The following is a 57671-nucleotide window of genomic DNA, read 5'->3' on the forward strand; positions in this document are numbered from 1 at the left end:
ACTCCGCCTTGCCGGGCTTATGTTTGTCGATCTGGTAGTCCACCACTGCAGAAACACGATACAGAACAGGGTCGGTGTTGCCTTTGTTTCGTTCGCTCATATCATTTTTGCACCAGTTTGGTTCAATAAAACTGGGACTGAAGTTGGATGTTCGCGTCAGGAAGAATCCTTCAAAAGAAGTCATTCGGTGTTTTTCCATATATTTCAATGCCAGTCAGTTATGTCTGAGTACTTTTAAGTTAAGTAATGGATTCTGGTATGAATTCTGCAAATACTTTTTGTATACAATTTTTGTATACACATCAGAATTTCGATTCTTAACTTGAAATTGACAACATTTAATCTCGGGAGATTGGCATGCAACCCACCAACGACACGGCAATAAGCGACGAAGGCAGCGCACTTCGACCAGTGACCAAGAAAGAAAAAACGTGGGGCTCGTTTGCAATATTCAACGTGTGGGCCAACGACATTCAGTCTTTGTTTGGCTACACCCTGGTGGCATCCCTATTTATTTCATTTGGTGCTAGCGGGTGGACTGCCTTTACCGCCTTGATCGCAGCAGGCCTGTTTGTGATGTTCATGGTCAACTTGTCTGGCGCGGCAGGCGAGCGTTATGGCATCTCCTACCCTGTATTCGCTCGTGCCAGTATGGGTACTGCGGGTGCCAAGCTACCTGCGATTTTGCGTGCAGTCGTCGCTATTTTTTGGTATGGAGCGCAAGTCTACTTCGCCTCAACTGCGTTGTCTCTTTTGATCAGGACGATCACAGGTGCCGAATCTGACACGATGTTCCTGGGTTTGAGCGGCGTCGACTGGGTGGCCTTCTTGTTCGTCTGGGCGTTTCACATTGTTATCTTCTGGCGCGGTATGAATTGGGTTGAAGGTTTTTTGAATCTGGCGGGGCCATTTGTGTACGCCGTGATGATTGGCTTGGTGATTGTGCTGTGGAACAAGTCAGACGGACAGCTACTTTCAGCCGCGCAAACTATTTTCGCCAACCCAGAAGCTACTTGGAAAACCGAGGTGTCTGGCTTTGTTGCCATCTTTGGCACGATGGTGGCTTATTTTGCGGCGGTCATGATCAATTTCAGTGACTTCTCTCGCTTCGCAAAAAACAAACAGGCTATGGTCAACGGCAACCTTTGGGGTTTACCGATGAACATGATTTTATTCTCGGCCCTGGCTTTGCTCACGACTGCAGGCGCGGCGGTGGTCTATGGTGAGGCCATCATCAACCCCACTGAAATAGTGGAGCGTGCCGACAGTGTGTTCTTGAGTATCATCGCAGCGATTACTTTTTTTGCAGCGACCGTTGGCATCAACCTGGTTGCTAACTTTATTCCTGCGGTTAACGGTATTGCCAACTTGTCACCATCAACAATCAGCTTTCGCAAGGCCGGCTTGATCACATCAGGATTCGCTCTGGTCATTGGCGGTTTGTGGACTGCAGTGATTAGCCAGATCGGTATTGCTGGCTTTGTAAATACGCTAGGCGCGACCTTGGCTCCCCTGTTTGGTATTTTGATTGTTGACTACTACGTGGTGCGCAAACAAGAGCTCAGCCGCGAAGACCTTTACAACATGAAAAGTGGCCAATACCACTACAAAAAAGGCTGGCACGACAACGCAGTCATTGCATTTGTGATCGGTGGAATATTCTCAGTGGCCACAGTGTGGGTGCCGGTGCTGAGCGACCTGTCTGGCTACGCCTGGATTATCGGCGCCACATTGGGCGGCATCATTTACTACCTATGCACCAAAAAGTATGAAACTGTCTTGATCCAGTCTAATGCCCTGAAGGACTGAACAAGTTCAAGCTCCTCTGGGTGGAGCCCCCACCCAGAGGAGCAGTGCGTAGGTGTGCAGTGGTTCAATGATTCTGAATATCAAAGTAGGCGGCCTCGGGTTTGTCGAGGCCAGTCGATCAAACCCATAAACAGCGCGCAGAACAAAATCGACATCGAGTAAAGGGTGGTTAGCCGGCCGGGCCCGCTACCGTATTTGTGCTTTCGGGAGCTGTTGCTCTCGTTCTAAATGATTGTCATTTCTATGTTCATGGCTGTGGCGATTGCCGGTGAAGGTCCTAGTGGAGCTTCCGATGTAAGGCTTATTCTGACTTCAGGTTTGAGTAGCTCTTGAAACGTCCGATAAAAGGCTTGGCTGGGGGGAAGGCCAAGTCGCCATATTTACTAGAGCCCAAGCCCAGGCCGACCAAGGCTTCCGCGAGTTTGATGGCGGCGGTGACGCCTTCGATGATCGGCAGCCCGACCGCTTCGGTAATTTGCGGGGTTAGATCCGCCATGCCGCCGCAGCCAAGCACGATGGCGCCGATGTTGTCCTCATGCTTGGCTCGCAGACATTCTTCGATGATCAATTGCAGTGCCAAGTCTGGGTTGTCTTTCAGTTCCAGCACTGGAATGTCTGCCGCGTGGATGCGCCGGCAGTTGTGACTGAATCCATAACTGTCTAGCAGACGCTCGGCAATAATCATGGTGCGGGGCAATGTGGTGACGATGGAAAAACGCGTGCTGATCAGGCCTGCCATGTGAAAAGCGGCCTCGGCAATACCAATCACGGGTGCGCGGGTCAGCTCACGTGCGGCATAGAGACCGGGGTCGCCAAAGCAGGCAATCACGTAAGCGTCGGTACCCTCGCGCTCACCGGCGAGCACTTCTTCTATAACGCCTATAACACTCACGGCTTCATCGAAATGGCTTTCGATAGAGACCGGGCCGCTGTCCGGTTGGCTGGCCGTAATGCGTGTGCCGGGTGAGGCGACAGCCCGTGCTGCTGCACCTATGGCGTCTGTCATGGCTTGAGTGGTGTTCGGATTAATGACGCGAATGTGCATTTCGATGACCTATGTAAGTATTTGTACACAAAATTTCAGTATAATTGTATACAATTAAGATTGTCAAAAACCCATAATACAAACTGGGCCATCAAGGTGAATAATTGGCAGGTATTTTATGCCACGACGCTCTTCTCTAACACGCACAAAAGGTTATGCAGCCATGGGCATCAGCGCCATTTATCCGCGGGATCTTGTCGGTTACGGCAGGAACCCGCCGCACGCCAAATGGCCGGGTAAGGCCCGTATCGCCGTTCAGTTCGTGCTCAACTACGAGGAGGGTGGGGAGAACTGTGTCCTGCATGGTGACAGTCACTCCGAGCGATTCCTCTCTGAAATCGTCGGTGCCGAGTCGTTCCCGGACCGGCACATGAGCATGGAATCTATATACGAGTACGGCTCCCGCGCCGGTGTTTGGCGTATTCTCAAGGAGTTCGAAACACGTGGTTTGCCGCTGACGGTCTTTGGTGTGGCCATGGCACTGGAACGGCATCCTGACGTGGCTGCGGCATTCAAGGAGTTGGGGCACGAAATTGCCTGTCACGGTTGGCGCTGGCTTCACTACCAGGGTATGCCCGAGGCGATTGAGCGCGAGCATATGCAGCGTGCTGTGGAAATTTTTCAGCGCCTATACGGCGAGAAGCCGCAGGGCTGGTACACCGGTCGCGACAGCCCCAATACTCGTCGTCTGCTACTGGACGAGGGCAGCTTTGTGTATGACAGCGACTATTATGGCGACGATCTGCCATTCTGGACCCGCGCTGCCGACAGCAAGGGCGAGTATCACAACCACCTGATAGTGCCCTACACTCTGGACACCAACGACATGCGTTTTGTCTCACCGCAGGGTTTCAACACCGGCGATCACTTCTTCAGCTATTTGAAAGATGCTTTCGACGTGCTTTATGCCGAAGGCAGCGATCAGCCAAAAATGCTCTCGGTGGGTTTGCATTGTCGTGTCATTGGCCGCCCTGGCAGGTTTCGTGGGTTGCAGCGTTTTCTAGACTACATCGAGGCCCATGACCGCGTCTGGGTGACTCGCCGTATCGATATAGCCCGTCACTGGGCCGAACACCATCCTGTATAAGTCTTTCCCTATAGGAGCCACCATGGCCCAGCGTCCGAACGAACCAAAAACCTATTACGCGCCCACCGGCGGGCACCCGCCGCAAACGCAATTGCTGACAGACCGCGCGGTGTTCACCGAGGCCTATGCTGTGATTCCGAAGGGTGTGATGCGTGACATCGTCACCAGCCATCTGCCATTCTGGACCGGTACTCGCTTGTGGGTGTTGTCACGGCCATTAACCGGCTTTGCTGAAACCTTTTCGCAGTACATCATGGAAGTACAGCCGGGTGGTGGCAGCGACCGGCCGGAAACTGACCCGGGTGCTGAAGCTGTGCTGTTCGTTGTCGAGGGTGAGCTGACCCTGACCTTGAGCGGTAAAGAGTACAACATGTCGCCGGGTGGCTACGCGTTCATTCCGCCGGGTAGCGATTGGGTTCTGCACAATAACTCGGGCGAGGTTGTGCGCTTTCATTGGATTCGCAAAGCTTATGAGAAAGTTGAGGGTATCGAAATGCCAGCAGCCTTCGTTACTAATGAAACAGTGGTTGAACCGCTGGTAATGCCCAACACAAATGGTTGTTGGAGCACCACCCGCTTTGTTGATACCCAGGACATGCGCTATGACATGCATGTGAATATCGTCAACTTTCTACCCGGTGGTGTAATCCCATTTGCCGAAACGCACGTTATGGAGCACGGCCTGTATGTGCTCGAAGGTAAGGCTGTTTACTTGCTGAACAAGGATTGGGTAGAAGTAGAGGCCGGCGACTACATGTGGCTGCGCGCCTTCTGCCCTCAGGCTTGCTATGCCGGTGGCCCGGGTCCGTTCCGCTATTTGTTGTACAAGGACGTGAACCGGCACATGAAACTGCCGACTTACGGTCGTTAAGCAGAATTTGTAACAGCGTGCAGGAGTATGTAGATGAGTGAGCAGTTATTGCAATTAACAGCCGAGCCGCTGACTCCCGAGGCTTTCGTTGCCTTTGGCGAGGTAATTGATCACCGCAGCGCTACATTTTTCATGATTAACGACGGGCGCACCCGCCGCTACCATGACCTGGCCAAGGTCGAAACCTTGGGCGAAGAAGCAAGAACGCTGATCAGTATCTTTGTCAGCCAGCCAGTGCAAATGCCATTGGAGTTGGCGTTTCTTGAGCGTCATCCGCTGGGCAGTCAGGCTTTTGTGCCCTTGCACGGCGAGCGCTTTGTGGTTGTGGTGGCCCCGGCCGGAGACGTTATCGATCCAGATCAGGTGCGGGCTTTCGTAACCGATGGCCGACAGGGCGTCAATTATCGCGCTGGCACCTGGCACGCCATTCAGTCAGTGCTTGACCGCGAGGGAGAGTTTCTGGTCGTGGATCGCGGCGGCGTGGGGCACAACTGCGAAGAGCATCCACTGGCGCTGCGGGTGGTTCTGAAATAGTCGGAGCATCGTGCAACAAAAAGCCTTGTGATGTGGACTGTATCACAAGGCTTTTTGTTGTCTGAGACCCTTCAAGGTCAGAAGTCTTAATCAGACATTAAAGCGGAAGTGCACCACGTCGCCGTTTTTCACGATGTATTCTTTGCCTTCCAAGCGCCACTTTCCGGCGTCTTTGGCGCCCGCTTCACCTTTAAACTGGATGAAGTCTTCGTAGCCAATCACCTCGGCACGAATAAAGCCACGTTCGAAATCGGTGTGAATTACGGCAGCCGCCTGGGGCGCAGTGGCGCCAATTTTTACGGTCCAGGCGCGCACTTCTTTCACTCCCGCAGTGAAGTAAGTCTGCAATCCAAGCAAGCCGTAGCCGGCGCGAATCACGCGGTCCAGGCCGGGTTCTCCCATGCCCATTTCGTCCAGGAACATGCTTTTTTCGTCGTCTTCCAGTTCGGAGATTTCTGCTTCAATCTTGTTACAAATGGGCACCACCACGGCGTTTTCAGCAGTGGCGATTTCGCGCACGGTATCCAGGTATGGGTTGTTCTCGAAGCCGTCTTCAGCCACATTGGCGATATACATGGTGGGCTTGATGGTCAACAGGCACAGCTCGCGAATCAGCAGCAACTCGTCTTTATTCAGGCCCATGCCGCGCACGGGTTTGCCTTCGTTCAGAACCGGTAGCAAACGTTCAAAAATGTCCAGCTGGGCCTTGGCCTCTTTATCGCCGCCTTTGGCGATTCGTTGTACCCGCCTGATGGCTTTTTCCACGGTGTCCATGTCGGCTAGCGCCAGTTCGGTGTTGATCACCTCTATGTCGTCTGCCGGGTCTACCTTGTTCGACACATGAATAACGTTGCTGTCGTCAAAACAACGCACTACGTGGGCAATGGCTTCGGTTTGGCGGATGTTGGCCAGAAACTGGTTGCCCAGGCCTTCGCCCTTGGAGGCGCCTGCTACTAGCCCGGCAATGTCCACAAACTCCATGGTGGTTGGCACAACACGCTGGGGCTTAACAATTTCAGCCAGCTTGGTCAGGCGTGGGTCGGGCATGGCCACTACGCCGGCGTTGGGCTCGATGGTGCAGAACGGAAAATTTTCTGCGCCAATGCCTGCTTTGGTCAGTGCATTGAACAAGGTAGATTTGCCGACGTTGGGAAGGCCGACGATGCCGCAGTTAAATCCCATGGAGTGCCTCTGATTCAGTAAGATAAGGGACAGAGTTTAAATCTGTCTCTGGTTTGAGCGTGTGTCAGGCGTTGGCGTCAAAGCCGTGCAGGCGGTTCATGGCCGCAGCCATGTTGCCGTTGGCAGCGTCTGGCAATACGCGCATGGTTTCATCGAATACCGCCGTTAGCGCTTCGGCTTCCCTTTTGCCCAGGCGTCCCAATACATAGCCGGTCACTTGGCGGGCTTCACCGGGGTGGCCAATGCCCAGTCGCAGGCGCTGGAAATCGTTGGTGCCAAGGTGTGCAACGCTGTCGCGCAAACCATTATGGCCGCCGTGGCCGCCGCCTTTTTTCAGTTTTGCGGTGCCCGGGGGCAAATCAAGTTCGTCGTGGGCGATCAGAATCTGTTCGGGGGATATCTTGAAAAAGTCTGCCAGTGCTTTTACCGACAATCCGCTGCGATTCATGAACGTTAAGGGGTTCAGCAAATGCAGTTCCAAACCTTGCCATTGAATACGGGCATATAGGCCGTGGTATTTCTTTTCGAGGCGAAGCGACTGGCCCGCATCGCGGGCCAGTGCCTCAACGAAGAGGGCGCCGGCATTATGGCGGGTATTCTCGTAATCGGCACCGGGGTTACCCAGTCCAACCACCATGACAATATCCTGTGCCATCTGCCGTCGCCTCCGGAGTAATTACTCCTTGCCTTCGCCGTCTTCTTCATCTCCAGCGGCGTCAGTCTTAACACCTTTAGGCTTGTTGATGGTAACAACAGCCTGGTCTTGCTCAGCGCCGTGCTGCAGTGCAGGAATACGAACACCTTCTGGAAGCTTGAGGTCGCTCATGTGCACAATGCCATCCATCTCGACGTCAAACAGGTCGATTTCGATGAACTCTGGCAGGTTTTGCGGCAAGCAAGCTACTTCTACTTGGGTCATCAGACGGAAAGCAACGCCGCCAAAGGTCTTGATGGCTGGAGCAGTTTCTTCGTTCACCAAGTGCAGCGGTACGTGAACGAAGATTTCTTCGTCTTTGTTAATGCGCTGGAAGTCAGCGTGGCTCAGCAGCGGCTTGTACGGGTGACGCTGCAGATCCTTCAGGATAACGCTTTCTTTTTTACCGTTCAGTTCAATGGTCAGAACGCGGGAATAAAAAGCTTCGTTTTCCAATGCTTTTTTCAGCTCGTTGTGCCAGATGGAGATGGGCACAGCCTCTTTATGACCACCGTAGATGATGGCCGGGATTTTACGCTCTTCGCGACGCAGGCGGCGGCTCGCACCTCTCCCCTGGTCGTCACGAGGAAATGCTTCAATTACAAAGTCCTGAGACATGGTAAGTATCCTTATCGTCATCTGCACGGCCCGCGACCAGGCTCTTTACAAATGAGGTTTTAAAAAGCCGGCGGTGCCAGCTATGAAAAGGTACGGGAGCCGTTGTGGCTCCCGTACCGGTATTTGCTTTTGCGGTCTATTTTGAACAGCTCCGATTACTCAGAACGGTTAAAATTAAAACGGCTTAGACATTCTCGAACATGGCGCTGATAGATTCTTCGTTGCTAACGCGGCGAATAGATTCCGCGAGCAAACCGGCCATACTGAGAGGGCGGATTCTAGCACACTGCCGGGCTTTGTCACCCAGAGGAATGGTGTCGCACACCACCAGCTCGTCCAGTTCGGAGTTGTTAATGTTGTCGATGGCTTTGCCAGAAAGAACCGGGTGGGTAATGTAGGCCACAACCCGCGATGCTCCGTGTTTTTTCAAGGCTTCGGCGGCTTTGCACAGCGTGCCGGCGGTATCAACAATGTCGTCAACCAGAATACAAACTTTGCCGCGTACATCACCAATAATGTGCATAACCTGGGACACATTAGCCTTGGGGCGGCGCTTGTCGATGATCGCAAGGTCTGCGTCATCCAGGCGCTTTGCCACGGCGCGCGCCCGCACAACACCGCCAACGTCGGGCGATACCACGACAAAATTTTCAAAACGCTGTTTTTCAATATCTTCAATCAGCACCGGTGTGGCGTAAATATTGTCCACCGGAATATCAAAGAAGCCTTGAATCTGATCGGCGTGTAAGTCTACGGTCAGTACCCGGTCTACACCAATGCTGGAAATCATGTCAGCAACCACTTTGGCGCTGATGGCGACTCGGCTGGAACGAACTCGACGATCCTGACGGGCGTAGCCGTAGTAGGGGATAACCGCGGTGATGCGTGATGCAGAAGCTCGGCGCAGGGCGTCGGCCATCACAATCAGTTCCATTAAATTATCATTGGTGGGATGGCACGTAGGCTGAATAATAAAAACATCGTGGCCGCGCACATTTTCGTTAATTTCAACGGTGGTTTCACCATCGCTAAAACATCCGACTGTTGCGTTGCCAACTGGAATATGGAGTTGCTTGGAAATTGCGTGGGCAAGGTCAGGATTGGCGTTGCCGGCAAAAATCATTAACTTGGACACGATAGCATCCTTCTCGGTATCGGCGTGTGATTCAGAAGAAGTAGAAGAAAGATGGCTGGGGTGGCAGGATTCGAACCTGCGCATGACGGGATCAAAACCCGTTGCCTTACCACTTGGCGACACCCCAGTGTCGTGCTTATTTGGCATCATTATAGCTCTGCTAGTTTCTGGTGTAGAGGTGAATGATTCACCCCTCTAGCTACGAACCCCTTGATGCCAGAGGGTCTACTTTTCCAGATAATCCGGGCTGCGGATTCTGTCGGGAAACGTCCGAAAATGCAAGCTCCTGTTCCAGTTAATCTCGCAGGTCCGAATTGTGAAAGCCAATTTAGACTTTCAGCGACGTCAGGATACAGTTTCCGAACCGTTGCTTCACAGTCGTTTTTGTACCCCGAGGCATCTCCCTCAAAAGCGGGCGCCATTGTCATTTTTGGAGTGTTTCTTGTCAACCCTTTTGCCGAAAAAATCTTGGTGGTTTGAATATTACATTCGGGCTTTAGCACCACAAACCAGTCTTGTGGTGGGTTTGCGGGTGTGAGCTGTTCACCGACGCCTTCGCCGATGGCTGCGTGGCCGCGTACAAAAACCGGTACATCGGCGCCCAAATTCAGCCCCAGTTCTGCCAGAGCGTCTTCGTCATGGCCAAGCTGCCACAGGTAATTCAACGCCAACAGGGTGGTTGCGGCGTTAGAACTACCACCGCCCAAGCCACCGCCCATGGGCAGTTTTTTACAAATACTGATGGTAACACCGGGCAGCTGCGCCAGCGCGTCCCCGACCAATGCGTGAGCAGCCTTAATGATCAGGTTGTCGGCATCGGCTACCCCGGGCATCGATTGCGCCAGGCGCACGCCGGGCTTACCGGGAGTCAGCTCAAAGGTCAGTTCATCGCCATAGTCCAGAAACTGGAACAGGGTTTGAATCAGGTGGTAACCGTCAGCGCGGCGGCCATTGATGTGCAAGAAAAGATTAATCTTTGCCGGCGCCGGCAGGGTGATTGTGGTCATAGTGATGGCCGCTATTGTTGCCGTCATAGTTTCTGTCAGAATTTCTGTCAGAGTTGCCTTGAAAGTTGCCTTGAAAGTTGCCTTAAAACTTGAACCGAGAGCTGTCGTCAGGGCTTCAGGGGCTGCCAGTCAGTAATGGCCATGCGCACGCGTTTCTCGCCCTTAGTGGCAGTGATGCGGGCAGGCAGTGCCGGCAGTTCGGGGCTTGCGCTGTACCAGCGGTCGTATTGAATATGCCAGCCGCTCTGGCGAATAGCCACCAGTTCCCCGGTGCTGTTGAACAGCAGGCGGTAGTCGCCATCGGGCGCGGTTAAGCCCCGCACCCACCAGGTCAGCTGGTTCAATGGCAGGCGCCAGCCCGTCGCCGCTAGTACCAGTTCGTCTGGTTCAGAGGATTGGTAACGCTCGCCGTCGGCCAGTGTCAGTTCAATAAAGTCGGGTGAGCCTTTCAGTCGGGTGCGGCCCATGCCCAGAAAGGCCGAAGACAGGGTCAGATCATAGTCTTCGTTGTGCTGTACCCATTGGTTAATCAGCGCGCTGCCGCTGTCAGAAGGTTGCTTAACGGCGAGCTTGCCGGTCAGTTTCCAGTGGTCAAGATTCTGCCGCTGGCGGACTGTGTCTGTCCAGGATGCGGGCGGCTGGTCGGTCAGGCCTGCTGGTAAGGGCTCCAAAGTTATTGTGCTGCAGCCGCTCAGCGTAGCCAGTAGAAGCATTAAAGCAGCGCGGCGCAGTCTCACCTTGGTTAAGGTTGAAAAAAACACGGTTACTCGCCAGCCGTAGCTTCAACAGCGTCGGTACTTGATGCCGGCTGTGTGCCTACCCGCTCAATGGTTTCTAGCAACACTTCGTGCTGGGGGTCCTGTTTTAGTCCCTGTTCCCAGATAATGCGCGCCTGCTCTTCGGCGCCCGTCATCCACAAAACTTCGCCGTAATGCGCGGCTATTTCAGAGTCTGGGAAGGCAGCCCATGCGCGGGACAGGTAATCCAGAGCCTGTTGCAATTTGCCTTCGCGGTAAAGTAGCCAGCCCATGCTGTCGAGAATGGCCGGGTTTTCGGGCTCCAGCTCCAGCGCTCGCCCAATCAACTGACGGGCCTCAAAAAGACGCTCGGTGCGAATGGTCAGAATGTACCCAAGAGCGTTCAAGGCCACCGCGTTGTCGGCGTCGTCGCGCACAATCTGCTCCAAGTCTTGCACTGCTTCGGCGGTGTTTCCCTGGCTGTCCATCATCATGGCGCGGGCGTAACGAATCTGGATATTGCCCGGGTGTTGCAGTAGCGCTTGCTCAATGGCTTCGGCGGCCTGCTGTTGCTGGCCCTGATTCAGCAGCAGGTTGATTTCAATCATCCACAGTGCTTCGGAGCGCCCTGGGTTGGTTTGGCGTAATTGCTGAATGGCATTAACCGCTTGCTCGAGTTTGCCGGTTTCAGCCAACAAGGTGCTGGCTCTGGCTTGGGCGGGCAGGTAATAGACGCCCTCGCTTACAGCCTGGTAGTAGTTAATCGCCTGTATAGAGCGGTTTTCATTGTCTGCCAGTCGGCCCAAATAATAATTGGCTTCGGCAGCTTGCTGACCTCGGTTTAGCAAAAAGGTCAGTTCTTTGCGGGCGATGTCACCCTGCTGGTTTTCAATCGCCACCAGCGCGTGGGACAGGCGCAATTCAGACATGTCCGGGTAGCGCTTAACCAGCCGCTCAAATTCGTCTTGCGCGGCTTGCAGTTCGCCTTCATTAACCAACATACGGCCGTATAGAGCGCCCATTTTCTGATTTCCGGGGAAGCGCCGGGTGTTGGTCATCAGGTGGTCAAGCGCAGTGCGTTTTTGGTCGCTGCCGTACAGTAGGTCGCCTTTCAGAATGATGGCCGGTTGGAAAGTGGGGTGTTTTTCCAGCAGCGTTTGCAGTCGCGCCAGTGCCGGCTGCGGCATATCGCGTATTTTCATCAATAAGGCAATGCTGTATTCCAGCTCTGGATTGTCGCTGTGGCGCTCGGCCAAATCCAGATACAGCGTCAACAACTGCTGCTGGCGCTCAACCGAGAGGCCGGCTGCCATGGCTGCCAGACTGTCAAAGTCGGCGTCACCGCCGAGTTCCATGATTCGTTCCATGTGCACCAGTGCCAGTGCCAGGTCATTACTTTTTACCGCCTGAATGGCGGCGGAACGGTGGGCCTCGATGCTGTCGGGTTCCACTTCCAGCCACAATTTCACCAGCTCCTGCTGGGTGTTTTCGCTGTTCAGGGATTGGGCGATGCGGGTTGCCCGCTCAATAACGCCGACATCACGGGACACTTGGGCGGCCTGCACGTAGTGGCCCAAAGTGATATCATAGCGACCGCGCTGCGCGGCAATTTCTGCAGAGGTCAGCAGGTACAGGACTTCAGGCTCGAAATTCCCGTACACCGGCGGAGAGTCGGGTGCCTCAGAGGTAGGCGAGGCGTTGGGTGCAGAGGCATTCGATTCGGCGCCAATCACGTCTGGTTTGACGTTGTCAAAGCCCGAAAAGCTGCTGCATCCCGAAATCGCAAGGCCCAGCAAGCCGGTGGCGAAAACGCGATGAAGTTTATGATGGCGAGTGAAATGACGATTGCCATCAACTGCGCGGTAAAAGAGCCCGAAAAAGAATGTTTGCATGCAAAATTCCGTATGTTGAGCAGGCGTAAAACCCGATGTGGAGCGCCAAAACTGTATAATGGCATAACCGCCAGATGTTGCCTAACGTGTCCGCACTTGCCGCAGCTCAAGGCTTATGGGTGGCAGCGCGGCCTTCAGAACGTTAAAATACTGGTAATATTAAACCTTCATTAATCGCAAAGCGCGCAGGATTGTTGAATCACAAAATGGCACTGGTAACGCTTGGTATTAATCATCGCACGGCGCCTGTTGCAATCCGCGAACGGGTGGCGTTTACCCCTGAGCGCATGGCCGAGGCCTTTGCAGAGCTGCGCGCGGCTGCCGGAGCAACCGAGGCGGCCATACTTTCGACCTGCAACCGTACCGAAATTTATCTCGCCGCTGATGAAAATTGCGCCCCTCTGATACTGCGCTGGTTGGCCGGTTTTCACAACGTCGATGCCGGCGACCTGGAAGACGTGATTTACGTCCATCATGACAGCGAGGCAGTACGCCATCTTATGCGGGTGTCGGCCGGGTTGGATTCCATGGTGTTGGGCGAACCGCAGATACTGGGGCAGCTTAAAGATGCCTATGCCCTGGCGCAGGAGCACAAAGCCTGTGGCTCGTTTCTGGCGCGCCTGTTCGAACACACCTTCTCGGTAGCCAAACGGGTTCGTACCCAAACCGCTATTGGCGAAAACCCGGTTTCCATCGCCTATGCGGCGGTGAGCATGGCTAACCGCATTTTTGCCGACATGTCGCGTAACAAAGCTCTGCTGATCGGCGCCGGCAAAACCATCGAACTGGTTGCCCGCCACCTGGCAGACGCCGGCGTGAAAGATTTCCTGGTAGCCAACCGTACCCTGGAGCGGGCGCAAACGTTGGCGCAGGTCCACGGTGGTAAAGGCATATTGCTGTCCGACATCGCCGAACATTTGCACGAAGTGGACATTATTATTTCGTCCACCGCTAGCCCGCTGCCCGTTCTGGGCAAAGGCACCGTGGAGCGGGCACTGAAAAAGCGCAAACACCAGCCCTTTTTCATGGTGGATATTGCTGTTCCGCGGGACATAGAACCGGAAGTGGCCGAGCTCGATGACGTGTATCTTTACACCGTTGACGACCTGCGTCAGGTGATTGAAGAGAACATTCGCTCCCGCGAGGGCGCCGCCCGGGAAGCCGAAGACCTGATTAATCTGGGTGTGCAGGAATTTCTGAACCAACTGCGCGCACTGGACGCTGTATTCACGCTGAAGCAGTTCCGCCAGCGAGCCGAAGATCTGCGCGATGTGGAAACTGAAAAAGCGCTTCGCTCTTTGCGCAACGGCGCCGATCCGGAAACCGTGATGCGCAGCCTGGCTCGTGGTATTACCAACAAGTTGCTACACCAACCGTCAATTCAGGTACGCAAGGCCACCACCGCCGGGCGCATCGAGGTCACTGAATGGTTGCGGGAATTGCACCAGCTTGATGCAGAAGAAACCGACCATAAGACCCCCGTTGGAAAACTATGAAGCCGTCTATTCAGTCTCGCCTTGAACAGCTTGTTGAACGTTTTGAAGAAGTCAGCGCCTTGCTCAGCGATGCCGGCGTGATTGCCAATCAGAATAAATTTCGCGAGTTGTCCCGCGAATACGCCGAAATAGAGCCGGTGGTGCAGTGTTTCCAAGCCTGGCAGCACTCCCTTGTGGACATCAACGAAGCGCGAGAGCTGTGTAAAGACGGCGACGCTGACATGCGTGAAATGGCGGAAGAAGAGCTGCGCACCGCCCAGCAAGCCAGCGAAGAACTGGACGCAGAACTGCAGGGCCTGATGCTGCCAAAAGACCCGAACGACGGTAAAAACGTGTTTTTGGAAGTGCGCGCCGGCGCCGGCGGCGACGAAGCCGCCATATTTGCCGGTGACCTGTTCCGCATGTACAGCCGTTTTGCTGAACGGCGGCGCTGGCAGGTGGAAATTCTCAGCGCCAGCGACGGCGAACACGGCGGTTACAAAGAGGTGATTGCGCGGGTGACTGGCAGTGGCGTGTACGGCACGCTGAAGTTTGAATCTGGTGTGCATCGCGTACAAAGAGTACCGGAAACCGAATCCCAGGGCCGCATTCACACCTCGGCCTGCACTGTGGCTGTTATGCCGGAAGCCGACGAAGCCGAGGCGGTAGAAATCAACAAGGGCGACTTACGGGTAGACACCTTTCGCGCCTCTGGTGCCGGCGGCCAGCACGTTAACAAGACCGACTCCGCCATTCGCATTACGCACTTGCCAAGTGGCTTGGTGGTGGAATGCCAGGAAGAGCGCTCGCAGCATAAAAACCGTGCCAAGGCCATGAGCCTGCTGGCTTCGCGCTTGCAGAATATTGAAACCGAGCGCGCCAATCAAAGCATGGCCGAAACCCGCAAAAGCCTGGTGGGCAGCGGCGACCGCTCCGAGCGCATTCGCACCTACAACTTCCCCCAGAGCCGGGTAACCGATCATCGCATCAACCTGACCCTGTACAAGCTAGATGAAGTGATTGCGGGCGATCTGGATTCGGTGATTAGGCCATTGCTGCAAGAACACCAGGCCGAGCTGTTGGCTGCGCTGGCCGATGACCGCTGATTTTGCTGACAACCTGGGCACCTTTGATCCAGTCACTTTACGCTGTGACGAATTGCTACGCGCAGCTGCGAGCCGTATCGGCAGTGATTCGCCCCAGCTAGACGCCGAGCTGTTACTGGCCCAGGTAACCGGATGGTCCCGAACCCGCTTCCGTGCTTTCCCCGAACAACACGTCAGTCTTGTGCAGGCGGCTGCTTTTGAGCAGCTTGTAGCCAAGCGCGCAGCGGGTGAACCCGTTGCTTACGTGCTGGGGCAGCAAGAGTTTTGGTCACTGCCGTTGCAGGTGAACGCTGCCACGTTGATTCCACGGCCCGATACCGAATGTGTGGTCGAGCAGGCGCTGACCCTGAATCTGCCAGCCCAGGCACGGGTTTTGGATTTGGGTACAGGTACCGGCGCCATTGCCTTGGCGCTGGCCTGCGAGCGGCCTGATTGGGACATAACCGCCAGTGACTTTGTAGATGCCGCCGTCGCCTTGGCGCAGAGCAACTCAGCGGCGCTGAATCTGCCAATTCAGGTGGTGAAAAGCCACTGGTTCGACCAGCTTGCGGCTGTCTGTTTTGATCAACGTTCTAACCGACGTGGCGATCAGCGTCGTGATTTACAGCGTGATTTAAGTGGTGATCAGGGCTTTGATTTGATCGTGTCTAACCCGCCTTATATTGCGAAAACTGATCATCATCTGATTGAAGGTGACGTTCGTTTCGAACCGGCCTCTGCGCTGGTGTCGGGTGCCGATGGCCTGGATGATATCCGCCATATTGTGGCCGCTGCGCCACGTTGGCTGAACGCTGGCGGATGGTTGCTGTTAGAACACGGTTATGATCAGGCGCAGGCTGTGCGGGAGTTGCTAGACCAACAGGGCTTTGATCAGGTACATAGCCGAAAGGACTACGGCCGTAATGACCGAGTGACTCTTGGCCAAGTCAGGTAGGGGACGGATTTCAAATCCGTCCCCGCTTTCCGTGTCCGTTTTCTCCCAAGACCGGGGACAGACTTCAAATCTGTCCCCGGTCTGCCTGGACATCCCACCCATGAGGACAGATTTCAAATCTGCCCTCGATCTGTCAACGGAGCCCTACATGCTAAGTGACGACGAGCTGTTACGTTACAGTCGCCAGATTCTAATGCCGAACTTTGACATTGCCGGCCAGCAGGCGCTGAAATCCGCGCGCGTCTTAATAGTTGGCTCCGGCGGCCTTGGCTGCCCCGTGGCGCTTTACCTTGGCGCGGCCGGGGTGGGTCACCTGACGCTGGTAGACGACGATCATATCGAAGTGGCCAATTTGCAGCGCCAAATTGCTTTTGAAACCGTCCAGCTCGGGGAATCCAAAGCCGAGCGCCTGGCCGATCGCATTCACGGTATAAACCCATTGATAACGGTAGACGTGATTCGCCAGCGGCTGGAGGGCGAAGATTTTGACGCCCCTGTGAAACAAGCAAGCCTTGTGTTGGATTGCTGTGACAACTTCAATACCCGCTTTGCCCTGAACCGAGCGTGCGTGAAAGCCGGCGTACCGCTGGTGTCTGGTGCGGCCATTCGTGGCGAAGGTCAGATCAGCGTGTACGACAGCCGTCAGCCACAGTCCCCTTGTTACCATTGCCTGTATCCTGAACAAGGTAATGAGGACCTGACCTGCTCCGAAGCCGGTGTAATAGCCCCACTGGTTGGCATGATCGGCGCTGCGCAGGCGATGGAAGCAATAAAAGTCATCAGCGGTGTGGGTAAAACTCTGGTAGGCCGCCTGTTGATCGTTGACGCCTGGAGCATGGAATGGCGCGAAATGAAGCTGGCCAAAGATCCGGCTTGCCCGGTGTGCAATAACAATTAGGGGACAGACTTCAAGTCTGTCCCCGGTTCTGCAGTCTACTGCCGGGGACGGATTTCAAATCCGTCCCCGGCTGCTCCCGGTCATTCAGTCCCTCAGCGCCTGAAACCGCGCAATCGCCTCTTTCCGGCTTTCTTTCAAATCCACAATGGGCCTGGGGTAGCCCCCGGGAATCACCCCGCCTTTACCAGGGTTGTGAATCCGCTTGCTGTCCAGTTTCGCCAATTCTGGCACCCAGTGGCGGATAAATTCGCCGTCTGTGTCAAAGCGTTCGCCCTGGGTCATCGGGTTGAATACCCGGAAGTAGGGCGACGCATCGGTGCCGGTAGACGCGCTCCACTGCCAGCCGCCGTTGTTCGAAGCCAGGTAACCATCCGCCAGCTTTGACATGAAATAAGCCTCGCCCCGGCGCCAGTCAATAAACAAATTTTTGGTCAAAAACATCGCTGCCACCATCCGTAGCCGGTTGTGCATCCAGCCGGTGGCATTGAGCTGACGCATGGCGGCGTCTACCATCGGGATGCCTGTTCTACCATTTTTCCAGGCTTCAAAATGCTCGTCGGCGGTGTTCCAGTGCAAGGCCTCGGTTTCGGGCTTGAACGCCCGGTGCATGCTTACCCGCGGGTAGTGGTAAAGAATGTGTATGTAAAAGTCGCGCCAGGCCAGCTCGGTCACCCAGGTAAAAAAACCTTCCTCGTTGTTGTTGGCTTTGCCAAAAGAGCTGCCCATAGACTCCTTTAGTTGCCACGCTGCCTGCACACACTGGCGGCCAGAAAGCGCGCCGATAGCCAGGTAAGGCGACAACTTGCTGGTGCCCTCAATCGCGGGAAAGTCGCGATCTTGTTTGTAATCACCCGCTCGCTCTTGCAAAAAGTTCTGTAGAGCAGCGTGGCCAGCGTTCTCCCCTGTGGTCACTAACGCCGGTGGTGCCTCGCCAAAAAGCATATCCACTTCTTTTTTCAGGATCACGCTGTTGCTGTTTTTAACGTCGGCGCCGGCCAACGCTTCGCCCACTTTTTTTGGCACGGCAAACAGCGTGGGTTGCTGTTCTTCCTGCCAGCTGCGCCAGCGCCGGGAAAATGGCGTGAACACCGAATAAGGCTGGCTTTGCTGGGTCAGTACTTCGCCTACCGGCACCGCGGCCTGGTCACGGTACTTGCTGACCTTAACGCCAAGCGTGTCGAACCGCGGCTTCAGGGCTTTGTCGCGGCGTCGTTCGCTTACACCGTATTCTTCGTTGAAGTGAACCTGGCTAATCTTGTGCTCGCGGCAAAATGCTTCCAGCGTACCCAGTGACTGCTCAAAGTCTGCGGCGCGCAAAAAACTCAGGGCAATGCCCAGTTTTGCCAGTTCCTGTGCCAGCGCATCGGCGTGGTCTAGCATCAGGTGCACCTTGGCCGCCGACCAGTCGTGGCTGAGCCACTGCTCCGTAGTGACAATAAAGCAGGCTTTAACCGGCTCGTCAGATGATTGCACAGCGCTCTGGCAGGCGGCAGCCAGGGCCGGATTGTCGGCGGCTCTGAGGTCGTTACGGAACCAGACCAGCTGAGTCATGGTGTCTCCTGAGTGTTGGCTAAAAGGGTTGTTCAGAGCTAGCCGTACGGGTAATTACACTGCGCGTAGCGACTAAAACAACGGGTTTATCTATTCGCTGCTATTGTGGTATTGGATTATAGTGAGCGCAACATGGCGGCTCAAAAAACAGGAAGATAACCGGCGTATGAAACAGCCCGCAGAGTGCTCTCTAAAGCATTCTCCACAGCATTCTGCAGCCGCTGATCAACGCTGGAAATCCAGCAGCGATGACGGCCTGTGGGCCAGCCCGTACACCCTGAAATCCGGTGAAACCCAGCACCACAGCTTGGGCCACTCGCAAATCTGGGTGACGTTGCTGGACATGGAATGGCAAATTCGTTCCCAGCAGGAAGAACAGCAGCAGGTGCCTAAAGACTGGAAACTGGTGACCGGCCACTCACTGCCATCGTCAGACATTCCAGTGCAGCGGTTCATCCGTAACGGCGATGCCGAAATGGTGACCTATGTTCCTGCCATGGCGGACCGCCCAACGGTTATTAGGCCTTACCAGCCGCTCACCATAGCGGCCGAAGGGCAGTGCATTATCTATGTCGGCACAGCCCTTTGGATGAACGTGTGCATCGGCCCCAAACAGCTGTTGGTGGCAAGCATACCGCTGTCGGAACCGTCGTTGACTTGGGTCGGTAGCAACACCATGGAAGGCGAACTGTGTTATTCCGCCCAAAGCTACGCCCGCCTGGCGTTAGAGGCGGTGCCCAAGCGCCCCTGGCGCGCTGTTACCCCGGTTAACATCCACAACCGGCGGCCGCAGCCTTTGTTAGTAGAGCGCTTCAATCTGCCTACCCAGCTGTTATCGATTCACCGCAATCACCTTGGCCAGCTGTGGACGCCGGGGGTGAATGTGGAAGTAGACACCGATGTGAACGCCGCCAGCATGCGGGTAGACCCGTCGCCTCCGCCGGCTGCCGGCCCCTGCGAGCCCCTGGGCCCGGCCCGGGAGCAAGTCAGCCGCGGGCGCTTTGTGCGCACCCTGGACCGGATATTCGGTTGACCTTTTATTTAGCTGATTTTCCATTTGATTGAACTTGGGTTTGCGTGGTCCTCTATCCGACTGATCTTCTGTTCGGGTGGCTTTTTATTTGATGGGTACAAGCCGGGAGTAAACGTACTGTGTTGGATCAACTAAAACACATGGCTGCCAGCGTCGTTGATGGCATTGCCTGGGGCCAATGGTTCAGTTCGCTGTTCCTGTTTGGCTTAGGCCTGTTATTGGCTACGTTTGCAGCCCGCAGTGTCAGCCGATTTATGGCCAAACGTGCTTCGCGCCATCACACGGTAATGCTAAAGCGCTTGGTGTTTTATGTCATTGTCGTGATTTTTGCGGTGGCCGCCCTGCGTGAAGCGGGGTTTTCGCTGGATGTGGTGCTGGGCGCAGCCGGTATTTTAACCGTAGCCATCGGTTTTGCCTCGCAAACATCGGCTTCCAACATGATCAGCGGATTGTTTTTGCTGGTGGAAAAACCGTTTGAAATTGGCGACGTAATCGAAGCCGACGCCACCATTGGCGAGGTGGTCAGTATTGACATGCTGAGTGTAAAACTGCGCACGCCAGACAACCTTTATGTTCGCATTCCCAATGAAACTCTGATCAAAACCAAGGTGGTTAATCGTTTCCGCTTTCCCATTCGCCGGCTCGACCTGACGGTTGGCATTGCTTACGCTGAAGACGTAGAACGGGTAGAAAAACTGCTCTTGGCACTGGCAGAAAAGCACCCAACCTGCCTGAAAGAGCCGAACCCATTCGTGTTGGTGACCGGGTTTGGTCAGTCGTCGGTAGACGTGCAGTTTTCATTCTGGGTACCCAGGGAAAAACTGGAGGCCAGTCGCAGCAGTATGATGATTGCAGTTAAAAAAATGCTCGACCGGGAAAAAGTTGAAATTCCCTTTCCCCACACCAGCATATACGCAGGTAGCCATTCAGAACCTTTCCGTGTGCAGCTGATGGCACCGCAAAATTTGCCAGACAAGGAACAGCCAGATGTCCAAAAAGACAGCTGACGGCTTAACGCCCGTCAACGGTTCCACAATCGCTGGGGGCTCTACAACTGCTGACGATTTTTCAAAAGTGCGCCTGGGTTGGCGCGAATGGGTGGCTCTGCCCGAGTTGGGCATTGGCCTGATTAAAGCCAAGGTGGACACCGGTGCGCGTACATCGTGCCTGCACACCTTTCGCACCGAGCCCTACACTGAAAATGGCGAGCGCCGGGTAAAGTTTTGGGTGCACCCGACACAGAATGACCTGCAAGAGGTGATTGAGTGCGACGCGCGGGTGCTGGATGAACGCAACGTGTCCGACTCCGGCGGCCACAAAGAATTACGGCTGGTGGTTGAAACCAACTTAGTGGTGGGCGACCAAAGCTGGCCCATAGAAATGACACTGACCAACCGGGACTCCATGCGTTTTCGCATGTTGATTGGCCGTACCGCTATGGCGGGCTGGGCCACCGTTTTCCCGGAAGCATCTTATTTGGCCGGGCAACCGGTATTGAGGAACGAATCATGAAAATTGCCGTGCTATCCCGTAACCGAAAATTGTATTCCACCCGCCGGCTGGTGGAGGAAGGAGTCAACCGCGGCCACGAGGTGCGTGTCATTGACTGCCTACACTGTTCCATGAACATTACCTCGGCAAATCCTGCGATTCATTATCACCAGCAAGTGCTGGAAGATTTTGACGTGGTTATTCCGCGTATCGGTGCGTCAGTCACCTTCTACGGCACAGCGGTATTGCGTCAGTTTGAAATGATGGGCACGTTTCCAGTCAACGAATCGGTCGCCATTACCCGCTCCCGCGACAAACTGCGCTCGCTGCAGTTGTTAGCCCGCAAAGGCGTTGGCATGCCCGTAACCGGTTTTGCCAACAAGCCCGATAGCGTTCCTGATCTGCTAAAAATGGTGGGTGGCGCCCCGGTGGTTATCAAATTGCTGCAAGGTACCCAAGGCATTGGCGTGGTGCTGGCGGAAACACGCACCGCTGCGGAAAGCGTTATTGAAGCGTTTATGGGTTTAAAAGCCGACATACTGGTGCAGGAATTTATCAAGGAAGCCGGCGGCGCCGACATTCGCTGTTTTGTCATAGGCGACAAAGTCATCGCCGCCATGAAACGCCAGGGTGCTGACGGTGAATTCCGTTCTAATTTACACCGCGGCGGCACTGCCTCGTTGATTCGCATTACGCCGGACGAGCGCCGCACCGCGATTACCGCGGCCAAGGCCATGGGCCTGAACGTGGCGGGTGTAGACCTGCTGCGCTCGTCCCGTGGGCCGTTGGTGATGGAAGTAAACTCCTCGCCAGGGCTTGAGGGCATTGAAAATGCTACAGGTAAAAACGTCGCCGGTTTGATCATGAGCTGGATTGAAAAAAATCAGGCCCCCAGTCGCACAAAAACCCGGGGCAGAGGATAACCGATGGCACGAGCTCCCTTTGAAATTGCCGGCATTGAGGTTCAGCCGGGCACCCGCCAGACCATAGAAGTTCAGGTGGCTAAGCTGTACACCCACACGCCCTTGCACATTCCGGTGGAAATTGTGCATGGCCGCCGTGATGGCCCGGTACTGATGGTGTGTGGCGCCATTCACGGCGATGAAATCAACGGCGTGGAAATTGTGCGCCGGGTACTCATCAACACTGCGCTGCGGAATTTGCGCGGCACTTTGGTTGCTGTGCCTATTGTCAATATCTTCGGCTTTGTGCAGCGCACCCGCTACCTGCCAGATCGACGTGACTTGAACCGCTGTTTTCCCGGCAGCGAAAGTGGCTCTTTGGGTGGGCGTATTGCGTACTTATTGCGCACCCAGGTTATGGAACATGTTACCCACATTATTGACCTGCACACCGGTGCCATACATCGGTTTAACCTGCCGCAGATTCGTGCCGAGCTGAAAAGCCCTGAAACAGCCCGCATGGCCGAAGCGTTTGCTGCACCGATTATTATAAACGCCGGCCTGCGCGAGGGCAGTCTGCGCGCCTACGCCGATTCACAGAACATTCCAGTGATTACCTATGAGGGCGGCGAAGCCTTGCGCTTCGACGAAGTTGTCATCGCCAGCGGTGTTAAAGGTGTGATGCGGGTAATGCGGGAGTTGAAAATGACACCGGCCAAAAAGAGTGTAAAGCCGCTTCGCAAACGCTCTGAGGTTGCAGCCAGTTCCCAGTGGGTAAGGGCCGATATAGACGGCATCATGCGCCCAGTGGCCAAACTGGGGCAAAAAATCAGAAAAGGCCAAAAGCTAGCGATGGTTGCTGACCCTTTCGGGGCCTCGGAAACCGCTATCATCTCCCCCTGTTCCGGCATTGTGATTTGCGTGAATAACCTGCCGCTGGTGAACGAAGGCGAGGCGATTTATCACATTGCCCGTTTCGACGAACTCGGCGAAGCAGAAAAAGCCATGGACTATTTCCGCGACAGCATGGAATCGGAAGTCAGCGAAGCGGTATTGCCGGTTCACCCCTGGGATGAACTGCAGAAACAATAATGCCCTCCATTGCGGGTAGGTTGACTATGGTCGGATTAAGCAAGCCCGTGCCCACGAAGTGGGGATGAAAGTAAAAATCATACTTTTGACTGATAAGAACTAGAGAGAGCGTTGGTATAATCTGACAGTGAAAGTTCTATAACAGCAAGAACACAATAATAAAGGGAGTAGTCTTCCAATGATAAAAAACCAACACGCACCGCGTACCTGGAAGAGATTGCCGCTGGCGATTGCCATCGCGGCCGGTTTTTCCGGTTATGCCTCAGCTTATTCTTTTGATTCTGAAAAACTGGGTGGCGTAGAAGCTCAGTTCAATACCACATTGTCTGCCGGGGCTACCTGGCGTACCGAGAACCGTGATAAGGGCCTGGTGGGCCTTGGTAACGGGGGCACGGCTTCCTCGACCAACTACGACGACGGCAACCTGAATTTCGACAAGGGCGATACGGTTTCCAAGCTTGTTAAAGGCAACAGTGAACTCTTCCTCAGCTACGATGTGGACAGCAGCGTGCTCACCCGTGTGGGTGCGCTGGTTCGTGGCCGCTACTGGTACGATTTTGAATTAAAAGACGAGAACCGCCGGTTTAAGCCATTGAGCTCGGATGGCAGCGACAACGCCTCCGGCGGTGAAATTTTGGATGCCTATATTTTCACTGACTGGTACCTCGGAAATGTTCCCGTGAGCGCGCGCTACGGCAACCAGGTGGTTAGTTGGGGTGAGAGTACATTTATTCCCGGTGGCATTAATACCATTAACCCTATCGACGTGAACGCTTTTCGTGCGCCGGGCGCTGAGCTAAAAGATGCGCTGTTACCGGTAGAAATGTTCTACATTTCTGCGGGTATTACTGAAAACGTCACCATTGAAGGTTTTGTTCAAACCGATTGGGAAAAAGTCCGCACAGATGATTGCGGTACTTTCTTCTCTACAGTGGATTTTGTGGCTGATGGTTGTGGGCCAGTTTATCTCGCTGGCCAGACTACTGAGGTGAACAGCGCAGCTTTAGGGGCTGTTTCACAACGAATAGGCGATCGTGAAGCCGACAGTAAAGATCAGTTCGGTGTGGCTTTGCGCTGGTATGTACCGGCTTTAAACGATTCTGAAATTGGTCTCTACTACATCAAGTATAATAGTCGTTTGCCTTACGTTAGCGGTATTGTGAGAACTGGGGGGGCAGTGACTACTCCAACCGTTTTTATTGAATATCCTGAAAATATTGACCTTTACGGCATCAGTATCAACACGACAATACCGGGTGGCTGGTCGCTGGGTGCCGAGTACAGCTTCCGCAAAGACTTGCCTGTCCAGTGGAACGCGTTTGAACTTCTCCTCGCAGGGAATGAGTCTGGAGTCAGCCTGCTGGAACAGAGAACACGCGAAAGATTGGATTTATCCAGCAGCGATTCTCTTGCGGGTTTGACTGCTCCAGGCTTTGATCGTTATGACGTGTCCCAGGCTCAGTTCACTCTGATAAAATTCTTTGACCAAGTCATGGGCGCCAGTCGTCTGTCGCTGATCAACGAAGTAGGGGCCACGTACGTTCATGATTTGCTAGGTAACGACAAGGCACGTTATGGCCGGTCTGGCGCTTTTGGCGTCGGACCAACTTTAGTCGATACAAATTCACCACTGGGTGTTGTGGATTTATGCGGCACGAATCCTTTAAGAGGCCCCTTAAACCTCAACACTGCCTACTGCGAAAACGAGGGCTTCACCACGGACTTCTCTTGGGGCTATCGCACCCGCCTGGTATGGGATTACCTGGACGCATTCTCTGGCGTAAACCTGTTCCCACGCTTGGCTTGGAGTCACGATGTGAAAGGCTACGCCCCGCAACCCGGTGGCGCGTTTAACGAAGGCAACAAGTCTATTGGTTTGGGCCTGGAAGCGGTATATCAGAACAAGATCAGTGCTGATGTCAGCTACACAAACTATTTCGGTGGCAAACCCTATAACGATTTCAGAGACCGCGATTTCATCAGCGCGAGCGTTTCCTACTCGTTCTAATCCGTCTCTTATTCGTTTAGCGAGGTATTATTTATGAAATTGAACAACAAAATACTGACCACCGGGATTCTTGCGGCATCGCTTTTCAGTATGAACGCATTTGCCGCGGTGTCAGAAAGCGAAGCCGCCAAATTGGGCGATTCGTTGACCATGATGGGTGCCGAGCAAGCTGGCAATGGCGGCGCTATTCCCGCCTTTGAGGGTGGCTTGACCACTCCGCCGGCTGGCTACATGAATGATGGCATTTACGTGAACCCGTTCCCGTCAGATACGCCAGAATTCACCATCAATCGCAGCAACGTCGATCAGTACCGCGCTAATTTGTCACCGGGTCAGGTGGCGATGATTGAAAAGTACGACAACTTCGTGATGCCGGTGTACCAAACTCGTCGCACCATGGCGTACCCGCAAGCCGTGCAGGAGCAAACCCGCGCGAATGCCACCACGGTGACCTTGAAAGAAGGCGGTTCTGGGCTGGAAAATTATCAGGCTGGCACGCCTTTCCCGATGCCACAAACTGGTCTGGAAGTTTACTGGAACCATATTACCCGTTACCGCGGCGGCTCGGTGCTGCGTAACATTGGTCAGGTAACACCCACAGAAAGCGGCGATTTCAGCGTAGTGCGGTTTCAGGAAGAGTTGACTTACCGTACTTTCCTGGAAGACGCCAATCAGAACCCCGATCCCAACGTGCTGTTTTACTTTAAACAGGCCATTGTGGGCCCGGCTCGGCTGGCAGGTAACGTGCTGCTGGTACACGAAACCATCGACCAGATCGCCGAACCCCGCCGTGCGTGGATTTACAACGCTGGACAGCGTCGTGTTCGCCGTGCGCCTCAGGTCGCGTATGACGGCCCGGGCACCGCGGCCGACGGTATGCGTACCTCAGATAACCTGGATATGATGAACGGCGCTCCAGACCGCTACAACTGGGAGCTGGTGGGCAAAAAAGAAATGTACATTCCGTACAATTCTTACAAGCTGCTCGATCGTGATGTCAAGTACACCGATATCGTGCGGCCTGGCCACATGAACCAAGAGCTGACCCGTTACGAACTGCACCGGGTATGGCATGTGCGCGCTACTTTGAAGGAAGGTGAACGCCACATATATGCCAAGCGTGACATCTACTTTAACGAAGATTCCTGGCAGGCAGCGGTGATTGACCAGTACGACGGACGTGGCGAGTTGTGGAGGGTTTCAGAAGCCCACGCTGTTCAGTTCTACGATCGCGATGTGCCCTGGTACGCTGTGGAAGCCATCTACGATGTGCTTTCTGGCCGCTACCTGGTGCTGGGCCTGACTAACGAAGAAGCCAATCCGTACGAATTCGGCATTCAACGGCAGTCTCGTGACTACACTCCGGCCGCGCTGCGCAGGTCTGGTGTACGCTAATCCTGAAGGCAGTAGATGGTAGAAAGCACCTTGTAGAAAGTACTTTTTAAATAGAAAGTACCGGAAATAAAAAGGCGGGCCTTGGTGCCCGCCTTTTTTATGTTAATCTGCGCTGTACCTTAATCGCGGCCGCTAAGCCGACGATTATAATGCCACTTTTGGAATTTTCCGGTCAGTGCAGGGCTTTTGTTCGCCACGCGCCGGTATCGACGGGGCAGTGCGTGAAACAAGTTGAAAAGGGTAAAGCCGCAAACGACGAATTCCAGACCGCTAACAGCGCGCTTCAGCGCGGCGAGCGGGTACGTGAGCTTTTGCAGCAGCGGGTGAAACTACCATTTGATGAAAAACACCTGCAAGGTTTGTTGGTTCGGCCAGAGTTAAATCAGCTGTTGATGGGCAGTGTGGTGCCTGCCGGACTGTTAAACATTTACGGCCCTTGTGGCTATGGCAAATCGGCCGCTGCCACGCAGGCGTTGTTGGCGTCTGATTTTTCCTTCGCTCGTATCCGCTGGGTAACTCTGAGCGCCCAAGATAACGCTCCCGAGCGTTTTTTAATGCTCTTGGCGGTAGTGCTGAATCAGCCGGAACCTTTACACAGCGGCGCATTTGCCGACGGCTTGCAGTGGTTGCTGGCAGCCACAGAGCGGCCCGATTCGGCCAGACTTCTGCCTCAAGTGCTGGTGCTGGACAATCTGGATGCAATCAGCAATCCGGCGGCCTTGGCACTATTGCAACAATTGGTGGATAACCTGCCAGCTCAACTGTGCTTGCTTGGCATATCCCGCGGCCCGCTGGCTATCAGCACCCATTCGCTGGAGCTGCAAAACCGGTTTAACAGCCTCGGCCCGGATAAACTAGAATTCAGTCGCAGTGAAGTGTTTGAATTTTTCGCCAGCGAATTGCAGCAACAGACATTGACTACCGTTTCGGTCGACAATCTTTACAGCCTCACTGAAGGCTGGCCAACGCCTCTAGCGCTGTACCGTGGTGAGTTGCGCAGTAGCCGCGAGCGTAAAGCCTTGCAAGACACCGCAAGTATTCAGCGATTTCTGGCGGATGCCGTTTTGGGCCATTACACAAACGCGCAGCTGTTGGCGCTGCGTGCACTGGCCGAACTTGATGTGTTTTCTGACGATCTATTCGCATCGCTGGCGGATACCACGACCGAATTAGCCTTATCACCTTCACAAACAGCGCTCGCGCAGGCAACGCCTACACCAGTAACACTCTCTCAGTTGGTGCCCTCACAGGCGGTCGAACGCGGCTTGCCTGCAAAGCTTATGGCCGGGCGTGGCCGCTGGTACCGGCTGAATCCTCTGCTGCTGGACTGGTTGCAAACGCCGGTGTTGAACGGCGGTGCTCAGCGCATGCTGCGGGTGAGTGAGTGGTTCGCCCAGCGCCGTCAGTACTCAGAAGGCTTGAAATACGCTCTGATGTCTGCGGACGTGGGACAGATCCGGCGTATGGCAGCGGAAGGCTCCGAGGCTCTTCTTCTGGGGCAAGACACCGCATCATTGCTACGCCTCAGGTGTAGCCTGCCGGCACCCGCACTGGCCGCCAATCCACGGCTGCGGTTGGTTTTTGGTTGGGTACATGCCATTGGCGGGCAATGTCGCCAGGCAACAGAGCTGATTGAACACTTGGGTAAGGTGGGAACACACGACATTCCGCTGGGGCGTATTCAGGCCCTACAGGCGTTTATTGCTCGCGGCCAGGGCCAGGTAGAACCGGCTCTGGTGCTGGCCGAAGCTGCTCTTGAAGATTCGGAGTTATCCATTCAGGGCCAACTGGTTACTCAGCTGGTGCGATCCAGCGCCTTGTGTGCCCTCGGCCGTTTCGCCGATGCTCGCCAGGCCAGCCGCGAAGCCGCACGCCTGGCACGACAGGCTGGCGATACCGGCTCCGAGGCCTTGGCGGTTTACGCCCATGCCCGCATCGAACTGAGTAAAGGCGAGCTTCGCCACACCGAACATCTGCTGCGCAGCAGTCTGGATACGGCCATGCAAGAGTTGGCGCGGCCGGCGCGGGTCGGGGAAATCCGGCTACAGCTGAATCTCGCGCTGGTGTTATGGCACCAGGGTAGATATCAGGATGTAGACCGGGTTTTGGCCGTGTGCACCCGGCAGGCCGAACAAACCCGAGATCTGGGCCTGTTAATGGCTATGTGTTTGCGGGTACTTATCTGCCGCAGCCAGAGCCATTTTGACGAAGCCTTTGCCTGGATTGCCCGCGCAGAACGCACCATGCAGTCATGGCAGGTAGACGGTGAACTTTATGTGCCGGTATTGGAAGCATTAAAGGCATCGTGCTGGCTGGGCCAGCGCGAGACCGACAGGGCAGCCCAGGCGATGGCCAAAATAGTGCCTTATCGCCAAGCTGGCTATTCACCGGAACTCTTCCCCACCATGCCGGGGCTGATGGACTGCCTGCAAGTGCGCATTGCCATGGCCCGCGGCGAGTATGGCGCGGCCAGAACCCAGTTGAGTGGCTTGCGTGCTGGCTACCGCGATTCCGTGCCCATGGGTGTAGACATGCACATGAGCCTGTTAGACGTTGCGCTGCTTGCCCGGGAAAAAAGTCCTGCCCAAGCCGTCAAGCGCCTGGTCAGTATTGTTGAGTTGGCGGCCAAAGAGCATTTCATCAGTCCGTTTACCGAGCTCAAACAAGAACTTGAGCCACTGTTACGGCAAACGTCTGATCAGCTTCCAACCGGTGTTTTCAGCGATGCTTTGGTAAAGCTGTTTGGTATCAAGGCAGCGACGAGTGCGACGAGGGTAATTGTGCCTCTTGCTGAGCCTATCAGTGAACGGGAAAAAGGCGTGTTGGAATGCATTGCCCGTGGCCTGTCTAATCAGGAAGTTGCAGACAAACTGCACATTTCACTGCACACCGTTAAAACCCACGCGCGCCGAATAAACGCCAAGCTGGGTGTTAAATCCCGCACCCAAGCCATTGTCCGGGCCCGCGAACTGGGCGTGCTTTAGCCAGCCATGCTTTGAGAAAACAGCTACTTGGAGATAACAACGGTTTCTAGCTAAAGACCGCCTTTAACGTGGCAGCAGCTCGTCAACAGAGCTGGCACTGGCCAATTGTTGTAGATGAGCCGGGTTTTGATCTTGCAAGATTTCGGCAAACGCCTGATCGTACACGGCCAGATCGTTATGGCTGATCATTTCCGTTATCTCGTCGATGTACTCGTCACCACGCTCGGAGTAAAGTTCTAACCCGGCAGCCAGCCCCTTGCCAGACAGCGGTTCCTGTTGTTTGCGATCGGTTAGGCGAATATCCCGCAATGTTTGATAGGCAGGGTGGCGGTTCAGGTTCTCTATATAGGCCCGTATCGAACGATATGGCGAAGAAAACTTGGCCACCTCGTGGCTGGCGCCCGATACCCGACTAAGCGGCACCAGGCCGCAGCCAGCGGTAAAACACCATTGGCCGAACAGATTGTTACCTTCCACCGCAAAGCGCGACGTGCCCCAAGCGGACTCGTTAGCCGCCTGGGCCATAATCAGCGACGGCGGTATTACGTCCAGGCGTCTTTTTAACTTGGCAATCTGGGCCTTGCCCACTGGCGTGAGGTCGACCCGTAGGCGTTTGGCTTCGTTTTTCAGCCATTGTTTTTCTTTGCCGGAAAGCTGGGATTTTGCAGCCAAAGCGTCCAAGTACTCACGTTCCAGCAAAATGCGGCTGTTTGCCAGCACAATGCGTGGGAACAGAAATTCAAAAAAAGCGGCTTTTTTTTCGTCAGTATCCGCGTAGCTAGAAAAATCGGGCAAGGGCGCATTGGCCCAGCCGGGTAGCGCCGGTAGCGTGGCAAACTGAAATTCCTCGCCGGCACTGTCACGGCTGCTGAGTGCGCTTGGCGAAGGTTTATAAAATGCTCCAAACAAAGCGCCGGCAAGCAGTAATAGAATAAACGCCAAAGCATGACGTTTTTGGGCAGCGGGGGAAGGTGCGCCTGTGTTGACTGACATATCACCTCTAGGCTTGATAATAACCTTATGGGTTACTGTGATTGAGTGATCAAAATAACAGCAGCTCAGACAATATACAAAAATCCCCGAGCCGCAGTGCGCGGGCCGGGGATTTTTACAGGCTCGGCAGAAAATTGATCAGAAGTACAATTTCATACCGGCCATAACGCCTTCATCCAGGTTCAGATCGCTGCGACCATCCAAATCTGTGTTCAGGTAGCGGTAACCGGCAAACAGCTCTGCGTTACGAATCACACGGTAACTAACACGGGCTTCAAGGCTGGTCATGTCATCGGAATCGCCAAACGCCAGAATGCTGGGGGCATAGTGTAGGCCGCCAGTCACTGACAAACCCGGTATATCGGGAATGTTCACGGTTGCATAGCCGCCCAGCGCCAAAGCGCCGCCGTCGATCCGGTCTTCGTCCCAACCGATCAGGCGCATACCAAGGCCTGCAGTGGTCGGCAGATTACCAAGGGCCGTGCGGCCTTGGGCGTGAAAATCGACGTTGCCGATGTGGCGGCTGCCTTCGTGGTAGGTATAACCGGCGCCCAGTTGCATGTCGTCGCGGCTGTCAAAGAAGTTCACCTGTGCTTTTACGGATTCTGCGGTCAAGCTTACATCAACGTCGCTGGCCAGCGCAGGCGCTGCGCCTATAGCAAGTGATAGGGCTATCAGGGGAATACGGGAGGCTTTCATAATGCTACCTTATTGGTAATGAACGGATCATGAACGAGCGTGGAAGCTGCCGGCAATGGCGGAAGGTTCTGTAGGTAATGGTAAAGCGCGCGCCGGAAACCCACAACTTAAAAGCCCGTAACCGCTAGGTATAAACGGTCAGCACAATCCGCATTTTTTTGCGGCTGATTTTAAGACGTCTAAACATAGACGAAAACGGGTATAAATCGAGCGCTCAGTGCTGGGTGTCGTCTGCCAACTGGTCCAGGTCTTCCGAGCTTACATTCTGTGCCGGTACTCGGTACTCCTCATTGGCCCATGCGCCCAGGTCAATCAACTTGCAGCGGTGCGAACAGAATGGGCGCTCTGGATTGGCATCGGTCCATTCCACGGCTTTATGGCAGGTGGGGCATTCAACGTTCATGGCAACCTATAGAATCATGGGTGAGAGAAATCTATCTAATCCTTTATAAAATAAGAAACCGTGCGAAAGCAGTCTAACAAACTGTCAGCACTTCCACACGGCTGCCTGTTTCGTCGGTTACAAACCGGAAACGCACATTGACATCGTACAGATGCGCGCCGTAAATCCGTTCTTCTTCGCGGCCGCGACGAAACGAAGGCCGCGGATCGTAACTCACCACATCTTCAATCAGCGCGGCGAAATTCGGATATTTTTGTAGGGAGCTCTTTGAAGAAGGCCCTGCACAAAGCTCGCCCAGTTGCTGTCGTGCCTCGGGCAAGAACACCACCGGCAAGCGCTCCAGCGGTGCCTCCTCGGCCCAACCCAGATGCGCGTCGCTTATCGCGTCTGCAAATGGTAGATACGGTTTGATGTCCAGAATGGGCGTGCCTTCAATCAAATCGTGATCGCTGATTTGTAACACCAGCTTGCCTTGCTTACGCACCAGCCCGCGGTTACGCACTGCCGAAAGCCCCAGGCTGTTGGGGCGAAACGGCGAACGGCTGGCAAACACCCCAATCTTGCGGTTGCCTCCCAAACGGGGTGGCCGCACCACCGGCCGCCACTCGGCTCGCACTGCCTGATGAAACTGAAACGTCAGCCATAAATGGCTGGCGCTCTCCAAACCGCGAAAAGCGTCCTCGCGGTCAAACGGCGGCTGAATCAATAAGTCGGCGTGGGCATGGCGGGTTAAGCCCGGCTGCCGCGGCACGCCGAACTTGTCGGCAAAGCAGGAGCGAGCGATGGCAATCGGAGTCAGAGTCAGTGCTTCAGTAGCATCTTTTTCGTTATGGCGAGGCATAAGGGTTAGTTGCGCCGAACAATGTTGCCAGAAAAATACATCTCCAGCCGTAAAATCAGCGAGCTATCGTCTTTAAACGAATTTTCTCGTGCAAACTGCAGTGCAGGAATAATCTCTCCGAACAACCAATCGCCGTACATACGATAACGCCAGGTAATGTCGGCAAAGGCTTCCGTGGTCCGCCAACTGGGCTGGCTTTCACCCAGTACACCAATACGGGGCGTAAGCACCGCACGGTTATTCATCCGTTTGCTTACACTGAACACTTGGGCCGCTACAAACTCCCGGTCACTGTGCACCCACTCCAGCTCGGATGAGTTTATAAACTCCCAGCCCTTACCTAAATCGTGCCGCGCCTCAAACCAGCTGCGCGAACCCCAGCCGTTTTGATGGTAATAATAAAAACGCTGTTGAGCCAGCAAACCCCAGTCGCTAGATGGCCGCCAGTTCTTGCGCACTGTGGCGCGCCAGAAAGCATCGGGGGGTAAGTGCAGGCGCGCGCCAAAATCATTGGAGAAATTAATCGAGTTACCCACCTGGCCCAAAAACCGGAGGGCACCCGTGGTTCCGGTTGAAGAGCGTTCCGGTTCCGTAAGCTGACGGTCGCGCTGTCGCTCTGCGAGCGGAATCAGCTCTTCGCTTTCGCTTTCAATGACCAGTCTTAGCTTTTTGCGGGCGGTGGGTATGTCCAACCGAAAGCGCGCCTCTGGCTCAAAATTCAGCACGGTACCGGCACGGGTTTCGGTGGCAAAGCTTAGGCGCAAATAACTTTCGTTCAACGGCAGGCTATGACTTTCGCCGGACAGGGTTCGGTCTGCCCACTGCCCCAGCTGTCCCATACGCTCCCCCTGGGTGCGCTCCTGCAACAGCACCCAGTTGCTGAAGTTCAGCCAATAAGAGTCTTCCGGCTCGGCCCAGTAGTCTTCTGGGGCGAAGTCGTAAAAGTTGCTGGGTAACGCCTGCGGGGCAAGGTGCTGGGGAATAGATCGTTGGTGAAATTGTATTGAGGGTTCCAGCGCATAGGCTGAGGGCGCTGTAAGTACTAAAGCAACAGTAAAGAAACCAGCACCAAATACTTGGCACCGGTTAATGGCCAAATTCCACCAGCAGCGCATTGTGGGCGTCTCGCACCTGTTGGCGCACGTTGTCTTTGGTGCCGCCGTTATCAATAATCAGGTCGGCCTTTTCAAGCCGCTGCTGGCGCGGAATCTGTGCGGCAATAATGCGTTCAACCTGGTCCCGCGGGTTGTTGTCCCGCGCCATGGTGCGCTGTATTTGAACGCTCTCTGGGCTGTCTATAACAATTACTCGCTCTGTCATGGTGTGCTGAACCGTTTCAAACAGCAGCGGCGACACGAGCAATACGTAGGGCAAGTTGTAGTCGTCGGGCTTTAACTGGCGTTCCAAATCCGCGTGGATGATGGGATGTATTAACGCTTCCAGCCACCGACGCTCGTCGGCGTTGTCAAACACCAGCTTACGCAAAGCTGCGCGATTCAGCGCGCCACCAGACATCAGAATGTCGTGACCAAAATGCTCGGCAATCAGCTCCAGCGCTCGGGTGCCGGGTTCTACCGCCTGGCGGGCGACATCGTCTGCGTCTATCCAATGCACGCCAAAGGCGCCAAAGAGGCTGGCAACCATCGATTTTCCCGATCCAATACCACCGGTCAGCCCCACAATTTTGGGTGCCATACGCGCGCATACTCCTTTTGTAACCAAGCCTATATAACCAGACTTATAAACCAAGCCTACACACCAAGAAAGCGGAACCACACACTCACAATTTCATCACCAAACCATAAGCACAGCAAGCCTGCTGTGGCTAAATAAGGCCCAAATGGCATGGGTACCTCTCGGCCTTGCTGTTTAAACACTATCAAGGCTATACCAACGGCTGCGCCCACAACAGAGGATAACAGAATAACCGCCGGCAATAACGTCCAACCCAGCCAGGCGCCCAACGCTGCCAGCAGCTTGAAATCGCCGTAGCCCATGCCTTCCTTGCCGGTAGCCAGCTTGAACAGCCAGTAAACCGACCAGAGCGCTAGGTAACCGACTATCGCGCCCCAGAAAGCCTCTTTAAAAGGCACCAGCTGGCCAAAATAATTCACAATCAGCCCCAGCCAAAGCAGGGGTAGGGTGATAGAGTCTGGCAGCAGTTGAGTATCAAAATCAATCATCGTCAGCGCCACCAGCGCCCACACCAGCAATAATGCCCAAAGCGCCGCAGGCGTTGGTCCCAGCAGGTACACGGTAAGTACCGAGAACACCGCTGTCGCTAACTCAATAATCGGGTAGCGCGCTGAAATCGGTTTGCTGCAATTGGCGCATTTGCCTTTCAGTACCAGGTAGCTGATAACCGGTACATTCTGCCAGGCGCGAATACCGTGGCCGCAGTGGGGGCAGGTAGAAGCTGGCTTTGACAGGCTCAACACCTTCGCCGGTTCCCTCTTGGTCCCCGGCACTTCCAACAGCTCTTCACACTGGCAGCGCCACTCCTGCTGCATCATCGCCGGCAGGCGAAAAATAACCACGTTCAGAAAACTGCCGATGCACAAAGAAACAAATGCAACCATGGTGTACAGCAACCAGGGTGTATCCAGAAGAATGCTTAAATCAACCATGAATTACCCAACAACCTGGCCCATTTGGAAGATTGGCAGGTACATGGCGATAATCAAACCACCCACCAGCACGCCCAATACCGACATAATCATTGGCTCCATCAGCGCAGTCAGGTTGTCTACCATGTCATCCACTACGGCTTCGTAGTGCTCGGCCACTTTTTCCAGCATCTCGTCCAGATTACCAGATTCCTCGCCAATCGCCGTCAGCTGAACCGCCATCACCGGAAACACGTCCTGCGCCCGCATAGAGGCTTGAAGCTGGGTTCCGCCGGAAACGTCATTGCGAATGCGCATGATGGCATCGCGATAAACCGCGTTGCCGGTAGCTCCCGCAACGGATTCAAGAGCATCTACAAGGGGAACACCGGCTGCGAACGTTGTTGATAACACCCGGCCAAACTTCGCGACGGCGGATTTGTCCAGAATTTCACCCATAACCGGCACTTTCAGCACATATTTGTCGACAACATCTGAAAACTTCTGTGACCGCCGTTTTGACTCTTTGAATAAAACGATGGTGCCGACAATGCCTAGTAGCACTACGAACCACCATGTCTGCATCCATTCTGACAGGCGTACCACCATCTGGGTAAACACTGGCAGCTCTGCACCAAAACCGTTAAAAAGCGATTCAAATTGCGGAACTACTTTTACCAGCAATATAGCCGTTACCACGATCGCAACCACCACAACGGCGATCGGGTAAGTCATCGCTTTCTTGACTTTTTTCTTCAGAATTTCTGTTTTTTCCATATAAGTGGCGATACGGTCGAGCATTTTCTCGAGCGCACCGGCCTTTTCGCCGGAATCCACCAGGTTGCAGTACAAGTCGTCAAATTGGCGAGGGTGTTTACGCAACGATCCGGCGAAGCTGTTACCAGAAGCAATGTCGTTCCGAACCGACATCACCAGTTCCTGTAGGCCTTTGTTTTCCAACCCATCGGCCACAATGTCAAAGCTTTGCACCAAGGGCACACCGGCTTTCATCATGGTGGCCAGTTGTCGGGTGAGCATGGCAATGTCAAAGGGGGTAATTTTTTTGCTGCCACCGAACAACGGCTTGGCTTTCTTTTTCACCTTGTCTGGAACTATACCTTGTTTGCGTAACTGGGCCTTGGCCAAAGCCAAGCTTACGCCAGACAGCTCACCCTTGGCTTTGTTGCCGCGGCGATCTTTGCCTTCCCATACATAGGATTCCAGTTTATTCGCTTTTTGGGCCATGCTTAATCCTTGGTCACGCGGTTGGCTTCTTCAAGGCTGGTCAAACCCTCAATCACCTTTAACAGGGCGGATTGGCGCAGGGTCCGAAAGCCTTCAGCCTGAGCTGCTTTTGCAATCTTGATAGAACTGGCTTCTTCCATAATCATGTTGGCCAGCTGCTCGGTCACTTTAACCACCTCGTAAATGCCGACGCGGCCTTTATACCCATTAGTGCATTTATCACAGCCCTTCGGGTGGTACAACGTGAACCCGGTTGCAATTTGTTCAGTTGAGAACCCTTCGGCTAAAAGGACGTCTTTCGGGATGCTTCCAGCCTGTTTGCAGCTGCAAAGTCGCCGGCCCAGGCGCTGGGCAATAATCAGGCTAACAGACGTGGCAATGTTAAACGCCGGCACGCCCATGTTCATCATGCGGGTTAAGGTTTCGGCGGCGCTGTTGGTGTGCAACGTGGACAACACAAGGTGACCGGTTTGTGCCGCTTTGATGGCAATGTTAGCGGTTTCCAGGTCTCGAATCTCGCCCACCATGATAACGTCAGGGTCTTGCCGCAAAAACGCTCTTAGCGCCTCGGCAAAGCCAAGCCCTACCTTGTTGTTCACGTTGACCTGATTTACGCCTTCCAGGTTAATTTCCGCCGGGTCTTCCGCCGTGGAAATATTGCGCTCGTCAGTGTTTAGAATATTCAAGCCAGTATACAACGATACGGTTTTACCGGAACCGGTGGGGCCCGTCACCAGAATCATACCTTGGGGCTGCGCCAAGGCGTCCATATACAGCTTCTTCTGATCTTCTTCATACCCAAGCGCATCAATGCCCAGCTTGGCTTGGCTGGGGTCCAGAATTCGCAGTACGATTTTCTCCCCCCACAGCGTGGGCAGTGTGTTCACCCGAAAGTCGATGGCCTTGGTTTTGGATAGCCTCATCTTTATGCGGCCGTCTTGTGGCAAACGTCGCTCGGAAATGTCCAACTGTGCCATGATCTTTATTCGCGCAGATATTTTCGGTGCCAGCTTTATAGAGGGTCGCGACATTTCTTTCAAAATGCCGTCGGTGCGAAAGCGTACGCGGTAAGTTTTCTCGTAGGGTTCAAAGTGAACGTCTGACGAGCCTCCGCGAATGGCATCCAGCAGCATCTTATTCACATACTTCACGATGGGCGCATCGTCTATCTCTGCAACAACAACAGCGCCGTCATCCTCGTTTCCATCCGCGCCTTCTGTTTCTATACCTTCAAGGTCTGTATCGGCCAAGTCGCCCATGGAGCTTTCACTGGACGCCATATACTTTTCGATAGCTGCGCGCAGTTTGGAGTCGTCCACCAGAATCGCATCGGTACTTAAGCCGGTGTTGAACTTGATCTCGTCCAGAGCCTGAACGTTGGTGGGGTCGCTCACCGCAATAAACAGCCGGTTGCCACGCTTATACAGGGGCAGGGCGTTGTGCTTGCGCAGCAGTTTTTCATCCACCAGCTTGTCTGGCATCGCCTCTGGCAAAAACGCATCCAGGTCCAGCACTGAAATACCAAACTCCATAGCCGCCGAAAACGCCAACGCCGAGCTGTTTGCCAACTTGTGCTGTGTCAGGTAGGTGATCAGCGGAATGCGGTTCTGAGAAGCCTGAAAAAAGGCGTCTTTGGCCGTGGATTCATCCAGCAGGCCGTCGCTTACAAAGCGCCGTGCCAGACCCGTTAAGGTGATGTTGCTTGTGTTTGTTGTCATAGATTAGGGCGCTGCAGCCTGATGGTTGAGGTGCGAGTAATAGCGAGGCTTGAGTTTAGATGGGTGCGGGCGGTTTGGAAAGCATGGGATGGGTTAACTGTGCGTTGGCGGCTACCTTCGAGGCGACGATTTTGCTCGGCGAAGCTGCGTCGGGTGGACGAATATGTGTATAGCTTTGACGCTATGTTTCAGGCAATTGTTGCGTGCAGAAAGCGCCGCTAGAGGCGGTGACTCATGCATGACAAGCGCCCAGAAAAAAGCAAGTATCAGCAACCCTATTAATGTTGACCTTCGTGCAATGGTGCAATAAAGGATGCGGACACGCCAGCACGAACCAGCACAGCAGCCAACGAGGCAGTATATGCCATCAACATTAAGCCATTGGGATTGTTCCCAGCTTGTCTCACTGAAACCAGAGCTAATAACCGTCGCAGCCCGACACGACCAAGCCAGCTATCGAAATTCAGCCATACTCCGCCCCTCGCATTAAAACAGGCTAAGTTGGGCTTGGTTATGACTGGCATCATGGCTGGTGATTCTGAGAAAGCGGGCGCATTGCGTTCTGGGCATAAGCATCAAAGGCTGCAGTTTTCCGGCAGGTAAGTGGACTGCCAGGATCCGGAAACAGCCGTGTTGTCCACGACACACTGCCATGCCCCACGAGGAGAGCGCTCTAGCGTGATTACTACTCCTGACATAAGGGGATGAGCTGTGCCGCCCATGGTCACTCTCAAGTGACCCGTTAGGTCAGCATTCAAGATGGCAATATCAATTCCCACTGCGCCGGTCGTCAAGCCCGAGGGCACATAGCCCAAGTCCGAATTCGTGACAGACCCATTTCTCGACACTCTTTCTTCATACGCCGATTTGTAGCTCGACAGCTCTCCAACTGCCCGATGCACCTGGGATTTCGCGACATATCCCTGATACATCGGAATGGCAAGCGCTGAAAGGATCCCAATGATTGCAACGACAATCATTAATTCGATAAGTGTGAATCCGCACTGTTTTGACTTCATAAGCTAACCCTAATTGGTCTAAAAAGAGACGACTGATAACCAACATATGCAAAGCATGGGCCAAAGTTCTAATTGATTTCTTGTTGTCTCTCGGCGGCAATACACTTGATGTAGTCTTCAGGCTTTACATCAGACTTAACGGATAGATAAGTAAGCTCGTCCAGGACAGTATTTACAGAATACGGATACAACCGGGTAACCCTTTTGATTGCCTCACATGCGCGCTCCGACTCCCCGGATGCAGCGAGCAAGGTCGCTTTCCGGAGAAGAAAAAGTGGTTCGGGACGCCAATTGACCACCGATTCTATAAAATTGAGCTCAGGGCCAACACCCAATGCCGGGGGGTCAAAACGTAAAATGAGCACGGACAAAGCGCCATTGCCAACAACAGCGCTTCGGCTGGCATCACGAAGAGCCGTCTGATCCATAAAATCAGGCTGCTTTTTGTACATAACTTGCGTCACCACCATCATGTCTTTGGCAACATAAGCACCAAAAGGCAAAAAGACGAAAAGAACGGAAAGGACAATGACGCGCCGAATCCAGTGGCTTGAGAAGTCAAAAGAGTGACGATTATCTAATAAGGTGAATGCAGCAATGAATATTGCCAGAAATGGCATGTGCCAGAGCGAGAACTCCACTAGATTGTGAAGCATCAAAATGAGCAGAACGCATCCCAGGAAAACGTTTTCAAAAGACGGTTGGACTTTGGTTATGAGCCACAGAAGGTAGCCGACGAAGCCTAGCAAAATCAGCACACCTGACAATCCCCATTCGACCATAAAATTTAAAAAAACATTATGGGCGTTGAGCCAAATCGAGCCATTGCTGACGGTAAGGTCATTGAGTTTCAGCTCATTGCTGAAAACACCATATCGTCCCACCCCGTAGCCAAACCATGGGTGTTCCATTGTCGTTATGCCGGAAAGGGCATTTTTCCACTCATCTAACCGACCGCTGGAGCCAATCAAGCTCCGATTCTCATACATTTCAGAAGCGTTGATTCGCTCAATGAAACCTATTTCTTTTAGAGAGTCAGCAATCAATGCGTCTATTTTGGGAGCAAGGAGAGAAACAATCACGAAAAGTGCGACTATTATTAGTGCGGAGCGCGTTTTCTGCCCGTTTCGGCTGAGTTCGCGGTTGATCAACTTCAATTTGCCAAAACGAAATACGGCTGCTATCGAGGGCCACAGCGCAACAATGGCAGTGACGTACCAAGTCCGGCTGCCTGTGAGGCTTCCGACATAGAACGCTAAAACGACTAGGCCAATAAATCCCCGAGTGGATGAAAGCAATCCTCTATTCCGTAGATAAAAAATGGCGCCAAGCGCCAAGGCCGTCAGAACAGCCATCAAATTGGGCTGACCCATTGGCCCGATCAACCTTGTTCCCTCGTCGGTTATTAAGGGGACAAAGTAACCAAGTATTCCGTAGTAACGCATCAATCCGAACAGAGCCGAAAAACAGAACACAGCAATCAGAAAAACCGCCAAGTACCGGACGACCGTTTCTTTGGTCCAGGTTTCAGCTAAGGAAGCAACCGAAATTGCAACAGCACCCGCGAGACCGAAGGCCAGAAAATGCCAATAATATGAAAACAGCACGTTTGGCGACGTCATCAAGTAATTGAGCGCCAAACCTAAACAAAAAACAGGGACAAAAAAAATAAAGCCTGGAGCCGAAAGTTTGAACCTTCCTGCCCAAAAAATGTGACAAAGAATGAGTAATCCAGATGCAAATGTCAGAACATCACGAAACATGTCCTGATAGGGATAGAGTCCGACTGGAAACGCGAACGCCAGAAGCACCAAAAATAGAGAAGTAAGTAGGACTAAGTTTCCCGAGCTCTCCGGCATGCTTTGATACTCTATATTTCAAAAATAAAAAAGGAGGGGACAGTCCCCTCCTTTAAAATCTTAATATTCCAATGCTATAGGGATGGAGTGCCTTGCGTGCAACCAGCTGGGAGATAACTTGCGTCCCAAGAAGCGCCCTGGCCATCAATCAGACAGGACCATACGCCCGCTGTAGTACGTTCAATAGCGACTTTCGTCAATGCAATGCCAGCTGCAGCATCGTCTCCGATCGTGACGGTGATGTTACCTTGAGCGCCGACGAAGTCTACCGCAACAGTTAAGGCTTCTGTAGTCAAATTGGAACCTGTATAGCCCAAATCAGTCAAAGTGCCCGTTGTTATGCCGCGAGACAGACGCTCCTCAACCGATGTTTTAAGAGCTGAAATCTCAGCAACAACCCGAGTGACCTGCGAACGAGCAATGTAATCCTGATACTGCGGAATCGCGATGGCCGCCAAAATTCCGATGATCGCAACAACGATCATCAATTCAATTAGGGTGAAGCCTGACTGTGCATGGTTCATCTTCATGTTTCTCATAAATGACCTCAATCTGTATGTGACGTTGTGTAAGAATTCCGGCCCGGTATTCTTAAGAGTTTTCACCCCGAACCGTTGGAGCCCGAATCATATTTAGCATAACCCGTGCCAATTGGATAATTCACAATAAAAATGTTTTAAAACATATGTTTGCTAATTTAAAACCAATTCAGATAAACCCTAGTTATTGCCGTGACATGACGTTAACGGTCGCCGACTGACACTTTTGGTCACTCTTCTCTCAACGTTTAGTGACAACCCGTTACCGAAAATGCGTGTTCCAGACCAAGGTTGCCACAAAATCTGATCATGGACAGGCACAACGAATATCCGGCACAACGAACATCCCTAATGATCACATGCTTACAAAGAAGGCCCACGGATTCGTCCTTGGGCCTTTTGCTGTCCTGCGTATAAGGGGGCATTATGGTCAGCCGGTGCAACGACCTCGATTTGTCATGATCAGTGATCTTTCTTTATCCGTATTGCCAATCTAATCATGGACTGGCACAGCGCAATACGCGCAGTTTACTCATCGGAGTGGCGTAGTCAGTACAAGGGGGATCGAGCATGAAATACATCTTCGAGATTCATGTCAAAGAAGGCTATACAGCCGAAGATTACGCGGAGGCGTGGCTGCGGGCGAGTTGATTCAGCGAGCGCCGGGCGCATGTGGAACGGAGTTGCACCGTATGATCGGAGATCCGGACAGGCTCATCGCTATTGCGCATTGGGAAAACAAGGCCAGCCAGGATGCGATGGAATTACAGCACAATCCTGACGTGGCTGAGATTGTCCGCACTGCTGCGGCTTGTTGTGAAATCCGGCCCATGGGTGAGTTTGAAGACCCGGAACGGGTGGTTAACTGTCACCGCCACAGTAATCCTCGAACCCGAATAGAATGCCGCGTTGGAAGCCTTTGCGGATATCGGATACGCTAACTTGCTGTGCTCGTGGTTTTGGCATAATGGACTTCCTGTCATTTTGGTTTCTACCGTTGGCATGTTTGTACGATGCTGTATAAATAACTGTACATCTAGTTTTGATCTTGGACAGCCACACAGGCCCCAAACCGGCGCATTAGGAGGCTTTATCAACTTCAGTACGCTGTATTCTTTTGCCGCTGACGCGATACTTATCACGCATGTATTGTTCGTGGCTTTTGTCGTTTTCGGGTTGATGCTGGTTTATGCAGGTTTTTTTCTGAAGTGGCAGTGGGTGAGAAATGTGTGGTTCCGTAGCGTGCACCTGGTTGCAATCGGCGTTGTTGTTTTGCAGTCCTGGTTTGGTTTCATTTGCCCGCTTACAACCTGGGAAATGGGTCTGCGGGCGAGGGCAGGTCAAGCTGTTTACGATGGTTCTTTCATAGCCCATTGGCTGCATCAGTTTTTATATTTCCAAGCGCCGCCGTGGGTCTTTATTGCTTGCTATACCGCTTTTGGTGGGCTGGTGTTGCTCAGCTGGTTTCTGGTTCGGCCAAACCCTGCCTCTCGAAATTGATATTCGTAGACAGGCACTCTCCACATGCTCTCCACACGCTCTTCACAGAGGGGTTATAGAAATCGACCTAGTTATAAACGTTTTGCTAGAAAGCGCTGGATTCGAAGGGTCATTTCGAAGGAGATACGCGTGCCAATACCCTGGGATTTTCTGACAGCGGCAGCGAAATGATGACGCCCTCGTTTGACGACGGGGACACCGTCGCCAATGCGGTAATGTTCACTTGGTGCGACACCATAATTATCGGCTTTCCTGGCGCCATCGCATTCACTTGTTCAATAGTCTGCCGGGTTTGCAGGCTGCGATCACCACGCCCTTGAAAGAACGAGTTTAACGACGGCCACTCGGTTACTGGGCCCATGCCCATCCCATTCGCCGTATCCATGCACCGGCACCATTGGCTGCTAAACACCCGGGCTTCATTGATACCTCGTGCCGCCAGAAAAGGCTGCCACGCCCGCGCCTGACTGCGACCCTCTGCGTTCAGATTGCGTTGGGTGCTGCAGTCCTCCAGTTGAAAAGACTCCGGATCGCCAAAACCAGGCGCTAATGCATGACGGACCACCAACAGCGCCTTGCCTTCCTTCAATGCCTGCCAGGCAACATTTTCGTCGAGAGTAGCGTTAGTAGCCGCTGTTGGCCCGGACGTCAGCGTTAGCACCGCTGTTATAAGTAGGCAGCGTATAATTCGCTTCATGAGGTTTCTCCACCTTACAGCAATCATGGCCTGAACAGGCACCGCTCAGGATCGTTACTTCAGATTATGGACAGGCACAGCAATCTGCACAACTGTTAGGACAAGCGCAGCAATCTCTCGGCATAGCAGTCTTTCAGGGCCGCATTGATCAATAGTTGCGCAATATACGTATGGTTTGGACGTGGACAGAAACAGCTCTGCACAGCTTAGTTCGCCGATATCTTTAATGTGCGCTGAAGTCACCTGATGCTGAAACCATAATTATGAGCACTAAAAGAAATACAGATTGCAGTCAAAACTCAGAAGCGCAGTCAACGGCCAGCGGGAGTGACGACGTATCCGGTGCCGATTCCGGCAAAAAGACTTTCGCTCTTGCTACTTTTAAGGTGATCGAGAACCTGTTGCTGATCATCGTTGTGTTGATGACGCTGGGCGGTGTGGCCTTCGAGCTTCTTGCGATTTACAGCGTTCAGAAAATCAGTCTTGCGGACATCCTGCTGATTTTTCTTTACCTAGAGGTGATCGGCATGGTGGCTGTGTTTTACTCAGATCGGCGCTCTGCCTTTGTCTACCCAATTTTTATTGCGATTACGGCACTCGCCCGACTCATTATCTTGCAAGGCAAAGATATGGCACCTGAGAATATTTTGTACGAGGCGATTGCAATCCTAATCTTGGCTTTGTCCGCGATTGTTATCATCCGTTTGAACCGAATTTGAAGAAATAATAACAATCTGAACACGCACAGAGCCAAGTTTGATTTAACTGCTGCCATAACAGTACAGAATTTTTTACGGCAGGGCAGGGCAGGGCAGGTAGCAGTCACAGGTCATTCAGATTCATTAAAGACCATCAAAATGCCTATTTCTCGCTTGTGTCGTCGTCTTCCACCTCGTCCGGATGCTCCAGCTTATAACGCTCCCAGTCTTCCCAGTCATGGGGCGTTCCGGCATGGGGTTTTTTCAGGTGCTTGGCATGCTCCTTCGCGTTGTGTTGCAGGCTGTGGTCTCCCTTGTCTTCCTCGTCGTAGCCGTGCTTCTTTAAAAAATCCGTGGCGCTGATTGGCATCTTGAAATACCTCCGGGGTCATTTATGCGTTGCACAATATTACGCTGGCTTTTTAACGGCGGATTTGCAAGCGGTTTTGTAGATAGGCTGCACAACCCCGCTTTAGAGAAGGTTCACACAACGAAACCAACCCGATCTCACCAAAGGTCTTTTTTGATGCTGGCCCAAAGCTGACGATAAGCACCGGCCGCCGTGCTTTTGGCATCCAGTTTTTCCAGAGGCTGGCCTTCTTCGCCCATACGCTCAACCACGCTTGCATAGGGTATGGCGACATCCAGACAGTTGGCTGTCAATTCCGGGCCACGCTTAACCAACTCCTGGTGCAGCTTCTTGCGGCGATCGACCATAGAGAAAAACGGGCGCAGCTTTTTCACACCCAGTTTTTTGCTCTTGGCAAAATCGTGCAGCTGGTTCCAGCTGTTCATAGACAGCCAGGTAGGCACCAGTGGCACGTAAACCTGGTCTGCCACCTCTAGCACCTGTTCGGTTAATCGTGACAGCGTAGGCGGGCAGTCCAGAATTACCAGGCTGGTTTCTTCGGAAAGTGGCGCGAGCAGCTTCTTGAGTTGGTTGCCATCGGTTTCCTGATCAAGCTTGATGTCGAAGTTGCGGAAACTCGAGTGTGCCGGGATAAAATCGAGGCGGGGGTAAACATCACTGTGGATGAACGTGGCGATGGGCGATTTGCCCTCAAGCAGCTTAGAGAGTTTGTTGCCTTTGAGCGGCTCTGCACCGGAAAGATAGAAGCTGGAAGCGCCCTGAGGGTCGAGATCCCACAATAGTGTTTGACAGTTGTCCTTGCTTGCAAGGTATGCAACGTTCACTGCTGCCGCCGTTTTGCCAACTCCGCCCTTGGGGCTATAGAACGCAATAATCCTCATTGCTGCCCTGTTCCTGTATTGATTTCAGTGAATTAAGACTTACAGGATAGCAGGCGCTTGGTTCTGTCTGATGACATTTTTGTGACACAGCCTGATCACGTACCGACACAGATCAGCTTGGTACGCAGAAAAAACCGGATCTTGAACGGGCATAAATCGGTCATAAACGGGTGAACCACAAAATTAAAACGATCGTATGAATATACACGAATGTGTCAGACCAAAGAATCCGATTTAGGAGAGTGCTCATGAAATACCAAGCCCCCGCAAATGATCTTCGTTTTTTGTTGTTTGATGTACTGGGCGTAGACCGGCTTCATGAGCTGGAAAAATACGCCGATGCCACACCGGATCTGATTTCCGCTGTTATTGATGAAGCTGGAAAAGTGGCGGCTGAAGTGATTCAGCCGACCAATCAAGTCGGTGACCGCGAAGGCTGCCATTACGACCCCGAAACCCACGCTGTGACAACGCCTGACGCGTTTAAACCGGCTTATAAAAAGTTTGTGGAAGGTGGCTGGACTGCACTGGATGCGCCGGTGGAGTTTGGTGGGCAGGGGTTACCCCATACGCTTAAGTTTGTGGTGGACGAAATGGTCTGCTCCACCAACCTGTCTTTGGGCATGTACCCGGGGCTGACCCATGGTGCTATCAGCGCACTTTACGCCCACGGTTCCGATGAGCTCAAACAAACCTACCTGGAAAAGCTGGTGTCTGGCGAGTGGACGGGCACCATGTGCCTGACCGAACCCCAGTGTGGTACCGATTTGGGTCTGATTCGCACCCGTGCCACGCCCAACTCAGATGGCAGCTACGCCATTGAGGGCACCAAAATCTGGATTACCGGCGGTGAACACGATCTGACCGACAACATTGTGCATCTGGTACTGGCAAAGCTGCCTGGCGCGCCAGACACCACAAAAGGCATTTCGCTGTTTGTGGTTCCCAAGGTTCTGCCTGAGTCTGGTGAGCGCAATCCGGCGTTCTGTGGTGGCCTGGAACACAAGATGGGCATTAAAGGCTCCGCAACCTGCGTTATGAATTTTGAGGGTGCCAAAGGCTGGCTGGTGGGTGAGCCCAACGACGGCATGCGTTCGATGTTTACGATGATGAACGAAGCACGCCTGATGGTGGGCATGCAGGGCCTTGGACTGGCAGAGATGGCCTATCAGGAAAGCCTCGGATTTGCCCGCGAACGTCTGCAGGGCCGTTCTATGAGCGGCGCGAAGAACCCGGATGGCCCGGCCGACCCGATTATTGTGCACCCGGACGTTCGCCGCATGCTGATGCGTCAGAAAGTTCTGAACGAAGGCATGCGCGCCATGGCGCTGTTTGCCGGCCACCAGCTTGATCTCTCGGTTGCCCATCCGGACGAGGCGGTACGTGAATCTGCCGATGATCTGGTGCAACTGCTCACTCCGGTGGTGAAAGCATTTTTGACTGACGAAGGCTCCAACAATACGAACATCGGCCTGCAAGTTCTGGGCGGTTCTGGCTTTACTACCGACTGGCCGCTGGAACAACTGGTTCGTGATGGTCGTATTGCGCGCATTTATGAAGGTACAAATGGCATACAGGCGCTGGATTTAGTGGGCCGAAAACTGAGTCTGAAAGGTGGGCGGCTTGTGCGCACCTTGTTTGGTGTACTTATCAGCTACCTGAAGGACAACCCGGAAGCACCCCATCGCGATGAGCTGAAAGGCGCTGTAAGCTCGCTGGAAAAAGCCACTCTTTGGCTGGCAACCAACGCGCCAAAGGATCCAGAGCAGGCAGGTGCTGCGGCCACGCCGTTTCTGCGCCTGATGGCTCTGACGGTTATTGGCTACATGTGGTCACGCATGGCCAACGTTGCCAGCCAGCAGATTGCAGCCGGGGAGGGCAACAAGCCGCTGCTGGAAAGCAAGCTGGTGTCTGCCCGCTTCTACTTTGAAAAGCTGTTGCCGGAAATTCACTGGTTGCTAAGCGATATTGAAAGTGGCAAGGGCAGCCTGATGGATATGGGAGACGATCACTGGGCGGCATAAGCCTTTAAATCCCGACGTTTTGAATCAAGCCACGCATCGCGTGGCTTTTTTTTGGTTTGGGCTTAGTCTGCTGGGTTGAGAATTGGCGCCGGAGCAATCCACCAAAACACAAAGGCGACTATATGATCACTGACTTCAGATTTGGTGATTGGCAGGCATGTCCATTCTGCAAATGAATTTCTCGCACAGCTGTCAAGCCGCTAGACTCTGATGGCATTATTGGGGTATTTCTAAGCGTTGATTTTGGACGACAAGTAAGTCAGAAAATAAAACCCTTTGTAATGCCTCCCCGGCATTGGAGAAGCCATGAGTGCGGAGCAGCTGGTCCATCTTGTTAACGTTCAGATCGTACCGATTTCGTTGTTTCTGATCATGCTCGGAATGGGATTATCTCTGGTTCCTGACGATTTCAGGCGGGTGCTGGCTTACCCCAAGGCTGTCGCCATTGGCCTCAGCTGCCAATTGGTATTGTTACCCCTGATTGGTTTTGGTCTCGCGAATCTGGTGCCCTTAGCGCCTGAACTTGCGGTTGGTGTGATGTTGCTGGTGGTTTGCCCGGGCGGCACTACCTCAAATCTTTACGCGCACATTGCCAAGGGTGATGTGGCACTGTCGGTTACCCTGACGGCCGTGGCGAGTGTCGTAACGGTGTTCTCCATTCCGTTTATCGTCAATGGTTCGTTGCTCCACTTTATGGGAGAAAGTGAGGCAATAAAGCTACCGATAGGCCGTACCATGGTCAGTCTGGTGTTATTGACCATTATCCCGATCTCTATTGGCATGACCGTCCGGCGTTTTAAGCCGGTGCTTGCCATCGCCGTTGAGCAAAGGGTCAAGTATTTTGCGGTGATTTTCCTGGCCTTGCTGATCGCCTTCCTGGTCTACCAACAACGGGAGACCTTCGCTGACTCAATCATCAGTGCCGGACCGGTAGCGTTGCTGCTAAACGTTTCGACCATGCTTATTGGCTTTTACGGCGCCCGGTTGTTCGCACTTAATCGTCAGCAAAGCATTTCGATCACGTTGGAGACTGGTCTCCAGAACAGTGGCCTGTCGATGGTTTTGGCGCTGGGTATGCTGAACAATTACGCGATGTCGCTGGTGCCAGCGATTTACACTGGGGTGATGTTTATTACCGCTGGCGTGTTGGTCTACTATCTGAACCGCTCAAAACCCAGTGCAGTTGGCGTAGTAGGTGGTGATGGCGGGCCAGCCTGAAAAAATGCCTATCACCCTAACCTCCTGTGCCAGCACGTTGGGCGAAGTAGCTTAGGGCAATGAGAGAGGCAGGGAGAAACTGCACCAAGTGTCCTCCCTGACAACCGACACGGCTGATTACTGGGCAAATATATCCTGATAGAACGCCATCGTGCCTTCCCATGCTCGATTGGCGGCTTCTTCATTATAAGCCATGGGCAACCCGAACTTTTCACTGGTGGCATCAGCCGCTTTGGAGGTGAAGGAGTGCTTGACGCCGGGGAACACAGTCAGGCTAAGGTCTGCACCGGCTTTGGTCATTTCACTGACAAAGCCGGTGACCTGCTCCACTGGAACAAACGGATCAGCGCCACCGGTGTAGGCCAAAATCCTAGCCGTAACTGCGCCCTGTTCGGGCTGGATGTCGCTACCCAGTGATCCGTGCAGGCTGACGACGCCGTCAAGATCGAGGCCGAGCCGCGCCATGTTGAGCACGACAGCACCACCAAAACAATAGCCCTGGGCCGCAATCCGGGATTCGTCGACCGTTTCATGGTCCTGCAGAATGCTCATGGCCTCGCGGAAGCGGGCTTCGAGTGCCTGTTTGTCGCCCATGGTGGCCTGCATGAGTTTCTTGGCGTCGTCAGGATGTTCGGCCAGCTTACCGGTGCCGTACATGTCCAATGCAAACGCAGTGTAGCCCTCTTTAGCCAGCCTTTCGGCCTGGCTGCGGACAAATTCGTTGTGGCCCCACCACTCGTGAACGACCAGTATTCCAGGGCGCTCGCCCTCAACATCGTCGTCATACACCATGTAGCCGGTGAACGAATCACCATCGACGGTATACTCCACCGTTTCAGACACTATCTCGGCAAAGGCTGCAGTAGTGAAAACGAGAGAGGTCGCCGCGGTAAGCGCGAGTCGTTGCATCATGTTCATTGGCTGGATCCTTTGACTTTGATTATTGTAAGGTTTGATTGTTCACTATTCATGAGCGGCCGCTCCGTGCCATATTGTTGCTACTGCCTGTTGCCTGATCTGGTGCTATGAGGTTAGTTACAGACACTTATACGATACTACGATAAATCGGAGGCTCCATGAAGCTGCTTGGCTCGACCACATCCCCTTATGTCCGACGCACCCGGCTGTTGCTGGCGGACCGTCCTTATGATTTTTTGAACCTGGATATCTACGGCGAGGGGCGAGACGAGTTGCGTAAAAATAACCCGGCGCTCAAAATTCCGATGCTGAATGATGGCGGCCAAAAAATATACGATTCCCGGGTTATCGCTCGCTATCTTGGGGCTAAGCTGGGCATTGCTGCCCCGAGCTGGGATCAGGAAAACCAGCTAACGTTGATTGATGCGGCCAACGATTCCTGTGTCACGATGCTGTTGTCGAAACGATCCGGCCTCGACATCGAGCAGGATGCGATGTTTTACAACATCCAGCGCGAACGTATCATGACGACCTTGCGTACGTTGTCAGCCATGGTGGATGCGGGCGAATTCACAAACTGGCATTATCCGTCAATCTGTCTGTTCAGCCTGATCGACTGGCTGGATTTCCGGGCTCTTGTCGACTTTGAGGGCAATGAGAGTTTGTTGTCATTTCGCGACCATAATTTGCAACAACCTATGGTCGCGGAAACGGACCCCCGCAAAGCCTGACTTCTTTGTATCCACAGTAAACATCAATCCACCAAACCCCAAAGGCTACCAAAATCTGATCAATCGAGTGCACCAGCCTGAGGTAGCCTGCTAATTTCTCGCTTGGTATAAAAGTGCGCGATCACCGAGCTGATCACCACCACAATCACGATTGTGTAGAACATTGACACCATGGGATAGTCCCAAAGCACAATCAGCACATAGTTAATGATCGCAGGTATCACCAGTTGCCTTGCAATGCCGAGGTACATCGGGAGCATAGGCTTACGCATTGCCTGCAGCACCGCTACACTTTGGAATAAAACCACATACGCATAGAACGCCAAAGCATCGATCCTGAGATAGGTCACGCCGGTGTTCTTAATAGCATCGGTGTCGGTAAAAAAGCTCATCATAAGCGGAGACAAAAAGTACATAATAGGTATTGAAAACAGCGCCATAGCGAGGCCAATTACCAAACTTTTTTGATAGGTCTCGGCCACTCGCGCGCTGTTGCCGGCACCTAGGTTCTGACCGGCAATAGCCATAACCGCACTGTTTAAACCCAGTGCAGGCAATAGCAGAAGTTGTTCGAGTCTTAAGCCTACTGTGTAACCAGCCACGTGATGACTGCCAAACTGCCCTATAAGAGCTACGGTAATAAAGCCACCCAGAACAATGGTGAGTGTATTGAAGCTAGCGGGTAGAACTTGTTTGAGCAAAGCTTGCCAACGTGACCAGTCGAACGCTGGCCTTATGCGTATGTCGAGCCGTTTGGCAAGCACTCGTAACAAGTAAAATGCAGTCGCTATTTTAATAATAACGGTCGCTAATGCTATGCCCGTCACGCCAAGACCAAGGCCGAACGTGAAAAGTGGGTTTAATGCAAAGTTCGCAAAAAAGCCAATGGCCAGTGCGTTGCGGTTGGACTTAGTATCACCCAGAGCCATTAAAGCCCCAGCGGCGCCAAAAGAGAGCATGAAGCCGATAGAACCTGCCAAGGTTACCCACAAATACTCCATGGCTAATGGTTCAACATGCGGCTCTGCTCCCAGCAATACGACCAAGGATCGCGCGGTGAAAGCGCCGAGTAAAAAGGACAAAACACTGAATCCAATTGCCATTCCAGTGACGTTGTTGATCCAATACTTGACCGGACTGGTGCCACCTTTTACGGCGTCTTTTACCGCACCCCGCCCAACCTCCGGGGCAATCATGGCTGACGCACCCGCCTGTATTCCAAGACCAATGGAGAGCAACAAGAAAAACACGCTGCCAGCAATCGATAAGCCCGCAAGCGCATCATCACCGAGGTAGCCCGCGAACCAAATGTCTGTGAGGTTGTACAAGGTGTTGAACACCATACCCATTGATGCCGGAATGGATAGTCTTATCATGTGGGCTAAAACTGAACCACTCGTCAAGGAGGGTGGAGACTGGGTGCTTTTCAAGGCGAACTCTGAATAATAAATGTGAACGAAGCTGATAAGTTTTGCAGCGTATTTTTAACCGTGATCTTCACTTTCATATTGGGCCTGTCGCTATTGGGAATGCTAAATACCTCGGTCGCCATTTCTGGAATAATACATGAAAACCTGATTTTCGTGCCACCGTGCCTTCGGGCACTTACCCGAGGTTGACCCACGGTGTGATCAGCACCTTACACGGCCACGGTTCCGATAAGTCAAAAAATCTATCTGAAAAAACAAGTGTCTGGCGAGAGGACAGCACAATCAATTCCTCAAATTCCTCAAATTATTTTCGCTCCGGCCGTTACTCTAATTCATATACGATGCATGGCAATAACCTGTCATCTTACCTACGCAGGAACCCGAGAATGCCTTTCTCAAACATGTTTTCTAACTGGTCGATTGGCGGCAAGTTAGCCGCGGGTATTACCCTTCTGATTCTGCTGTCGGTGGTCATTGGGGCCATTGGGCTTTTCACCCTGCACAACTATGGCGAGCGTTCGCTCGTAGTGGCGGATGTGGGCAGTGTCGAGTCGGCTCTGTTGGAAGCCCGTACCGCTGAAAAAAATTACCTGTTGCGAAAACAAGACCAATACCTTGAGCGGGTTACCACACTGACCAACGCGGCGTCCCTGCAAATGGAAGATCTTAAACCCCGCCTTGTCGCACAGGCAGATATTGATAGGCTCAACGCGATGCAAGCGGGTATTCAGCAATATCAGAAAAATCTGGGTGCCCTTGCCAATACCATTAATCAACGCAGTGAGGCGATTCAGACATTAGAGAAGAGTTCACGCTTGGTTGAAAGTCGTCTCAGCACCGAAAAGTTATTGTTTGAGGCGGAAAACATGGTTAAGCAAATGCGCCGACAAGAGCGCAGATTCCTGGTGGAAAACAACGCTGACGCGGCCGACCGATTCATTAAGATGGGTTCGATGGCACTTGAATTGGTCAGGAACAGCTACGCCGCCGTGAACATCAAAGAAGAAGTAGAACGGCTATTCCAAGATTACATCGAGGCGTTCGACGTCGCTCTTGCCTCCACTCGGACCGCCCAGGAACTAGAGAACAGCATGGTCAAGGGTGCAAGCGCAACCATCAGCGATGCCGTCATCCTGCAAGAGTTGCAGCTTGAGCTCATGGTCTCCGAACGGCAGCAAGCAGTCACGTTGATCGTCGTCGCAATGTTCAGCGTGCTGGTGCTTGGCGCATTTTCGGGTTGGCTGCTCACCCGCAGTATTACCCGGCCAATCCGTGAAGCCGTCAGCCTGGCGACCCGGGTTGCTTCTGGTGATCTGAGTGCTGATATTCGCAGTGATCGCGGTGATGAATTCGGGCAATTGTTGTCAGCGCTGGGCGCCATGGTGGTTAACTTGCGGGATCTGGTGCGCAGTATCAACACCAATTCTGGCCTGATCACCACTTCTGCCAACCAGCTCTCGGTGGTGACCGAGCGTACCAGTTCGGGCATTGCCCAGCAGCGTGACCAGACCGACCAAGTTGCCACCGCCATGAATGAAATGGTGGCTACGGCAAACGATGTCGCCACCAATGCCGGCGCTGCCTTCACTGCGGCCAATCTAGCTAATCAGAAAGCCGCAGCGGGTGAGGCAGCGGTTAATGAAACCCTGAGCCATGTGACAGAACTGAACGACAAAGTGCTGGAAGTGACCCAGCGTCTGCAAGGCCTTCAGGCCGATACCCAGAACATTGTGTCGGTACTTGATGTGATTAAATCCGTCGCCGATCAAACCAACTTGCTGGCACTAAACGCAGCTATTGAAGCAGCCAGGGCTGGTGAACAGGGCCGTGGTTTTGCGGTGGTGGCAGATGAAGTTCGATCACTGGCAAAACGTACCCAAACCTCGGCCACCGAAATTGAAGGGTTGGTTAACAGTTTGGTTAACAGTGCGGAGAGATCGGTTGTGACCATGAGGCAAGGCTCTGAACTTGCGCAACGGACTTTGGAGAAAGCTCAATCTACCGGTGAGCAAATTATGGAAATTACTCGGGCTGTGGAGGATATCAGCCGATTGAACAGCCAGATTGCTACCGCTGCCGAACAACAAACCGCCGTTGCCGAGGACATCAACCAGAACGTTACGCTGATTCGGGATGTCAGTGAACAATCCGCCAACGACTCAACGGAAGTTGCTGCTGCAAGCCACGAGCTGGCGAAATTTGGTGAGGGCCTGCAAACCCAGGTTGCACGGTTCAGGATGGATTAATGAATAAGTAAGCACAGTTAATTTTCGGACTGAGGCTTCACAGCTGGTCCTACCAGTTATTCACCGTTGATTCTTGACACCCATGTTGCTGACGCCTTAACTCAGATTTCGGAGATTGGTTAAAAACCACACAGCGGAAGCACTTACAATGATAAAAAAACCATTAGTGATCCTTACGACCTTGCTTGTCGCCACACAGATTCAGGCGCAGGGAACAACCGACGAGACCCTGAAGACACTGGGGCAATTTAAGGTCACTGGCGATTCCCAGTTCACCACCATTGACCAGAATAGCAGCAGCGCAGACGCTATCCGCAACTTGTTGAAAAATGTTTCAGTACCCAAAGGCTTTGAAATCACCCTTTATGCTCTGGTGCCTGACGCCCGTCATATGGCGGTGGGTCCTCAGGGGGTGGCGACGTTTGTGGGTACGCGTAAAACAGAAGTATGGGTGGTCACTGATCGGGACAAAGATCGGGTGGCAGACGATGTGAAAAATTTTGCGCCATCCGTATCGAAGAAAGTACCCAACGGGCCCTGCTTCTCCCCTCAAGGTGTCTTGTACATTGCGGAGCAAAACCGCGTTCTGGCCTACCCCGCAGCAGAGTTTTTCTATGAAGGCACAGATGTCGTTGCTGCCGAGCTGATTGCCGGTGGCCAGTTGATTCCGGAGGAATACGTTAGCTACAACCATACCGCGCGCGTTTGTGATGTGGGGCCGGACGGAAAGGTCTATATCTCTTTAGGGCAGCCCCACAATGTGCCGCCCCAAAATCTGTGGGATGACTATCAGACCCATGGCATTGGCGGCATTATTCGCATAAACCAGGATGGCACAGGCCGGGAAGTTTACACTCTGGGTGTCCGTAACTCTGTAGGCCAGGACTTCAACCCTGCAACCGGCGATCTCTGGTTTACCGACAATCAGGTAGACGGTATGGGAGATGATATACCACCGGGCGAAATCAATCGGCAGACCCAGCAGAGTCAGAATTTTGGCTTTCCCTACTACGGTGGTGGCGATGTTCGCACGGCTGAATACAAGGGCGATGAGCTACCAGCCGATGTGGTTTACCCGGTTAGCCAGACCATTGCGCACGCAGCAGACCTTGGGATGATGTTCTACACCGGCAATATGTTCCCGAAAGAGTATCAGGGTGGTATTTTCTCGGCCCAGCATGGGTCCTGGAACCGCACCGAAGCGGTCGGTGCACGAGTGATGTTCACCCCGGTAGACGCTGAGGGCAACATGACCGGTGAGCCCCGTCCCTTCGCTGAAGGCTGGCTCACGGATAATGGCGAGTATCTGGGGCGCCCGGTGGATGTTGCACAGCTGAAAGACGGCTCTTTGCTGGTGTCAGATGACCTGGCAGGCGCTATCTATCGGATTGCCTACACCGGCGAGTAGCAGCGGCCGGTTAAGTTAGCCCGGTTCGTATCGATGCCAGGGGCGGTAATGCCCCTGGCCCATTCCCAGGACTGATACCTTATGCGCTATTTGGCACCGCTGTTCACTCTCGCTTTGACGGTCATTATGGTTCTCGCCACTTCCCCCAGCCATGCGGGTGACCCCGCTAAAGGCAAGGTTTTGGCAAAACAATGTCAGACCTGCCACGGCATCGATGGTATTGCCAAAATTCCCATTGCACCCAATATTGCCGGCGAAAGTCAGATATACCTTGAACTCCAGCTCAAGCACTTTCGTGACGGTCAGCGGGAGCATGAGATGATGACCGTGGTTGCCAGGGATCTTACAAACACCGAAATCGAGGATCTGGCCACCTGGTATGCATCCATTCAGGTAACGGCGACACTACCGGAATAGAGCGCTGCAACGGGGCTGTGATATTCAAAGCTCGGTCAGACAAACATTATTCATTTTCATGGACAGGCACAATCAATTCAACCAGGGACAGATTTGAATTTCAAATCTGTCCCTTATCGTTAGACTCCGGCTCAAGAATTTTGCGTGCTGCTGCGGATTTATAGAAAGCTGACAGCCGCCGCCGCACCAGGGCCTCAATATACCCCTCTTCCTGAAGCACGCCCATCACCGGAATGGCCCAGGCGTCCACTTCTGCCATGATGACTTCACGGGTAACGCCCAGATCGTCAAGCAGATCGGTCAGTGGTTGGTCACCGTATTTTACAAACAAGTGCGCAACTACGGCTCGGGCGCAGCCGTCAAAATAGTCAGTTTTCCGGAACTGCAGCCAGAACTCATAGCCCAGCGCCACAAACTCCTTTAGCTGAATAGCGCCCAGTCCTCCTTGGAGCTCGGCAAGTGTTTTATCTTCCACTTTTTCCCAGGCGGCCATAACCGTTTTGCGTACTTCATCGTCTGATATCGCGCCCTGCAAAAACTTCTCGCTGCGGCTGATAAGCCCGGGCAAGCTCTCTGCAAGCCACGCTTTCAAGCGGCGCTCAAATGTTTCATCAAGCCCTGGCACAGCTTTGTTCGCCATGCGCTTGCCAAATTTCACCATCGAACCAATACCGGGCACCGACTTGGTAATCAGGTTGTCTTCATACAGATAATTAACCACACCGTGGTACACCATGTTTGAAATCAGTTCCTGATAAATCGGGTGTGCAATGATGTCACTGATTATCTGTTTACGTTGGTGCCTTAACTCTAGCGCTGCGTCGAGAAAGCCGGTCACTTGGTCTTGGGTGACAATGTGCCCCAATGCGGCTGTTTCCTGAATCGGTGCGTTTAGAACCTCGGTTGCCATTTCAGCCGCCAGCTCCAGAACGCCTGCGTTCAGCTCCATATTCACAACAACGCGCTGAAGGGTTTCTGCCACCTGGTTTTCCGAAGCGATACGATTCAGTGTGACATTGCCCGCGTGATCAAGAAGCTCACTAACCTCCTGTCGCAAAAACTTGCGAAGCTTTGCGCCCTTCAGTGAGGCAACCTCATGCTTCACGTGCAATTCAAGCAGTTGGCTGGCTGTATCGTTGTTGTGGGTGGGCATGGTGTTGGCGGCCTTATTGATGCGATTGAAAAGTGTAAACCAGGAACAGATTTCAAATTTGTCCCTTATTTAAACCATGGTAGATCACGTAAAGGCAAGGACCTACTTATCGGAAGCTTAAACCGTAAAAAGCCAGCAATAGCTGGCTTTTGTCTTTTTCAAAAAATAATTCAGGAAAAGGTTAGCTGTCTTTCACCTTTTTCATCACGAATACAGGTGGGCAAACCCATTTGGTTAAGCAGGTTCAGAAAAGGTCGAGGTGGCAATTCTTCCACATTGGCCATGGTGCCTATATCCCAAGTGCCATCAGCAATCAAAAGGGCGGCAGCCACTGGTGGAACACCTGCTGTATAGGAAATGCCCTGACTGCCCACTTCTTCGTACGCGTCTTTGTGGTCGGCCACATTGAAAATAAAAATTTCCTTGTCCTTGCCATCTTTTTGACCTTTGATCAGGTCACCAATACACGTCTTGCCCGTGTAATTCGGCGCCAGGGATGAAGGGTCAGGCAAAATTGCTTTCACCAACTTCAAGGGAACCACCTCAAGGCCTTCTGCTGTTTTCACGGGTTGCTCGGA

The 57671-nt window shown here is 53.3% G+C and carries 52 protein-coding genes, 1 tRNA gene and 1 pseudogene (1 of these 54 cut by a window edge); 25 read left to right on the forward strand and 29 right to left on the reverse strand.

Annotated elements, in window-relative coordinates; genetic code table 11:
• The first annotated feature begins 357 nt into the window (after positions 1-357).
• Positions 358-1809 carry an NCS1 family nucleobase:cation symporter-1 gene (locus tag ABA45_RS04425; RefSeq protein ID WP_048384475.1) on the forward strand — a complete coding sequence of 484 codons (1452 nt, stop codon included), beginning with the start codon at positions 358-360 and terminating at the stop codon, positions 1807-1809.
• 301 nt (positions 1810-2110) lie between these two features.
• Here the strand turns inward: ABA45_RS04425 and ABA45_RS04430 are convergent, their stop codons facing one another.
• Positions 2111-2854, reverse strand: a complete 744-nt coding sequence (locus ABA45_RS04430) for an aspartate/glutamate racemase family protein (protein ID WP_048384476.1) — start codon at positions 2852-2854, stop codon at positions 2111-2113.
• A 169-nt stretch (positions 2855-3023) separates the two neighbouring features.
• On the opposite strand from ABA45_RS04430, the gene puuE reads away from it, so the two are divergent.
• From puuE to ABA45_RS04445, 3 genes are read left to right on the forward strand one after another with little or no spacing between them, the layout of a single operon-like run.
• On the forward strand, positions 3024-3941 hold the full coding sequence (gene puuE, locus ABA45_RS04435) for an allantoinase PuuE (RefSeq protein WP_264753033.1): 918 nt from the start codon (positions 3024-3026) through the stop codon (positions 3939-3941).
• A gap of 22 nt (positions 3942-3963) precedes the next feature.
• Positions 3964-4812, forward strand: a complete 849-nt coding sequence (locus ABA45_RS04440) for a bifunctional allantoicase/(S)-ureidoglycine aminohydrolase (protein ID WP_048384478.1) — start codon at positions 3964-3966, stop codon at positions 4810-4812.
• A 33-nt stretch (positions 4813-4845) separates the two neighbouring features.
• Positions 4846-5346, forward strand: a complete 501-nt coding sequence (locus ABA45_RS04445; protein WP_048384479.1) for an ureidoglycolate lyase — start codon at positions 4846-4848, stop codon at positions 5344-5346.
• A 90-nt stretch (positions 5347-5436) separates the two neighbouring features.
• Here ABA45_RS04445 and ychF read toward each other — a convergent pair whose 3' ends face one another.
• From ychF to ABA45_RS04485, 8 genes are all read right to left on the reverse strand, one after another.
• Entirely contained in the window at positions 5437-6528 is a 1092-nt protein-coding gene (gene ychF, locus ABA45_RS04450; protein WP_048384480.1) for a redox-regulated ATPase YchF, read from the reverse strand.
• Between the two features lie 64 nt (positions 6529-6592).
• On the reverse strand, positions 6593-7183 hold the full coding sequence (pth, locus tag ABA45_RS04455; protein WP_048384481.1) for an aminoacyl-tRNA hydrolase: 591 nt from the start codon (positions 7181-7183) through the stop codon (positions 6593-6595).
• Positions 7184-7204: 21 nt separating this feature from the next.
• Positions 7205-7840, reverse strand: coding sequence for a 50S ribosomal protein L25/general stress protein Ctc (locus tag ABA45_RS04460; RefSeq protein ID WP_048384482.1), 636 nt, complete (start codon positions 7838-7840; stop codon positions 7205-7207).
• A 184-nt stretch (positions 7841-8024) separates the two neighbouring features.
• A complete protein-coding gene (locus tag ABA45_RS04465; RefSeq protein ID WP_041635461.1) occupies positions 8025-8975 on the reverse strand; it encodes a ribose-phosphate diphosphokinase in 951 nt (316 codons plus the stop codon).
• A gap of 52 nt (positions 8976-9027) precedes the next feature.
• A tRNA-Gln gene (locus ABA45_RS04470) sits at positions 9028-9102 on the reverse strand.
• A 22-nt stretch (positions 9103-9124) separates the two neighbouring features.
• Positions 9125-10009 (reverse strand): 4-(cytidine 5'-diphospho)-2-C-methyl-D-erythritol kinase, encoded by an 885-nt coding sequence (ispE, locus tag ABA45_RS04475; RefSeq protein ID WP_227506123.1) that lies wholly within the window; start codon positions 10007-10009, stop codon positions 9125-9127.
• An 80-nt stretch (positions 10010-10089) separates the two neighbouring features.
• Positions 10090-10743: a lipoprotein insertase outer membrane protein LolB gene (gene lolB, locus ABA45_RS04480; RefSeq protein ID WP_048384483.1), complete on the reverse strand. Its 654-nt coding sequence runs from the start codon at positions 10741-10743 to the stop codon at positions 10090-10092.
• Between the two features lie 2 nt (positions 10744-10745).
• Positions 10746-12611 (reverse strand): tetratricopeptide repeat protein, encoded by a 1866-nt coding sequence (locus ABA45_RS04485; RefSeq protein WP_048384484.1) that lies wholly within the window; start codon positions 12609-12611, stop codon positions 10746-10748.
• A 206-nt stretch (positions 12612-12817) separates the two neighbouring features.
• Between ABA45_RS04485 and hemA the strand changes: the two genes are divergently transcribed.
• The 4 genes from hemA (at position 12818) to ABA45_RS04505 (ending at position 17024) form a co-directional block, all read left to right on the forward strand.
• Positions 12818-14107 (forward strand): glutamyl-tRNA reductase, encoded by a 1290-nt coding sequence (gene hemA, locus ABA45_RS04490; protein ID WP_048384485.1) that lies wholly within the window; start codon positions 12818-12820, stop codon positions 14105-14107.
• Positions 14104-15192 (forward strand): peptide chain release factor 1, encoded by a 1089-nt coding sequence (prfA, locus tag ABA45_RS04495; protein ID WP_048384486.1) that lies wholly within the window; start codon positions 14104-14106, stop codon positions 15190-15192. The genes hemA and prfA overlap by 4 nt, the downstream gene beginning before the upstream one ends.
• Positions 15182-16126, forward strand: coding sequence for a peptide chain release factor N(5)-glutamine methyltransferase (prmC, locus tag ABA45_RS04500; protein ID WP_048384487.1), 945 nt, complete (start codon positions 15182-15184; stop codon positions 16124-16126). Before prfA ends, prmC begins: the two co-directional genes overlap by 11 nt.
• 148 nt (positions 16127-16274) lie before the next feature.
• Positions 16275-17024: a molybdopterin-synthase adenylyltransferase MoeB gene (locus tag ABA45_RS04505; RefSeq protein ID WP_048384488.1), complete on the forward strand. Its 750-nt coding sequence runs from the start codon at positions 16275-16277 to the stop codon at positions 17022-17024.
• 84 nt (positions 17025-17108) lie between these two features.
• On the opposite strand, the gene phrB is transcribed toward ABA45_RS04505, so the two are convergent.
• Positions 17109-18575: a deoxyribodipyrimidine photo-lyase gene (phrB, locus tag ABA45_RS04510; RefSeq protein WP_048384489.1), complete on the reverse strand. Its 1467-nt coding sequence runs from the start codon at positions 18573-18575 to the stop codon at positions 17109-17111.
• A gap of 166 nt (positions 18576-18741) precedes the next feature.
• Between phrB and ABA45_RS04515 the strand changes: the two genes are divergently transcribed.
• The 8 genes from ABA45_RS04515 (at position 18742) to ABA45_RS04550 (ending at position 29480) form a co-directional block, all read left to right on the forward strand.
• Positions 18742-19608 (forward strand): hypothetical protein, encoded by an 867-nt coding sequence (locus ABA45_RS04515; protein ID WP_198147052.1) that lies wholly within the window; start codon positions 18742-18744, stop codon positions 19606-19608.
• A gap of 119 nt (positions 19609-19727) precedes the next feature.
• The gene (locus ABA45_RS04520) at positions 19728-20615 is read left to right on the forward strand and encodes a mechanosensitive ion channel family protein (RefSeq protein ID WP_227506124.1); all 888 of its coding nucleotides are present in this window, start codon (positions 19728-19730) and stop codon (positions 20613-20615) included.
• A complete protein-coding gene (locus ABA45_RS04525) occupies positions 20596-21120 on the forward strand; it encodes an ATP-dependent zinc protease family protein (RefSeq protein ID WP_227506125.1) in 525 nt (174 codons plus the stop codon). The genes ABA45_RS04520 and ABA45_RS04525 overlap by 20 nt, the downstream gene beginning before the upstream one ends.
• Positions 21117-22022, forward strand: a complete 906-nt coding sequence (gene rimK, locus ABA45_RS04530) for a 30S ribosomal protein S6--L-glutamate ligase (RefSeq protein WP_048384490.1) — start codon at positions 21117-21119, stop codon at positions 22020-22022. Before ABA45_RS04525 ends, rimK begins: the two co-directional genes overlap by 4 nt.
• Positions 22023-22025: 3 nt before the next feature.
• Positions 22026-23093 carry a succinylglutamate desuccinylase/aspartoacylase family protein gene (locus ABA45_RS04535; protein WP_048384491.1) on the forward strand — a complete coding sequence of 356 codons (1068 nt, stop codon included), beginning with the start codon at positions 22026-22028 and terminating at the stop codon, positions 23091-23093.
• A 178-nt stretch (positions 23094-23271) separates the two neighbouring features.
• Positions 23272-25101 (forward strand): DUF1302 domain-containing protein, encoded by a 1830-nt coding sequence (locus ABA45_RS04540; protein WP_048384492.1) that lies wholly within the window; start codon positions 23272-23274, stop codon positions 25099-25101.
• Positions 25102-25134: 33 nt separating this feature from the next.
• Entirely contained in the window at positions 25135-26496 is a 1362-nt protein-coding gene (locus ABA45_RS04545; protein WP_048384493.1) for a DUF1329 domain-containing protein, read from the forward strand.
• A gap of 149 nt (positions 26497-26645) precedes the next feature.
• Positions 26646-29480 carry a LuxR C-terminal-related transcriptional regulator gene (locus tag ABA45_RS04550; RefSeq protein ID WP_198147055.1) on the forward strand — a complete coding sequence of 945 codons (2835 nt, stop codon included), beginning with the start codon at positions 26646-26648 and terminating at the stop codon, positions 29478-29480.
• Positions 29481-29543: 63 nt separating this feature from the next.
• Here the strand turns inward: ABA45_RS04550 and ABA45_RS04555 are convergent, their stop codons facing one another.
• The 12 genes from ABA45_RS04555 to ABA45_RS04610 form a co-directional block, all read right to left on the reverse strand.
• On the reverse strand, positions 29544-30473 hold the full coding sequence (locus ABA45_RS04555; RefSeq protein ID WP_048384495.1) for a glucosaminidase domain-containing protein: 930 nt from the start codon (positions 30471-30473) through the stop codon (positions 29544-29546).
• A gap of 138 nt (positions 30474-30611) precedes the next feature.
• Entirely contained in the window at positions 30612-31172 is a 561-nt protein-coding gene (locus ABA45_RS04560; RefSeq protein ID WP_048384496.1) for a YfaZ family outer membrane protein, read from the reverse strand.
• Between the two features lie 214 nt (positions 31173-31386).
• Positions 31387-31575, reverse strand: a complete 189-nt coding sequence (gene yacG, locus ABA45_RS04565) for a DNA gyrase inhibitor YacG (RefSeq protein ID WP_048384497.1) — start codon at positions 31573-31575, stop codon at positions 31387-31389.
• A gap of 73 nt (positions 31576-31648) precedes the next feature.
• A complete protein-coding gene (tsaA, locus tag ABA45_RS04570) occupies positions 31649-32416 on the reverse strand; it encodes a tRNA (N6-threonylcarbamoyladenosine(37)-N6)-methyltransferase TrmO (RefSeq protein ID WP_048384498.1) in 768 nt (255 codons plus the stop codon).
• A 5-nt stretch (positions 32417-32421) separates the two neighbouring features.
• Positions 32422-33531: a hypothetical protein gene (locus ABA45_RS04575; protein ID WP_198147056.1), complete on the reverse strand. Its 1110-nt coding sequence runs from the start codon at positions 33529-33531 to the stop codon at positions 32422-32424.
• Positions 33503-34111: a dephospho-CoA kinase gene (gene coaE / locus ABA45_RS04580; RefSeq protein ID WP_048384499.1), complete on the reverse strand. Its 609-nt coding sequence runs from the start codon at positions 34109-34111 to the stop codon at positions 33503-33505. The genes ABA45_RS04575 and coaE overlap by 29 nt, the downstream gene beginning before the upstream one ends.
• 56 nt (positions 34112-34167) lie before the next feature.
• Positions 34168-35043 (reverse strand): prepilin peptidase, encoded by an 876-nt coding sequence (locus ABA45_RS04585; RefSeq protein ID WP_048384500.1) that lies wholly within the window; start codon positions 35041-35043, stop codon positions 34168-34170.
• Positions 35044-35046: 3 nt separating this feature from the next.
• The gene (locus tag ABA45_RS04590) at positions 35047-36267 is read right to left on the reverse strand and encodes a type II secretion system F family protein (protein WP_048384501.1); all 1221 of its coding nucleotides are present in this window, start codon (positions 36265-36267) and stop codon (positions 35047-35049) included.
• Between the two features lie 2 nt (positions 36268-36269).
• Positions 36270-37985, reverse strand: coding sequence for a type IV-A pilus assembly ATPase PilB (gene pilB, locus ABA45_RS04595; protein ID WP_048384502.1), 1716 nt, complete (start codon positions 37983-37985; stop codon positions 36270-36272).
• Positions 37986-38560: 575 nt separating this feature from the next.
• Entirely contained in the window at positions 38561-39004 is a 444-nt protein-coding gene (locus ABA45_RS04600; protein ID WP_048384503.1) for a pilin, read from the reverse strand.
• A gap of 68 nt (positions 39005-39072) precedes the next feature.
• Positions 39073-40863: a PglL family O-oligosaccharyltransferase gene (locus tag ABA45_RS04605; RefSeq protein ID WP_048384504.1), complete on the reverse strand. Its 1791-nt coding sequence runs from the start codon at positions 40861-40863 to the stop codon at positions 39073-39075.
• Positions 40864-40937: 74 nt separating this feature from the next.
• Positions 40938-41402: a pilin gene (locus tag ABA45_RS04610; RefSeq protein ID WP_048384505.1), complete on the reverse strand. Its 465-nt coding sequence runs from the start codon at positions 41400-41402 to the stop codon at positions 40938-40940.
• A gap of 570 nt (positions 41403-41972) precedes the next feature.
• Here ABA45_RS04610 and ABA45_RS19230 point away from each other — a divergent pair.
• Both ABA45_RS19230 and ABA45_RS04620 read left to right on the forward strand, forming a co-directional pair.
• Positions 41973-42343 (forward strand): annotated as a pseudogene (locus ABA45_RS19230) (antibiotic biosynthesis monooxygenase family protein).
• Positions 42312-42902 (forward strand): DUF2784 domain-containing protein, encoded by a 591-nt coding sequence (locus ABA45_RS04620; protein ID WP_227506127.1) that lies wholly within the window; start codon positions 42312-42314, stop codon positions 42900-42902. Before ABA45_RS19230 ends, ABA45_RS04620 begins: the two are co-directional and overlap by 32 nt.
• Before the next feature lie 109 nt (positions 42903-43011).
• On the opposite strand, the gene ABA45_RS04625 is transcribed toward ABA45_RS04620, so the two are convergent.
• Complete coding sequence (locus ABA45_RS04625; protein WP_048384506.1) at positions 43012-43599, reverse strand: histidine phosphatase family protein; 588 nt, start codon at positions 43597-43599, stop codon at positions 43012-43014.
• A gap of 263 nt (positions 43600-43862) precedes the next feature.
• Between ABA45_RS04625 and ABA45_RS04630 the strand changes: the two genes are divergently transcribed.
• Positions 43863-44318 (forward strand): phosphate-starvation-inducible protein PsiE, encoded by a 456-nt coding sequence (locus tag ABA45_RS04630; RefSeq protein WP_048384507.1) that lies wholly within the window; start codon positions 43863-43865, stop codon positions 44316-44318.
• A gap of 142 nt (positions 44319-44460) precedes the next feature.
• Here the strand turns inward: ABA45_RS04630 and ABA45_RS04635 are convergent, their stop codons facing one another.
• Positions 44461-44667 (reverse strand): hypothetical protein, encoded by a 207-nt coding sequence (locus ABA45_RS04635; protein WP_014870190.1) that lies wholly within the window; start codon positions 44665-44667, stop codon positions 44461-44463.
• 137 nt (positions 44668-44804) lie between these two features.
• Complete coding sequence (locus tag ABA45_RS04640) at positions 44805-45548, reverse strand: ParA family protein (protein ID WP_048384508.1); 744 nt, start codon at positions 45546-45548, stop codon at positions 44805-44807.
• Between the two features lie 248 nt (positions 45549-45796).
• Here ABA45_RS04640 and ABA45_RS04645 point away from each other — a divergent pair, with 248 nt between their 5' ends.
• Both ABA45_RS04645 and ABA45_RS04650 read left to right on the forward strand, forming a co-directional pair.
• Entirely contained in the window at positions 45797-47572 is a 1776-nt protein-coding gene (locus tag ABA45_RS04645; RefSeq protein WP_048384509.1) for an acyl-CoA dehydrogenase C-terminal domain-containing protein, read from the forward strand.
• Positions 47573-47878: 306 nt separating this feature from the next.
• The gene (locus ABA45_RS04650; protein ID WP_048384510.1) at positions 47879-48790 is read left to right on the forward strand and encodes a bile acid:sodium symporter family protein; all 912 of its coding nucleotides are present in this window, start codon (positions 47879-47881) and stop codon (positions 48788-48790) included.
• Positions 48791-48907: 117 nt separating this feature from the next.
• Here the strand turns inward: ABA45_RS04650 and ABA45_RS04655 are convergent, their stop codons facing one another.
• Entirely contained in the window at positions 48908-49708 is an 801-nt protein-coding gene (locus tag ABA45_RS04655; RefSeq protein WP_048384511.1) for a dienelactone hydrolase family protein, read from the reverse strand.
• Positions 49709-49866: 158 nt separating this feature from the next.
• Between ABA45_RS04655 and ABA45_RS04660 the strand changes: the two genes are divergently transcribed.
• The gene (locus ABA45_RS04660) at positions 49867-50439 is read left to right on the forward strand and encodes a glutathione S-transferase family protein (RefSeq protein WP_048384512.1); all 573 of its coding nucleotides are present in this window, start codon (positions 49867-49869) and stop codon (positions 50437-50439) included.
• A gap of 59 nt (positions 50440-50498) precedes the next feature.
• Here ABA45_RS04660 and ABA45_RS04665 read toward each other — a convergent pair whose 3' ends face one another.
• On the reverse strand, positions 50499-51869 hold the full coding sequence (locus ABA45_RS04665; protein WP_227506128.1) for an MATE family efflux transporter: 1371 nt from the start codon (positions 51867-51869) through the stop codon (positions 50499-50501).
• Between the two features lie 386 nt (positions 51870-52255).
• On the opposite strand from ABA45_RS04665, the gene ABA45_RS04670 reads away from it, so the two are divergent.
• The 3 genes from ABA45_RS04670 to ABA45_RS04680 all read left to right on the forward strand — a co-directional run bounded on the left by ABA45_RS04670 (position 52256) and on the right by ABA45_RS04680 (position 55940).
• Entirely contained in the window at positions 52256-54115 is a 1860-nt protein-coding gene (locus ABA45_RS04670) for a HAMP domain-containing methyl-accepting chemotaxis protein (RefSeq protein WP_048384514.1), read from the forward strand.
• 148 nt (positions 54116-54263) lie between these two features.
• On the forward strand, positions 54264-55523 hold the full coding sequence (locus tag ABA45_RS04675) for a PQQ-dependent sugar dehydrogenase (RefSeq protein ID WP_048384515.1): 1260 nt from the start codon (positions 54264-54266) through the stop codon (positions 55521-55523).
• Between the two features lie 81 nt (positions 55524-55604).
• On the forward strand, positions 55605-55940 hold the full coding sequence (locus tag ABA45_RS04680) for a c-type cytochrome (protein ID WP_048384516.1): 336 nt from the start codon (positions 55605-55607) through the stop codon (positions 55938-55940).
• Between the two features lie 100 nt (positions 55941-56040).
• Here the strand turns inward: ABA45_RS04680 and ABA45_RS04685 are convergent, their stop codons facing one another.
• Together ABA45_RS04685 and ABA45_RS04690 are read right to left on the reverse strand one after the other, a co-directional pair.
• The gene (locus ABA45_RS04685; RefSeq protein ID WP_048384517.1) at positions 56041-57093 is read right to left on the reverse strand and encodes a hypothetical protein; all 1053 of its coding nucleotides are present in this window, start codon (positions 57091-57093) and stop codon (positions 56041-56043) included.
• Positions 57094-57263: 170 nt separating this feature from the next.
• Positions 57264-57671, reverse strand: the 3' end of a protein-coding gene (locus tag ABA45_RS04690; protein ID WP_048384518.1) for a saccharopine dehydrogenase family protein. Its footprint extends 834 nt past the window's final position; the window shows 408 of its 1242 coding nt (coding positions 835-1242); the start codon falls outside the window, past its right edge; the stop codon is at positions 57264-57266.

The organism is Marinobacter psychrophilus, from assembly GCF_001043175.1.
In the GTDB taxonomy this organism is placed as follows: Bacteria; Pseudomonadota; Gammaproteobacteria; order Pseudomonadales; family Oleiphilaceae; genus Marinobacter; species Marinobacter psychrophilus.

Coding starts and splice junctions, on each gene's coding strand:
- coaE (WP_048384499.1), bottom strand. CDS start 34,111: ATGGCACCCAAAATTGTGGGGCTGACCGGTGGTATTGGATCGGGAAAA.
- ABA45_RS04540 (WP_048384492.1), top strand. CDS start 23,272: ATGATAAAAAACCAACACGCACCGCGTACCTGGAAGAGATTGCCGCTG.
- ABA45_RS04675 (WP_048384515.1), top strand. CDS start 54,264: ATGATAAAAAAACCATTAGTGATCCTTACGACCTTGCTTGTCGCCACA.
- ABA45_RS04485 (WP_048384484.1), bottom strand. CDS start 12,611: ATGCAAACATTCTTTTTCGGGCTCTTTTACCGCGCAGTTGATGGCAAT.
- ABA45_RS04640 (WP_048384508.1), bottom strand. CDS start 45,548: ATGAGGATTATTGCGTTCTATAGCCCCAAGGGCGGAGTTGGCAAAACG.
- yacG (WP_048384497.1), bottom strand. CDS start 31,575: ATGAACGTTGAATGCCCCACCTGCCATAAAGCCGTGGAATGGACCGAT.
- ABA45_RS04685 (WP_048384517.1), bottom strand. CDS start 57,093: ATGCCCACCCACAACAACGATACAGCCAGCCAACTGCTTGAATTGCAC.
- pth (WP_048384481.1), bottom strand. CDS start 7,183: ATGGCACAGGATATTGTCATGGTGGTTGGACTGGGTAACCCCGGTGCC.
- ABA45_RS04605 (WP_048384504.1), bottom strand. CDS start 40,863: ATGCCGGAGAGCTCGGGAAACTTAGTCCTACTTACTTCTCTATTTTTG.
- ABA45_RS04525 (WP_227506125.1), top strand. CDS start 20,596: ATGTCCAAAAAGACAGCTGACGGCTTAACGCCCGTCAACGGTTCCACA.
- prmC (WP_048384487.1), top strand. CDS start 15,182: ATGACCGCTGATTTTGCTGACAACCTGGGCACCTTTGATCCAGTCACT.
- ABA45_RS04535 (WP_048384491.1), top strand. CDS start 22,026: ATGGCACGAGCTCCCTTTGAAATTGCCGGCATTGAGGTTCAGCCGGGC.
- ABA45_RS04645 (WP_048384509.1), top strand. CDS start 45,797: ATGAAATACCAAGCCCCCGCAAATGATCTTCGTTTTTTGTTGTTTGAT.
- ABA45_RS04625 (WP_048384506.1), bottom strand. CDS start 43,599: ATGAAGCGAATTATACGCTGCCTACTTATAACAGCGGTGCTAACGCTG.
- ABA45_RS04655 (WP_048384511.1), bottom strand. CDS start 49,708: ATGAACATGATGCAACGACTCGCGCTTACCGCGGCGACCTCTCTCGTT.
- ABA45_RS04560 (WP_048384496.1), bottom strand. CDS start 31,172: ATGAAAGCCTCCCGTATTCCCCTGATAGCCCTATCACTTGCTATAGGC.
- ABA45_RS04440 (WP_048384478.1), top strand. CDS start 3,964: ATGGCCCAGCGTCCGAACGAACCAAAAACCTATTACGCGCCCACCGGC.
- ABA45_RS04635 (WP_014870190.1), bottom strand. CDS start 44,667: ATGCCAATCAGCGCCACGGATTTTTTAAAGAAGCACGGCTACGACGAG.
- ABA45_RS04590 (WP_048384501.1), bottom strand. CDS start 36,267: ATGGCCCAAAAAGCGAATAAACTGGAATCCTATGTATGGGAAGGCAAA.
- ABA45_RS04600 (WP_048384503.1), bottom strand. CDS start 39,004: ATGAAGTCAAAACAGTGCGGATTCACACTTATCGAATTAATGATTGTC.
- ABA45_RS04650 (WP_048384510.1), top strand. CDS start 47,879: ATGAGTGCGGAGCAGCTGGTCCATCTTGTTAACGTTCAGATCGTACCG.
- ABA45_RS04670 (WP_048384514.1), top strand. CDS start 52,256: ATGCCTTTCTCAAACATGTTTTCTAACTGGTCGATTGGCGGCAAGTTA.
- ABA45_RS04515 (WP_198147052.1), top strand. CDS start 18,742: ATGAAACAGCCCGCAGAGTGCTCTCTAAAGCATTCTCCACAGCATTCT.
- ABA45_RS04680 (WP_048384516.1), top strand. CDS start 55,605: ATGCGCTATTTGGCACCGCTGTTCACTCTCGCTTTGACGGTCATTATG.
- ABA45_RS04585 (WP_048384500.1), bottom strand. CDS start 35,043: ATGGTTGATTTAAGCATTCTTCTGGATACACCCTGGTTGCTGTACACC.
- hemA (WP_048384485.1), top strand. CDS start 12,818: ATGGCACTGGTAACGCTTGGTATTAATCATCGCACGGCGCCTGTTGCA.
- ABA45_RS04660 (WP_048384512.1), top strand. CDS start 49,867: ATGAAGCTGCTTGGCTCGACCACATCCCCTTATGTCCGACGCACCCGG.
- ABA45_RS04430 (WP_048384476.1), bottom strand. CDS start 2,854: ATGCACATTCGCGTCATTAATCCGAACACCACTCAAGCCATGACAGAC.
- ispE (WP_227506123.1), bottom strand. CDS start 10,009: ATGACGGCAACAATAGCGGCCATCACTATGACCACAATCACCCTGCCG.
- ABA45_RS04550 (WP_198147055.1), top strand. CDS start 26,646: ATGCCACTTTTGGAATTTTCCGGTCAGTGCAGGGCTTTTGTTCGCCAC.
- phrB (WP_048384489.1), bottom strand. CDS start 18,575: ATGACTCAGCTGGTCTGGTTCCGTAACGACCTCAGAGCCGCCGACAAT.
- ABA45_RS04630 (WP_048384507.1), top strand. CDS start 43,863: ATGAGCACTAAAAGAAATACAGATTGCAGTCAAAACTCAGAAGCGCAG.
- ABA45_RS04555 (WP_048384495.1), bottom strand. CDS start 30,473: ATGTCAGTCAACACAGGCGCACCTTCCCCCGCTGCCCAAAAACGTCAT.
- ABA45_RS04545 (WP_048384493.1), top strand. CDS start 25,135: ATGAAATTGAACAACAAAATACTGACCACCGGGATTCTTGCGGCATCG.
- ABA45_RS04425 (WP_048384475.1), top strand. CDS start 358: ATGCAACCCACCAACGACACGGCAATAAGCGACGAAGGCAGCGCACTT.
- ABA45_RS04505 (WP_048384488.1), top strand. CDS start 16,275: ATGCTAAGTGACGACGAGCTGTTACGTTACAGTCGCCAGATTCTAATG.
- ABA45_RS04445 (WP_048384479.1), top strand. CDS start 4,846: ATGAGTGAGCAGTTATTGCAATTAACAGCCGAGCCGCTGACTCCCGAG.
- ychF (WP_048384480.1), bottom strand. CDS start 6,528: ATGGGATTTAACTGCGGCATCGTCGGCCTTCCCAACGTCGGCAAATCT.
- tsaA (WP_048384498.1), bottom strand. CDS start 32,416: ATGCCTCGCCATAACGAAAAAGATGCTACTGAAGCACTGACTCTGACT.
- prfA (WP_048384486.1), top strand. CDS start 14,104: ATGAAGCCGTCTATTCAGTCTCGCCTTGAACAGCTTGTTGAACGTTTT.
- ABA45_RS04610 (WP_048384505.1), bottom strand. CDS start 41,402: ATGAGAAACATGAAGATGAACCATGCACAGTCAGGCTTCACCCTAATT.
- rimK (WP_048384490.1), top strand. CDS start 21,117: ATGAAAATTGCCGTGCTATCCCGTAACCGAAAATTGTATTCCACCCGC.
- pilB (WP_048384502.1), bottom strand. CDS start 37,985: ATGACAACAAACACAAGCAACATCACCTTAACGGGTCTGGCACGGCGC.
- ABA45_RS04460 (WP_048384482.1), bottom strand. CDS start 7,840: ATGTCTCAGGACTTTGTAATTGAAGCATTTCCTCGTGACGACCAGGGG.
- ABA45_RS04575 (WP_198147056.1), bottom strand. CDS start 33,531: ATGCGCTGCTGGTGGAATTTGGCCATTAACCGGTGCCAAGTATTTGGT.